Below are 57,671 nucleotides of genomic sequence, written 5' to 3' on the forward strand. Positions count from 1 at the left end.
CGACGAATATTTCTGGTAAAGGCTGTGCTTCTTCGTGGAAATTGATGATAACGAAGAATTTCGCCTCTGCATTTTCACGACAGGCAACTTCCAGTTTTGTTGCCTCCTTGATCACTGGGGTAATATCGGTTTCTTCGACGATCGTTTTGAAAAGCTGATCTTGTAGCTGATCTTCCAACTGGCCACCAAAGTAATAGACAGTTCCTTCACCAAACGTATTTTTCGTCACTGCCGGCATTCCTGCATAAAAATTGCTTGTATAATGCGCTAGTGCTTCGGCGTTTTCTAAATGGATCAAATCGCTGACTAAATTACTTGTTCCTGTCAGTTCTTCATTGACTAACGAAACCCCGTTTGATTGTTCTGGGGCTAATGCATCGATTTCTTCCACCCAGATGCCAGCTAACTCCCGCAATGGCCCAGGATAGCCCCCTAAATGAACATTGTCAGATTGATCAACGATACCGCTCATATACGTCGTAAGTAAAGCACCACCTTGTTTGACGAAATCAGTGAGCCGCTCTTGCATCCCTTCTTTGATCATGTAGAGAACCGGTGCTGCGACTAATTTGTATTTTGATAAGTCAGCATCCACGGGAATCAAGTCGACGGCAATATTTTGTTCGTAAAAATACCGATAGTAGCGATGGATCTGTTCTACATATTTCAGATCAACGGTCGGACCACTGGTGTATTCTAATGCCCAGTAATTGTCCCAATCAAAAATCAAAGCAACTTGTGCTTGAGATTGCGTCCCAATAATGTCTGAAAGCTGCGCTAATTCCGCCCCAAGAGCGGCTGTTTCTCGAAAAACTCGCGTGTCTTCATGACCGACATGTTCGATGACCGCGCCATGGAATTTCTCACAAGCGCCAACGGAACGTCGTAATTGAAAGTATTGGATCGTATCCGCCCCATGAGCGATGGTTTGGTAACTTTGCGCCCGCATTTGTCCTGGTTTTTTCAACGAGTTATAAGGTTGCCAGTTTTGTTGCGAAGGTGTTTGTTCCATCAACATAAAGGGCTGTTGTTTCAAGCCACGCATTAGATCATGGGTCATGGCTACTAAACTCCATGGCGTATTATACGATGGATAATTATCCCACGAAACAAGGTCCATTTCCTTTGCCCATTTGAAATAATCCAGTCCTTTAAAGGTTCCCATTAAATTCGTTGTAATCGGAGTTGTCGGATCAATTTTCCGAATAGCGTCCCGTTCCATCATATAGTTTTTTAAAAGACTATCCGAGTTGAACCGTCGGTAGTCAATGGAAATACCCGCAAATGCTGTCTTCTCATAGCCGATTCCTTCTGACAGCGCATTTGGCAGCACGATTTCATCCCATTCATACACAGTGTGTCCCCAAAATTCCATGTTCCAGGCTTTGTTCACTGCCTCGATCGTTTGATACTTGTCTTTTAACCAAACACGAAACGCTTTCTCACAGTTTTCGCAATAACATTCGCCACCATATTCATTGTTGATGTGCCAACAAGAGACTTGCGGGTTTTCACCGTAATGTTCGGCTAATTTTGTCGCCAATCGCTCAGCGTATTTTTGATAGACTAAACTGTTAGGACAGGCATTGTGCCGTTGCCCAAACTTATGACGGCGTCCATCATAATCGGTGCGAGCGACTTCCGGATATTTCTTGAACATCCAAGCTGGCAGCGCCGCCGTCGATGTCGCTAAGACGATATCGAACCCTTCCTTGCTTAATCTTTCAATGATTTGATCCAATTCCTCAAAATCATAACAATTTTCAGAAGGTTGGATCTTTGCCCATGAAAAGACGTTGACGGTCGCACTATTGATACTCGCTTTTTTAAAGATTCGAATGTCTTCTTCCCAAATCTCTTTGGGCCATTGATTGGGGTTATAATCGCCGCCAAATAAAATTCGATCGAAAAATTTTGTCATAAGAATGAACGCTCCTTTAAAATAAATTGATTTCTACTCTCTTATTGTAAGGCTTTTCATTCTGTTGTAGTATAATACATGAAACACTATTTTATAACTTTTCGAAACATGGAGGTTGGATATGCCTATTTATTTTTATCAAACAAACCAGCAGCTGCCTTTGTCGCTTGAAAGTATCGGAAATGATTGGCCACAAGATGACGTTGTTCGTCCCGATGGCTACCCTTACTTTCATTGGCTACAGACAGAACAAGGAGAAGGCCGCGTCACCTTTGGTCAAGAATCCTTTATCTTACGTCCCAGTGAAGGCATCTTGATTTTTCCTTTTACTCCACATCGCTACTATCCCTTGTCTGATTGGAAAACCTCCTTTGCCACCTTTCAAGGACCTTTGGCAGCTGAGATCTTAAAAAAATTTACAAGTAAACCTTATCTTTTAGTTGAAGAGTCTGAAACTTTTTCCTATATGACTTGGATCAAGCAACGCATTAAAGAAGACCCAAAAATCAGTTGGGATCCGTTACAGGCTTCTAGCGAGTGTTATCGTTTTTTGCTGGCGATCATGCAAGAGAACTCGGGGAATCCAACAGAAAAACACCCCTTGTTTCAACAGTATCTGATCCCTGTAATACAAGAAATCGAAACCAATTACGATCAGGCGATCACGATCAGAGACTTGGCTGGTTTAGTCTATGTTTCGCCCCAATATCTCTCGCGGTTGTTCCAGCGTTTTCTAGGACAATCCACCGCCCAATACTTATTAAACTATCGCATGGCCCGCGCCAAAGAACTTTTGGTGGCACAGCCGGATCTGCCCATTCAGCAAGCCGCCTTCGCCGTGGGTTTTCAAGATGCGAGTCACTTTACCGCATTGTTCAAAAAAAGAGTCGGCTTAACTCCATTGAAGTTTCGCCAACTCTATCATTGATTTTTCGGTTTTAAGACGTCTTGCCATTGCCCCATCTGATCGATAAACTTCTTGCTTTTCAAATGGATGCCGACATATTCATCATACAATAGATCGATCACTTGTCGAATCGCTGCTTTCGTTTCTGACTTTAATTTGATCGAAGCAATCTGCTCATAGGATATTTGCGAAAACAAGCGAATAAAATGGATCGCACGAGAATCCGCATGATAGCGACGTTCGTCCATCCCCCAGTGCTGTTCACATAAAATACCGCTATATTTTGAGGAATAGTCAAACCGACCGTCGGTTTTTCCGCAGATGGCACAGTGCGTCCAATTTGGAGTGATCCCGAAACGGTGTAAAATCTGAATCTCAAAAATATTGGTGATGATCTCTGCATCGTTTCCTTGATCCATCAATTGTAACGCCTCGTGTAAAAATTGGTAAAGATGTGGATCATAGACCCGATCATCGATGGCAGAATCAGCCAGATTCAACAGATAAGTCGCATAGCCAGCGATAAAAATATCACTTTGAATCGTACGAAATGAATGGATGTCTTTGGCATTGTTTAAAAAGGACAAGCCTTCCGCTTTGATGGTTCCCATGTAAGTCGCTTCAGTATAGGAGAGCAACGCTGGTGCCAAGGGGTTGTTTTTTCGATGAGCCCCTTTGACATAAAACATTTGCTTCCCAGCTGACTCCGTAAAGATTTTGACTAACTTGTCCTTTTCTTTATGGTCTTTTGAAAAAAGTAAGATTCCTTTTGTTTCAACAAGATTCATCGTCGCACCCCATTTCTTTAAAAAAACTGATCCAGTTAACTAACTGCATCAGTTTTTCCTTTTTAAAGCAGACCATGATTGATCTAAATTTCCTTAATACTCATCTTTGCGATAGCCGTAGTCTGTTAAGAAGGTTTGCTTGTCGCGCCAATCTTTTTGAACTTTTACCCATAATTCCAAGAAGACTTTGTCATCTAACAAGTGTTCAATGTCTAAACGAGCTTTCGTACCGATCTGTTTCAGCATTTTTCCGCCTTTACCGATGATAATGCCTTTTTGACTGTCACGTTCGACAATGATCGTCGCTTGAATGTGCACCTTGTCATTGTGGTCCCGTTTCATGGAGTCAACAACGACCGCTACCGAGTGAGGCACTTCATCTCTGGTCAGTAGCAAAACTTTTTCCCGCACCAATTCGGAAACGATAAAGTATTCTGGATGATCCGTGATTTGATCCTCTGGGAAGTACTGAGGCCCTTCAGGCATTTCATCGATCAGTAGCTTCATTAACGTTTCGAAATTATTGCCTTCTGTTGCGGAAATCGGTACGATCTCAGCAAAGTCCATTTGTGAGGAATAGTCTTCAATAATTGCCAATAAGGCATCTGGATGGACTTTATCTATTTTATTGATCACTAGGAAAACCGGCGTCTGGCTTTGACGCAACCGTTCGATGATAAAATCATCACCCTTACCGCGCTTTTGATCGGCACTGATCATAAATAGTGTCACGTCAACTTCACGAAGTGCACTATAGGCGGTTTCCACCATAAAATCGCCTAGACGGTGTTTGGGTTTATGGATCCCTGGTGTATCGATAAAGATCAGCTGTGCGTCATCTGTCGTATAGACCCCTTGAATTTTATTACGGGTCGTTTGCGCCTTGTCACTCATGATCGCGATTTTTTGTCCTACGACTCGATTTAGTAGTGTTGATTTTCCAACATTTGGCCGCCCGACGATCGCAACGAAGCCTGATTTGTGTGTTGTCATTGTTGTTCCCCTTTATCTTGTGGTTTTGGTGCATCTTTAGAAGAGCTGTAGCAATTTTGGCAAGAAGATGATCGCGGCGACCACTAATGCAAACACAGCGGTCATCAGCACAGCACCAGCTGCCATATCTTTGATTTTTTTTCCGATAGGATGGAAATGAAAGTCCGTAAACATGTCAACGACATTTTCAAAGACTGTATTGATGATCTCCACGATCCACACTAAGAAAACAGCTAACAGCAGCCAAAGCCATTCCATTTGATTCAAACGGAAAACAAAGCCTGCAATGATCGCAACGATACCTAACGCAACATGTTTACGCATATTACGCTCCTCTTTAAAGACGGTTTTTATACCGGTGAAAGCAAATTCGATTGACGAGATAAACTGTTTGTTTTTCCCAATATTCTTATCTTTTGAGTCCATAGGCATCCAGTATTTCCTTTTGCAATCCAAACATTTCCTTTTCATCTTCTGGTGTCATATGATCATAGCCGTTGATATGCAAGAAACCATGCAACGCCAAGAAACCAAGTTCCCGATCATAAGTATGCCCATATTCAGCAGCTTGTTCCTTTGCCCGTTCAATGGAGATCATAATGTCTCCTAGATCACGAGGCATCTCTTCAAGGACTTCATCAAAAATGATCGGCATCTCCTCTGGCGTTTCTTCTTCGAAGGCAAAACTGATGACATCTGTCGGCATATCTTTGCCGCGATACTCCCGATTGATTTCTTGGATGGCTGCATTGTCCATAAACGTGACCGACATCTCTGTATCCTCTGGAAGGTCTAAATGTCCTGCAGCAAATTGTAGAAGGCCTTCGATCTCTTTGATCTTGGTTTCCCCTACTGAATTTGTCTCATCTAAAAAGGTAATCTCCATTAGCGCTCTCTTCTTTCTTGTTCTTCTTTCATTTTCTCTGCTTCCGATTTCATCTTTGGGTATTTGATCCGTGAATGGAAGGTACTGCAAAGTCCATTGACCAGTGATTTTTCAATCATTCGGATTTCTTTCAACGTTAACCCTGTTTCATCCAGTTGACCGTCCAAGATCCGGTCATTGATGAGATTCGCAACAAATTCTTGAATCTTTTGATTGGTCGGATTTTCCATCGCTCGAACCGCTGCTTCACAGCTATCAGCGATACTCACGACACCCGCTTCTCGTGTTTGCGGTTTTGGCCCGGGATAACGGAAATCTTCTTCCGTCACCTTGGGATTACGCTCTTGGGCTTTGACATAGAAATAACGCATCAGGGTCGTGCCATGGTGTTGACGGCAAATATCGATCACCATCCGCGGCATTTTGGCCTCTTCGAGAATTTCCGCCCCATCAATCACGTGACCGAAGATGATTTGTTTGCTGTCTTCAGGTAGCAAGAAATTATGTGGATTCTCAGCACCTGCAGGTAAATTTTCGACGAAGAAATTGGCATGTTTGACTTTACCAATGTCATGGTAGTAACAAGCCACGCGGGTCAGTAAGCTTTGCCCACCGATCTCAGCTACAGCATTGGCACTAAGATTGGCAACCATCATACTGTGATGATAGGTCCCTGGTGCTTCTTCCAACAACTGTTTCAACAACGGATGGTTCGGATTACTCAATTCATTCAACACGATCATACTTTCGTCCGTTACCAATAGTTCGATATACGGATGCAGCCCCATTGTCAGCAAATAGCTTAAGAGCGAGCCGGCCAATCCACAGACGAGTGTTGTCCATGTGTTGCCGCGGGCCAAATCCATTCCTTGGAAAATGACCAGCATGATGCTTAAGAGTAATGGGAAAACGATCACCCACATGACTGCGATTTTCCCTTGACTGGCAATACGTGCTCGTTTGATCATCGTCCCCATTAAACCAGAGAAAAGGTAGGTCACTAAAACAGTCGTCAACAAGTTGGTCCCACTGGAATCAAAGTAAATGAAGAGTGCACTGACCACTTGGAAAATCGCGGATAATATTCCTAAACGTCTGCTGGAGAAAATGCTCAGAATCAGCGGTGTAAAGGCTGCTGGGAAAAAGAGCGGGATAAAGGTCACTAATTCTGATTGGAACAGTTGGAAGAATTTCATGATCAAAATACTGAATGCCATCGCCAAAATATAAAAAGTGACGGCGTTCATACGTTTTTCAACGTCTTTTGTCTGTCTTGTATAATAAAACAGCATCAGCATTTGTAAGCATATCGCTAAAACTAAAGCGATCAATGGAAAAACTGAGAAGGTTTGATTGGTCATTCCTAAAAGCTGTAATTTTTCCAATGCGTTGGCATCGATCTGTGAGCCTTCACGAACAATGATTTCTCCTTGATAGATCATTACCGGTGGAACAGTGTCCATGGCGGTTTGTCTCGCTTCTTCCGTCCGCTTTTCATTGGGAATATCATTGACGACGATTCCTTGATTGACAATAAAACGCAATACTGATGCCATGTCTGAAGTAACATCTAGAAATTGGATCTTGTCTTCTGCCTCCGAGCGGAAAGTGCTGAGTTCTGTTTGGCGGATCTGCTTAGCCATTTGCTCGTCCACTAGCTGTAAGGCATAGGTTCGTACCGTATTCAATTCATCGCTACTTAAAGAAAATAACGTCGACAAAAAATTATTCGTCAATGACTGATAAAAATCAAGTTCATCATCACTCATTTTTTCAAACTCTTTTTTTAATGCTGCGATGTATTCATCCGTACTCGGTTTAGGGATATTTTCATCCTCATCAGCCTCAGCAACTTCTTTAGCGTGGGCATCATCTACCGACTTTTTGACTGAATCAATTAAGTCAAATAAATGGTCGATGCGATCGTGCTGTGTCTGCGCCAGTGTGTCTTGATAAGTATACTCTGGTGGAACCGCTTCTGCTGCTAATTTGCGCTTTTGTTCTGTCGCAGCGGTATTTTCAATCGTTTTATTGGCACGGATGTTTTCTTCCGCCACCTGACCTTCGCTATAATCGACATTGTTCTGTTTGACGCTGGTGTACATGATACCAATCGAAAAAAGAAAGAATAGAAACATTAAAACTGGTAAATAGAACTTCCCAAGTCTTTCTCTAAATTTCCGTAGTGGTTGAATGATCATAGTTCTCCTCCTAAAAGACGATCAGCGCTTGTCTTTAAGATCTGCTTCTTCATAAGCTCGAATGATTTCGGCCACAACTGGGTGCCGTACCACATCTCCTGCTTCAAAATTAGCAAAAGCAATTTTGGGGATCTCTTGCAACGTTCGCTCCGCATGGATCAAACCGCTTAAAGTTCCCTTTGGCAAGTCGATCTGACTCGTATCGCCATTGACGATCATTTTGGAGTTGAATCCTAAACGTGTCAGAAACATTTTCATTTGAGCGATCGTCGTGTTTTGAGCTTCATCTAAAATTACAAAGGCATCTTCTAACGTGCGCCCTCGCATATATGCTAATGGAGCGATCTCTATGACGCCACGTTCCATTAAACGATTCGTATGATCCATCCCGAAAATTTGATACAACGCATCATAAACGGGTCGTAAGTAAGGATCGACTTTTTCTTTCAAGTCTCCCGGTAGGAAACCAAGGTTTTCTCCTGCTTCCACAGCGGGCCGTGTCAAAATAATCTTTTGCACTTGGCCTTTCTTTAAAGCAGCGATCGCCATGACAACGGCTAAAAAGGTTTTTCCTGTTCCAGCTGGTCCGACACCAAAGACCACATCATGTTTGCGAACAGCTTCGATATATTTCTTTTGACCGGCATTTTTCGCCCGAATCGGTTTACCATTACGGTCCTTGATGATTTCTTCCTCATACATATCTTTGAAATAATCAAGACTGCCTTTGTTTACCATATTCAATGCTGTGATCACATCAGGGGTACTGATATTGATACCTCGTTTGATCAACTCTTGCAACGCTCGAATCACAGATTGTGCTTTTTCTGCTGCATCCGCTTCGCCGACGATTTGGATTAGCTCACCACGAGTGTGAATGACCGTCCCTGTCGAGTCTTCAATAATTTTAATGTTTTTATCGTGAGCACCTAATAGCAAACGAACATCATCGTTTTCACTAAGTGTTATCTCGATCGTCATAGTTTTGTCTGTCAAATATGTTACAGCTCCTTTTTTGGCGTTCTTATTAATAATAACATAAGATGGAAAAAAGAAAAATTACTTATAAAGCCCAAAGGTAGTTTCCTTTTGTCCTTATGCTTTTTTTAAGTTTTCGAAATCAGAAAAAAGCCGCAAGCATGTCATCCATACTTGCGGCGTGAGCTTACATTTGATCCAATAATTCTTTAACGATTGCATTGACTTGATTGCCGTCTGCTTTGCCTTTGACTTGCGGCATTACAGCACCCATCACTTTTCCAAATTCTTTGGAAGAAGAAGCACCAGTCTTTTCAATCGCTCCAGCAACGATTTGGCGGATTTCCGCTTCATCAAGTTGCGCTGGTAAATATTTTTCAACAACTGCAATTTCAACTTTGACTTTCTCGGCTAGATCTTTTCGGTCAGCTTTCTCAAACTCATTTAAAGAGTCCCGACGTTGCTTCATCTCACGAGATAAAACAGTCAACTCTTCTTCTTCATTCAAGTCAGTACCTTTTTTGATCTGCTCATTTTGAATTGATGCTTTCAACATGCGGATCACCTGCAAGGTTTCCTTGTCTTTGGCTTTCATCGCTGTCTTCATGTCATCATTCAGTGTACTTAGTAGTGTCACACTACCAGCTCCAATTCTCAAAACAGTAGAAAATTAGAATTTTTTGCGTTTTCTAGCTGCTTCAGATTTTTTCTTACGCTTTACGCTAGGTTTTTCGTAAAATTCACGTTTACGAGATTCCTGTAAAGTACCCGCTTTTGACACGGAACGTTTGAAGCGACGAAGAGCATCGTCAAGTGATTCGTTTTTGCGAACGACTGTTTTTGACATGTAAATTCCCTCCCTCCGAGCTTAAAAAGTAACCGTAGTTGTTATTGAAATAAAATCCCAAAAAACACGACTGTCCTTTAAAAATTATAGCTAACCCCTGAAAAAGTGTCAAGGCATTCTGGTAAAAAAGTCTTCGATACTGTCAAGTTTGTTTGGGTTTTCATTGACATTCTTCACAACGCCCCAAAATCTCGAAGCGATGACCCTCGATCAAACAACCAGGAAGCTGTTCTTGAAAGAAGTCCATTGGACAAATATGCAGTTCTTTTGTTTTGCCGCAGACTGTACAAATGAAATGATGGTGGTGATGGTCCTCTAATTCTGCACAGCAGTTATAGCGAAACTTCATCTCCCCGTTCAGCTCTGTTTCTTCTAAAATACCGATCTCAGAAAAATCGTGCAAATTCCGGTAGATCGTATCATAACTCAAACCAGGATACTTTTCCGACATGTATTCATGAATTTCTTTTGCTGGTAAATAGCGATTGCGTTTCACTAAATAAGTGATGATCGCTTCTCTTTTTTTGGTGTATTTAAAGCCATTTTCTTTCAATGTAGTCATGGCATGCTCTATAAGTGTTTGATTTTTCATCGTAGGCCCTCCTGATAAATCAAAATCATTCCGATTCTATCAATCTTAAGTATGGTATAATGAAATCAATAAAAAAGCAAGAGAGGATTTTTCTTATGAAGCCAACTGAACCTGAACAACCAGACTTGCAAGAAAAATTGCAAACCAGTGCCGCAGTGACGATGTTCGTATTGTCTGATTCTGCCGGCGAAACGGCATCGAAGCTTGCACAAGCGACAATGGCCCAATACCCCAGCGTCGAATTCAACCTTTTCAGACGCACGTTTATCCACACGAAAGAGCACTTGATCAAAGCATTATCAGATGCAAAAAAACACAATGCCATTATTCTTCATACCTTGATCAAAGAAGAACTTGTGGATTTGACGAATCATTTTTGTGAAGAAGCGGATCTCTATCATTTTGATGTACTAACACCGCCTGTGAGTGAAGTTGAACGCCGCACTGGGGTGGCACCGTCACGAGAACCCGGCGCTTTGCATCACTTGAATGAAAATTATTTCAAACGCATCAAAGCCATGGAGTTTGCTGTGATGTATGATGACGGGAAAGACCCCCGTGGCTTTTTAGAGGCGGATGTCGTTTTATTGGGTGTTTCTCGGACCTCAAAAACGCCTTTGAGTCTATTTTTAGCGAACAAAAACTTAAAAGTCGCTAATTTGCCTTTGGTTCCGCAAGCCCACATCCCGAAACAGCTCTGGGAAATCGATCCGAAAAAAATCGTTGGGTTAACAAACGATCCGAATGTATTAAACAGTATCCGCAAAGAACGGATGCGCTCCTACGGCTTGAACCCCGATTCTGCGTATTCCGATATCGAAAAAATCAAAGCGGAGCTGACGTTTGCCAATGATCTTTATGAGAAATTAGGTTGTGTCGTGATCAATGTCGCTTCTCTTTCCATCGAAGAAACCGCCTCGATGATTTTAAATGCATTAAACTTAGAAGATCATAGCTATTACACCTCAGAGACGAAAGATTAACCACTATTAAGCAATAAAAAACGATGAGCGGACTGAGTCTGCTCATCGTTTTTGGTATATTTTTCATTTTAAAGCTCTTTAGAAAACTTGTAGCCCTTCACGATCGATTTGCAATTGTTCGATATACGCATTACTTTCCAGCGCATGCAAAAGTTTTGAGATACGTTCTGCCTTGTCTTCTGGGACGATTGCTAAGACAGTGGGACCTGCGCCACTCAAGAAACAGCCATAACCGCCTTCTTCTTCACAAATCTGGCGAATGGTCGACAAGTGTGGAACAAGTTTCTCACGATAGGCTTCATGAAAACGATCTTGCTGCATCAATTTCCCTGCAAGAGGCAGATTGCCATTAATGACTGCTGCGATCATAACATTGGCGATCGCACTGGCTTCGACTGCTTGCTCGTGAGAAAGTGTCTGGGGCAAGACTTGGCGACTTGCTTCCGTCAACAACTCATCGTGAGGGATATAGGCGATGATCTCACATTCAGGAAAATGATGTTTGACTAAATACGTATGCTTGTGCTGATGATCATAGGCAGCAATCGCAAAATCTCCATAGATCGCTGGTCCGACGTTGTCAGGATGCCCTTCAATGGCGGTTGCGATCTCAAGTTTTTGTGCTGCACTCAGATTCATATGCGCCATGCGGTTGGCTAGTTCAATCCCAGCAACAATAACAGAAGAACTGCTGCCTAAGCCTCGTGCCAATGGAATATCTGAGCTCATACGAATCTTCAATGGTTTCATGTCTGGTGCTAATTTCAAAGCCACACGCAAAAGTAAATTGGTTTCATCGGTTGGAATCTCTGAGCCTAACTCATGGATGATTTCCCATGTATCGTTTTCTTTTAAAACTTCGATGAACAAATACTTTGACAGGGCAATCCCGCAGGAATCAAAACCAGGACCTAAGTTCGCACTGGTTGCAGGAACGCGGATCTTCATAGATTGGCAACTCCTTCACGAAGATGCTGACGCATTTCTTCTAAATCACTCATTTTATTGATGGTTACTTCGGTTGCTTTAATTGCTGTATCCGGATCTTTCAGACCATTTCCAGTAAAGACGGCAACGACAGTCTCACCTGGTTTGATTTTCCCTGCTTTCACGTGCTGGATAACGCCGGCAAGTGATGCGGCTGAGCCTGGTTCAATAAACACACCATCTTGCGCAGCGATTTTACGGTAAGCATTCAAAATTTCCTCATCGGTTACTGCATCGATGTGTCCATTTGATTCATCACGAGCGGCTTCTGCCAACTGCCAGCTGGCTGGATTGCCGATCTGAATCGCTGTAGCGATGGTTTCCGGCTGTTCGATGACTTCCCCACGGACGATGGCAGCAGCACCTTCAGCTTCAAATCCATGCATTCTTGGCAACGCGGTGCCTTTTTTCTCATGCCATTCTTTGAACCCTTTCCAATATGCCGAGATATTTCCTGCATTACCGACAGGAATCGCAAGAACATCTGGCGCTTGTCCTAATTGTTCGCATACTTCAAAGGCCGCTGTTTTTTGTCCTTCTAAACGATAAGGATTGACTGAGTTTACTAGCGCCACGGCTTCCGTTTCTGCAATATCCCGGACCGCTTTTAACGCTTCATCAAAGTTTCCTGGAATCGAAATGATATCGGCTCCATAAACGATTGCTTGCGCCAATTTTCCCATAGCGATCTTGCCATCTGGAATTACAACGTAGGCTTTGATCCCCGCTCTGGTGGCATAAGCTGCTGCTGCCGCACTAGTATTTCCTGTCGAGGCACAGACGATTGCTTTGGCGCCTTCTTCCACCGCTTTTGCCACCGCCATGACCATCCCACGGTCTTTAAATGAGCCTGTTGGATTCAGCCCTTCGTATTTTCCATACAATTGGATCCCTAATTCCTTGGAAAGGCTTGGTAAGGGAATCAACGGCGTGTTACCTTCTGCCAGTGACAATGCTGGGGTATTTTCATTAACTGGGAGATATTCTTTGTATTGATGCAATAATCCTTGATACATGTCTATTCCTCCATCACTTTCATTATTTGAATGCTTTGTGCATCGGTATAAGTTGCGAGTTTTTCTGCTAGCTCATTTTCGCTCATTGAATTGGTGATTCCAACAATTCGTTGGTCTGCTTCGTTGAACACCGTTTGCTCAAACGCAAACCATTCTGGAAGAGCGTTCGCTTTGATCTCTTGACTTGAAAACGACACATAATGCCGGCTGGGAACTTCTCGGACAGCAGCTAATGCTGTTTCTCTTTCAAAGGTTAGAAATGGTTCCACGATCCCATAGCTTTTATTTTTTGCTAGCACGGTTAAATCCGCAACCACGCTGGTGGCCGTCGGTCGCGATCCTGCTCCTGGTCCATAAACCATTGATTGATCAATGCCTTCGCTCTCGATAAAAATACCATTAAACTCGTTTTGGATCGTCGCTAACGCATGGTTTTTCGGTACTAATACAGGTCCAACTGACACAGTAAGGGAACCGTCAACTGTCTTTTGAGCTGCGCCGATCAACTTCACTTCATAACCAAAGGCTTGCGCCTGCTTAATATCTGCCACAGCTAATCCGCGGATGCCTTTCGTTGCAACATCATCAATGCTGATCGTTTTCCCAAAGGCAAATTTCGTCAAAATCACCATTTTGTAAGCAGCATCAATGCCATCGACATCATTGGTAGGGTCTGATTCCGCAAAGCCTTTCGCTTGAGCTTGCGACAAAGCATCTTCATAGGTCAGGCCATCTTCCGTCATTTTCGTCAACATGTAATTGGTCGTCCCATTGACGATACCAAAAATTCCTGTGATGGTATCAGGTAGATAGTGGGTGCTCAATGTGCGCAAAATCGGAATGCCGCCACCTACACTGGCTTCATAATAAAGAGAAACACCGGCTTTTTCAGCAATTGCCAGCAGTTCAGGTCCATGGGTGGCAATCAAATCTTTATTTGCCGTCACAACATGCTTTTTATTTTCTAAAGCAGCTGAAATAAACGCTTTTGCCGGATCGATCTTCCCGATCAATTCCACAATTACGTCGATGGTCTCATCTTCAAACAACTCATTTGCCTCATTCGTCAAAGCAAACCCATACTTAGCTGCTAACGCAGACTTATCCTCATAAGGCGAAGCTAGTGCTTTCGTGATTTGCACATTGACTCCTGTCCGTGCCAGAATGGCTTCTTTTTGTTCCGCCAGCACTTGACAGACTCCACTGCCGACAACACCCATTCCTAATAATCCAATGTTTAATCGCTTACCCATAATGCCCCCTAACTGAAAACGTTATTAAAAACCGTTCATCTAATTTTAATATTTCCACTAGCATACCAAAAACAATAAGAAAAAACTAGGACTTTTGAGAAATTCTCGCCCTAGTTTTAACGATGATGGATATGTTCAAATGTTTTTTGCAAAATATCCACAACATGTTTGTCATCGAGACTATAAAGAATCGTTTTTCCTTGTCTCTCTGACTTTACGATCCGATTATCTTTCAAAAGTTTCAACTGATGAGAAACTGCTGATTGTTCCATATGTACTTGTTCCGCAATCGAAGTGACGTTGCGTTCACCTTCTTGAAGGGACAACAAAATTTTTAGTCTGGTGGGATCACTAAGCATCTTAAAAATCTGTGTTACTTGCTGAATTTCCTCTAATTTCGGCGTAGTCATCGCGCCACATCCTCTCTTATTTCCTTTTGCATTTTAGCCCTTGGTTGACGGCTTGTCAATCCACCTTTGATGAGCAAGGGAAAGAAAATAGATAAAAGACACGAATAGATCCAAGTGTCAGAAAATTTCTTCTCGAAGCTTTGATTCCTCAACAGCGAGGTGCTGAGGAATCGAAGCTTCGTTTCTACCACTCGGATCATTCAGTCAGTTGCAATTTCTTGGTATTGGAGACATCAGGTAGTTTTATTCCCCAGTGATCTCTTCGATGGCTGCTTGCAGATCAGCAATTTTTTGTTCTGCCTCTTCTGCCGATTCGCCTTTCACACCAATATAAAACTTGATTTTCGGTTCAGTTCCAGAAGGACGCACAGCAATCCAGCTTTCATCTTCTAATGTGTATTTCAAAACATCAGAAGGCGGTGTCGTCATTTTTTGCAGGTGTCCATCTAAGCCCACACGAGTCAACAGTTTAAAGTCTTCTGTTTGAACGACAGGAGTTCCTGCGAAAACAGAAGGAGCTTTTTCACGGAAAGTCTTCATCAAGGCAGCAATCTTAGTTGCCCCCTCCATACCGCTCATCGTTACTGAAATGGTTTTTTCTGCGTAATAACCATATTCTTCAAAAATATCTTGCAGACCATCATAAAGGGTTTTGTCTGATTGTTTGTAAAAAGCCGCCACTTCTGCTAATAAAACGAGCGCTTGGATCGCGTCCTTGTCCCGTACAAATGGTTTCACTAAGTAACCATAACTTTCTTCAAAACCAAACATGAAGGTTTGCGAATGATCTTTTTCAAATTGTTGGATTTTTTCGGCGATGAATTTAAAGCCGGTCAAAACATTGATCATATCCACATTGTAAGATTTGGCGATCGCTGTTGGCAATTCACTAGAAACGATCGATTTTAAGACTGCTGCATTTTCAGGCAAGGTTCCTGCTGTTTTATGAGCTTCTAGAATATAACGGATCATCAATGCGCCTAATTGGTTTCCAGTCAATACTTGGTAATTGCCATCTGGCATTCTTACTGCAGCCCCCAAGCGATCGGCATCTGGGTCCGTGGCGATCAATAGGTCCGCTCCTTCTTTTTCTCCTAAAGCAATCGCATATTCAAAGGCAGAGTGCTCTTCTGGATTTGGTGATTTTACTGTACTGAAATTTGGATCAGCAACCGCTTGAGAAGGTTCAATAATGAATTGTTGGAAACCAGCTTGTTTCAATGCTTTCTCACCAAGCATCCGTCCCGTTCCATGAAGTGGTGTATAGACAAGTTTCAAATCTTTGCCCACCGTATCGATCAATTCTTGATCGATCGTGACTTCTTTGATCTCTTTCAGATAGGCAGTGTCGATCTCTTCGCCAATAATAGAGATCAAGCCGCTGTTTTTGGCTTCTTCTTCACTTAATACAGGGATCTCCAATGGATTTTCAATTTCTCGAACGAATTTGGTCAATGCATCCGCATCTGCAGGTGGCATTTGTCCACCATCTTCCCCATATACTTTGTAGCCATTGTATTCGGCTGGATTGTGAGAAGCAGTGATCATGATTCCGGTGAAAGTTTTTAGGTAACGCACAGCAAAAGATAATTCTGGCGTCGGACGTAAGCTTTCAAAGACGAAGGCTGGAATATCATGCTTTGCCAATGTTTTCGCTGCTTCCATCGCAAACTCAGGTGAAAAATGACGGGAATCATAGGCGATCGCTACGCCACGACGTCTTGTTTCAGGATCTTGTGTATCCATAAAGCGAGCCAATCCTTCGGTTGCTTGACGAATCGTATAAATGTTCATCCGGTTGATCCCAGGCCCTAAAATCCCTCGCATACCGGCAGTCCCAAATTCCAAAGGCATATAAAAAGCGTCTTCTAGCATCGCAGGATCTGCTTCTAATGCGGTCAATTGTTCTTTTAATTGTGGATCTAAGTGTTCACTGTTTTTCCATTGATTAAATGTTTGTTCCCATGCCATAAAATAACCTCTCCTTTTTCCGTTAAAATGCTCTAAAATTAGTATAACACTACTTACAGATTTCTCAAAGAATAACCAAACGAAAAATAAAAACAGCTGCTATCAAAAGTGATTGACACTTTAAAAATAACAGCTGATTCCATTAGGTTATTTCGTTAATTGAGCATCTTTTTGTGTTTCAATAAAATCAAACACTTGTTGACCAGCAATACTGCCATCGCCGACTGCCGTCGTGATTTGACGCAAGCCTTTTTCACGAACATCGCCAACCGCGTAAACACCAGGAATGGAAGTTTCCATCTGATCATTTGTTAAGATCCAGCCAGCATCATTCGTGATACCGCTGGCTTTGAATGGCTCTGTCAACGGATCTAAACCAACATAGATAAAGACACCGCCAGCAGCTTCTTCTGTCACTTCATCCGTTTTTACGTTTCTGATTTGCACGCCAGTTACGACCATCTCATTGCCTTTGATTTCCTCCACAACAGAATCCCAAATAAAAGAGATTTTCTCGTTGGCAAATGCGCGGTCTTGGATGATTTTTTGTGCTCGTAATTCGTCACGACGGTGAACGATCGTTACTTCAGAAGCAAATTGTGTTAAGTAGATAGCTTCTTCAACTGCCGAGTCGCCTCCGCCAACAACAATCAAGCGTTTGTTACGGAAAAAGGCACCGTCACAAACCGCACAGTATGAAACACCGCGTCCAGCGAATTCTTCTTCGCCTTTGACGCCTAACTTTCTATGTACACACCCTGTGGCAATAATGACTGTTTTTCCTTGATAAGTTTTGTCTTCGGTCACAACTTCTTTAAACTCACCTTGGTCAGTGATGTTTTGAACGATTCCATAGGCATTTTCAACACCAAATTTTATGGCACCTTCATACATCTTGAATGCTAGTTCAGGGCCTAAGATAGACTCGTATCCTGGGTAGTTTTCAACTTCAGCCGTATTATTCATTTGACCGCCAGGTGCGCCTCGTTCAATCATTAGTACTGATAAATTCGATCTTGACGCATAAAGCGCTGCTGTCATCCCCGCAGGGCCTGCGCCGATGATAATTACATCATACATATATTTCCCTCCAATTTGGACTACCCATACTTTACTTTCAAAAGCAAATTCTTTCAACTCATCTGCTTACAAAAAATAATAAGATATTCCTGCTTTTACTTTTGAAAATTACATTGACTTTCTTTTCAATTTTTGTAAAATTTTCACGATACGTCTATTATATAGAAAATAAGGAGTCCTTACAATTGAATAAGAAAAAACTTTTAGGAAAATCAGATCGCGAACTGCTTTTCCTCAGCTGGCCGATTTTTGTTGAGTTATTTTTGCGGGTCGTTATTGGGAATATCAACGTTTGGATGATTTCTCATTACTCCGAGCCAGCAGTAGCGGCTGTCAGTGCCGCCAATCAACTGTTAAATTTAACGGTCTTTATTTACGGTTTCATAACCGTGGGTACTCAGATCATTATCGCCCAATTAATTGGTGCAAAAAAACGGGACCAGATCCCGAAAGTCATCAATACCGCTCTTTTTGGCTCATTATTCATTGGAATTTTAATCAGCTTAATGTTCCTTTTTGGCTCAACCTATCTCTTGCGTTTCATGGGACTGGATGCTGAATTAGTTGCCCTCGGGCATGGGTACTTACAAGTATATGGCGGAAGTCTGTTCCTTTCCTCGATCACGGCGGTCATAATTGCTGTCATGCGTAGCCACAGTTTCACAAAACCTGCGTTATTGGTACCGATGTTTGCTAGTATTCTAGCCGTGATTGGGAATTATTTTGTCTTATACAGCCCCTTCGGATTGCCGAATTTCGGTGTGACTGGATTGGCATTTTCTAGCGTCTTTGGTAATTCGATCGGTTTAGTAATTGCCGCAGTACTACTGAAGAAGCACGTGAATTTTTCTGTTTTGTCTGCCCGTTTTTCGAACGTCTCTTGGGGTGTGATGAAAAACATTTTGACTTACGGATTGCCTTCTTCTGGCGAATCTCTTTCCTATCAAGGTGCGCAAGTCGTGGTGACGATGATTGTGGCTCAACTTGGTGCAAGTGTCTTGATTGCAAAATCTTACGTAACAGCTATCACCCAATTTGTTTATTTGATTGCCTCCGCATTGAGTCAAGGGAATCAAATCATGATTGGCCGCAATGTCGGTGCTGGAGAATTCGATCGCGCGCATCAGCGAGGCATGCGCACGATGGTGATCGGGATCATTGCCTCAGTGACGATCTGTCTATTGACTTACTTGTTTATTGAGCCAATCATGGGAATCTTTACCTCCAACGCGGAAGTGATCGAGATTGCTAAAGGTGTCTTTTTGGTAGAGATCGTCTTAGAAACAGCTCGTGCAGTCAATATGATCCTTGTGGGTTCCTTGAATGCAAGTGGCGACGTGAAGTTCCCATTGATCTGCAGTCTGGTTGTTCTATGGGTCATCAGCTTACCGTTTTCTTACTCATTGGCCATCGTCTTTAAATTCGGTTTGATCGGCGTTTGGATCGCTTATGCCATTGACGAAGCACTCCGCAGTATCTTAATGATCTATCGCTGGCATTCTGGTGTCTGGAAAACCAAAGCTGTCGTTCATCCCCAAGAAGCCGAACCAGAAGTCTTACCGGAAGCATAATTAAAGTCCAGCGGTCTCGGTGACTGCTGGACTTTTTTGTTTTCCATAAAAAATAAGATACGCCAAGAAGTTTGCTTGGTTTTTTTGAAGACTTTGCTCTATACTTGTCTCAGAAGCTATCGACTATGATTTACATTAAAAGGAGCGTTTGCTATGTCAATCTATGACTACCAAGCAACATTAGAAAACGGCGAAACCTATTCGCTAGCAAAATACGAAGGTCAACCGCTAGTGATTGTCAATACAGCTACGAAGTGCGGTTTGAGTCCGCAGTTCAAAGAATTACAAGGTCTTTATGAAACCTATAAAGACCAAGGGTTGGTCGTTTTAGGATTTCCTTCTGACCAGTTCAAACAAGAAGTCGGTTCAGCCGAAGAAGCCGCAGCCGCTTGCCGAACCACCTATGGTGTTGATTTTCCGATGCACAAGTTAACGGTGATCAATGGCAAAGACGCGGATCCCTTGTTTCGCTATTTGGAAGAAGAAGCACCGGGCACGCTAGGCAAAGCCATTAAATGGAATTTCACGAAATTTTTGGTGGATCGCCAAGGCAGAGTCGTTGAGCGTTTTGCTCCACAAACCAATCCTCAAAAAATGATTCCTGAAATTGAAAAAGTTCTTTAAAAAATTGATAAAGGCGACCTTAAGGGCAAAATATGTCATCCTTAAGGTCGCCGTTTTGTAATTGCTGCAACGCAAACATTTTACAACACTCTCATTGTTGGTTATCAAAAATATTTGAGCCTCCATTTCTTCTTAAAGAAGCCATTCGTTACAAAAGTTTTTAAAAAGACTTAAAAAAACTGCCGTTGATCTCCTTAGATTTCTCTAAGAGATCAACGGCAGCTTCTTTTGATTAGTTATTCGACAAATCTTCACCGTTTGAAGCAATCACTTGTTTGTACCAATCAAATGATTTTTTCTTTGTTCGTTTCAAGGTGCCGTTTCCTTCATTGTCACGATCCACATAAATGAAACCATAGCGTTTTTTCATTTCACCGGTTCCAGCTGAAACTAAATCGATACAACCCCATGTGGTGTAGCCCAATAAATCGACACCATCTTGTTCAACCGCATCTTTCATTGCTTGAATATGCTCTGCCAAATATTGGATTCGATAGTCATCTTCCACATAACCATCTGCATCCGGTGTATCGACAGCTCCTAAGCCGTTTTCAACGATGAACAATGGTTTTTGGTAGCGATCATAAATGTCATTCATCGTGATCCGCAAACCAAGTGGATCAATTTGCCACCCCCACTCACTTGCTTCCAAGTATGGGTTTTTCACAGAGGCAAAAATATTGCCAGCAGTTTGTTCTAACAATTCAGCGTCCGTTGTTGATACGCGGGAAGAATAGTAAGAGAAAGAAATAAAGTCAACGGTATGAGCTTTCAACAGCTCAAGGTCGCCTTCTTCCATTTTGATTTCGATCCCATTGCGTTCCATTTCTTTCAGCGCATATTGTGGATATTCCCCACGTGATTGAACATCAATAAAGAAATAGTTTTCGCGATCTGCTTTGCGTGACTCCCAGACATCTTCTGGTTTGCTTGTATATGGATAGTATGCGCCAGCAGCTAACATACAACCTACTTTGTTCTCAGGATCGACTTCATGAGCGATTTTCGTTGCGATCGCAGAGGCCAACAGCTCATGGTGAGCCGCTTGGTATTTCACTTGCTCAACGTTATCGCCTTCTTCAAAGTACAAACCAGCTCCCATAAATGGCGCATGGAGAATCATGTTGATTTCGTTAAAGGTCAACCAGTATTTTACTAATCCTTTGTAGCGGTTGAAAATCACGTTACACAAGTTTTCATAGAATCCGACTAATTCACGGGAACGCCATGCCCCGTATTTTTCAACTAAATGCATTGGACAATCAAAGTGAGTGATCGTTACTAACGGTTCGATCCCATATTTGTGGCATTCTTTGAAAAGATCTTCATAGAATTTCAAGCCGTCTTCATTTGGTTCTGTTTCATCTCCTTTAGGGAAAATCCGACTCCAAGCGATCGACAAGCGGTAGGTTTTAAAGCCCATTTCGCCAAATAATGCGATGTCTTCTTTGTAGCGATGATACATATCGATCGCTTCTTTTGCTGGGTAGAAATGTTCGTCATCAAAATCAAACATTTTCATTTGACCAGTAATCACTGGAAAACGATCCTTGCCGATCGGTACCACGTCTACGTTTGCTAAGCCGCGTCCGCCTTCTTGGTAGCCTCCTTCACATTGATTGGCAGCTGTTGCGCCGCCCCATAAAAAGTCTTCTCTAAATGCCATGTTTCTTTCCTACTTTCTCTTTATTTAACTAGTTCGCGATCAAGTTCGCGGGCTACTTCATCTTGTACTTCGACGCCTTCTTTTTCAAGACGTGCGATTGTTTCCTTAAATTTCGGCAAGTGATCTTTGTGGGCAATAAACAGTTCGTCCATGACACGTTTTGCCGTATCCCCTGATGGAACCAGTGGGTTGATGGTGAAGGCTTGTAATGCGATATTGTAATCCCCAGTCACAGCGGCTTCGATCGTCAATAATTCCATTGCTTTCATTACCTGTAACCAACCTTTTTCAGCTGTCGGTAACTCACCAAAGGCAACATTTCTCGCGCCTTGTCCACCAACGTAAGCGGTCACTTCAACTACGCAATCGGCAGGTAGATCAGGAACGGCGCCTTCATTTTTGGTTGAAACGACGATTTGGGTATTTTTATTGGCATAAATGGAAGCAATCGTTTCACACGCTGCATCTGAGTAGTAAGCACCACCACGTTTTTGCAGCTGTTCTGGTTTATGATCCAATTCAGGATCTTTGTACAACTCAAACAATTCGGCTTCGGTTTGTTTCACTTGCTGTGCGCGTGTACCGACAGTCTTGTACTCTTCGATCGCATGATTCAACATTTCTTCTTGACGATAGTAATAACGGTGATACCCACAAGGGATCATCTTCATTTGTTCCAGCTGTTCTTTGTAAAATGGTACATCAAAGATATTCTTCGGTAAGCCATTGTCTTCTTCATACATTTTATCAATAATGTCCATCGTTACATCGTTGCCGTGTGAATCAGCAACTTTGTGCCAGTGGAAGTGGTTCAATCCTGCAAATTTGTAAATCAATTCATCGGGTTCTTTGCCAATTAAGGCTGGCTCAATCATGGTTGCCATGACTGGCACATTACACAACCCGATGACTTTGTCCCATTTTCCGTAACGCACGATTGCTTCAGTTACCATGCCGCTTGGATTCGCAAAATTGATCAACCAAGCATCTGGACATAAACGTTTCATGTCTTCAACAATTTCAAGAATGATCGGTACCGTACGGAAAGCTTTGAACATTCCCCCAGGGCCATTGGTTTCTTGACCAATCATGCCGTAATAGGCAGGAATTCGTTCATCTTTGATGCGGGCATTCAGCAACCCTACTCGGAATTGAGTCGTAACGAAATCGGCATCCTTTAACGCTTCTTCTCGATCCAACGTCATGTGGATTTTTACATCATAAGGCGTGGCGTCCCACATTCGTTGTGCCATCGCACCTACGATTTCTAATTTCTCTTTTCCTGCTTCGATATCTACTAGCCAAATTTCACGAATCGGCAATTCTTCATAGCGTTTGATAAAGCCTTCCATTAACTCCGGGGTATAGCTGCTGCCGCCACCAATGGTTGCAATTTTAATTCCTTTTGTCATTGTATTGCTCCTTTGCTATTTTATTTACATTTTTATTATCATTCATAAAAACATTTGATTCAATGTAAATAGCTTATTTAGAAAAAGCGTTTGCAAATCTCGCTTCTTCTAGCAGGTGTTTTGTAAAAAAGATTTACAAAGAGCATAAAATAAGGAATAATTAGGATATAAACGATTAACCAGGTACTTAATAAAGAAGAAATTCTGTAAAAATCATTTACAAATTATAACGAAAAAATGTAAAAAGGAGTCTACATACCATGTTGCTACAAGAAAAAATGCGCCAAATCAAATTAGCACCAGCGGAACGATCGTTGATCGATTATTTATTAGCCAACCCGACTGCGATGGCGGATCAAACCATCAAGGAATTGTCAGAAAAAACCTACGTTCATCCTTCTACTTTTATTCGGATCGCCAAAAAATTAGCCTTCAATGGTTGGCTCGATTTAAAAACGGCCTTTGTGGAAGAGCAAACTTATATGAGCAGCCATTTTACCGATGTGGATGCGAACTTTCCTTTTTCCTCCCATGACGGCATTATGACCATCGCCAAAAAGTTGGCAAAGCTTGAACAAACAACGATTGAAGATACACTTTCCTTGATCCATCATGATGAATTACAAAAAGCGAAACAATCGTTGCTCAATGCCAACCATATCAAGATCTTCGCCAGTAATGCCAATACATTGATTTCTCAAGACTTTGTTTTGAAGATGCGACGTTTAGGAAAAAACATCCACGTCTGCGATACCTTCGGCGAAAGTGCCTATGAGGCTTCCAACTGTACCTCCGATACGACTGCGATTTTGATCTCTTATACTGGCGAAAATAAAATGGTCAAAGAAATTGGTAAGATCCTTGCCGAACGGCAGGTTTCCATCATTGGCATGACGAGTATCGGGGAGAACTCCTTGGCAAAATTAAGTAATTGTGTTTTGAATATCACGACAAGAGAAAGGCTCTACTCAAAGATCGCCAACTTTACGATCAATACATCGGTTTGCTACTTGCTGGATTTGTTGTATGCAGTCGTTTTTTCGGAGCATTATGAAAAAAACTTGCAGCATTTGATCGATATTGGCATGGCTTACGACAAGCGCCCTACATCATCAACGATTATTGCTGAACCAACCTACGATAAAAATCTTCATTATAAAGACTCACTGTTTCCCAATTAAATGAATATCAAAAAGCGATCGCGCTTTCACGACCGATCGCTTTTATCTCTATATAGCTGTTTTGTAGGTAAACATTTTCTAAACTAAAGCCGTGATCAAATCATCGGAACAGCCAACTTCTCGTTTGTCAGACTCGATGATATCCAAATAATCGGCGGAGTTGGTAACTAATACTGGCGTCTCAATATTGAATCCAGCTTTGATCAACGCATCTTTATCAAAGCTGATCAGTTTTTGCCCACGAGTGACTTTATCTCCTTGCTTCACATGCGCTTCAAAGAATTCGCCATTTAACTGAACCGTATCCAAACCAATATGAATCAATAGCTCTAAACCGTTATCAGAAATCAAGCCAATGGCATGTTTCGTTGGGAACAAGGTCATTACTGTGCCATCAAAAGGAGCCACAACTTCACCTTTTGAAGGGTGGATCAAGATGCCTTTCCCTAGCACTCCTTGAGCAAAGGCTTCATCTTTTGCGCTGCTTAATGGTGCGATGGTTCCTTCCACTGGAGAAGTGATTACTTCTTTCCGAACGGTCATAGCTGGTTGTCCTTCTGCGATCTCTTCTTCCACTGCATCATCTTTCCAGAAAGCCATCGTCAAACCAAAGCCAATCGCTGCAGCGATCAAGATTCCGAAGACAGAGAACCACATGCCACTAGCGTCGCCTTCTGGAGTGATATAGTTGAAAATGCCAAAGACCCCTAACCCACCAGAGGTGTAGCTCGTTGTACCATTAATCATCAAGAAGGCACCTGCGACCGCACCACCAATCATTGAAAAGAAGAACGGCATTTTTTTCGGTAACGTGATCCCATAAATTGCTGGTTCTGTTACACCAAAAAGTCCTGAAATAATGGCTGGCGGACATAGAGCTTTTAGTTTCTTATCTTTCAGTTTAAAGTACATCGCCATCACAACTGCTGTTTGAGCAAAGCTGGCGCCAAATGATGCTACTAAAATCTGACTGTATCCTAGTTGTGTCACTTGCATAATGTGTAGCGGAACAACTGACCAATGCAAGCCGAAAATAACCAAGACTTGCCAGAAGAAGCCTAATAACAAACCATAAATCGCTGGAGAGAAGTCCATCAACGCTTCAAATCCTGAGCTCAAAAGATCCGTCAACATACTGATCACAGGTCCAATCACCAAAAAACCAATTGGCAATGCAATCAATAAAACCAAGAAAGGCACTAAGAACGTTTGGACAACAGACGGAATGATTTTTTTCGCAAATTTTTGAACTTGCGCAGCAAAGGCAATGATAAAGATGACCGGCACCACACTGCTAGTATACGTTGCGCCAACCCACGGAATTCCTAAAAACGTTTCGTACGCAGGCAAGCCTAACAAGCTATACGGTGCAGCAGCTCCCTCGCCAGCTCCGGCAACAAACGCTGCTTGCAAGGCTGATCCTTGAATTGTTGGGTAACAAAGCGCTGACCCGATCACGATTCCTACCATTGGATTTAAGCGAAACTTTTTCGCTGACGTATACCCTAAAATCACCGGCATAAACATGAAGATCGAATCGCCGATCGCATTGAACATCACATAGGTACCAGTCGTTGTTGTATAATCGATCAAGCCTGTTGTACCAATAAAAAGTAACAGTGCATTTAGACCTTTGATCATCCCTGCCGCACACAAAGCCCCTAAGAAGGGTTGGAAGCAGCCGCTCAAAATATCGATCAAACGATCAAACAAGTTGCCACCTGAAGCTGTTTCTTCAGCATCACCACTGATTCCTGCAACATCGATCACTTCTGCATAGACATCTGGCACATGGTTTCCGATAACCACCTGGTATTGACCGCCACTCTTCATGACCGTCACGACACCATCCATGTTCTTTAAGACTTCATCATTTGCGATGCCTTCATCCTTTAATTTGAAACGTAGGCGTGTGATACAATGTGTCAAGCTATTGATGTTCTCTTTCCCACCGACATTTGCGACGATTTTTTCTGCTAATTCACGGTATTTTCCCATTTTTGATTCCTCCAATTTTTTTGTATTGAAGGTTTAGCCAACTGAATGTCACTATCCAAAATGTTTTCTTTTTTTGATTTCTTGCTGCATGATCCGATGTCTTGAAGCTGACGTTTAGTAAGAATCATTGCGAAGAAATTCTTCTTTTTCGACATCTTCTGATGAATCAAGAAATCCTTCTCCTTTCTTGTTTTTTTTCAATCAACGATTTTTTTGCACAAGTCTGGCAATATGAATCGTTAAATACAAGCTTTCGTCACTGGACATTTGATACTGATACTGATTTTCTAATAGTTCAGCGATTTTTTGTACGCATTGATACGCATTTCGGTATTTCACTTTGACCATAGCCAAAAGATCTTCATCGGTTTCATCCGCATGAGGGGTATGGTTTTGCATTCTTGAGACAAAAAGCTTCAGATGCGTGGTGAAGCGATAAAAATAAACGGATTCTTCATCAAAGGTTGTTTTAAAAAAATATTTAACAATGTTAATGATGTCTTGCATCGTTTGGGTTAGTTCCGCCACATTTCCTTGGTCACCATTCTCGGTTTGTGCATTGACCAGATGCAGAGCAATAAAGCCAGCTTCGTCATCTGGTAGCTGAATCCCGTACTGTTCTTTGATTTTTTCTACTGTTTTGCAGCCTATTTGGTACTCATCGGGGAAAAAACGCTTGATATCCCACAATAAGACATTTTTGACCGTCATTCCTTTTTTTGATCGTTCAATGGCACAGTGCATGTGATCCGTCAATGAGATGTAAATGGAATCATTGATTGGGGAAGACAATTCTCGCCGAGCATACTCAATGATCTCATTGGATAATTCAAGATATTCCAGTGGTAAGTCAGCAAGCAGCTCTTGAAATTGAGATAAGATCGTCTGATTTTCTAAGCGATACACTTTATCGATCGCTTCTGAAGAAATGTCATCCCCCACTTTTTTCTTAAAGGCAATCCCCCGCCCCATAACAATAATCTCGTTTTGACTTTGATCGGTAGTGATCACAACATTATTGTTTAACACTTTACTGATTTTCATGTCCTACCCCCACTTACTTTATCATTGCGGATATGGTTCATTGCTTATCTTTATTGCTGAGCCAACAGTCAACACAGAAAAAACCTCATGAAAGCAGCGCAAATACCGCAGCTTCATCAGGTTTAGCTTGTTAAAAATCAACAATCACTATCCATTAGAACCAGTTTTATTATCTTTATCATAGCAAAGGTAGAAAGCGCTGTCAATCGTTGTTCGTTATTTTTACCGACACCTAATACAAATCTATTGATCGTTTCTTAAAAACACCAGCGATCAATTTTTATTCGTTCTTATCTTAGATAAAGACAAAACCCTCAGCGAAAGAAAAAAAACCGCTCCCCAAAGATTTGACTGGTCAGTCTAATAATGGGGAGTCGGCTATGGTATCATTTGCTTCTTGTTTTTACAAAAAAAACTAATCATCTTGTTTACGATAATTTTTTTTGATGTAGGGCTGATTTTCTTGGTTCATACGGATAACGATTTTATCAAAACTATTGTCACTCACTTGTGTCGAACCACTCATTTTGATTTTTGGCTGTACTTCGATCACCTTTGGCTTATACTGCATTTTCCCTTTTGAGATCCGCTTGACTAAAAGTTCAGCAGCTTGTGAACCAATCTCATACGACGGTTTTTCAATCACAGACATTTCATGATGATAAAGTTTGTTCCAGCCTAAATCATCATAGCCCCCGATCGCAACATCTTCTGGAATCCGTAAGCCCAAGCTATAGATCACATGGATCAACGCAAACATCAACTCACTGTTTTCAGCTAATATTGCTAAACGATAGCCTTGATTTTTTTTCAACAATTCGTTTAGTGATTCCTTACACGCGTCAAATGCCGCTTGTGTTTCTTCGATCTCAAATGCTAGTTGTTCAGGATTTCTAACTGCGATTTTAGAACTTTCCAGAAAAAGAGCAAGCTTTTTCTTCCGACTAGGCGTTATGAGCGGTGGTGTAAAGTAAGCGACTCGATCAAAGCCTTCTGAATAAATACGTTGAATCATCTCGGCCGTCGCTTTTTCATTATCAACGATGACTGTATCAATCATCAATTCTTCGATCGTGCAATCAGCCAGCACGATCTTGACCTTTTGCTCAGTCAAGCTTTTCACGAATGCTTCGTCCTGATTCGACGACAGAATCAGCCCTTCCACTTGACGGTCGATCAACGCTTGAATTTGATCCTGCTGAGAAATATTTTTGTGATCGGTTTCAACAAGAATCACCTGAAAAGATTTTCGTATACAATAATCATTGACACCTCGAACTAAAGCTGCTACTTCCGGGATCATGATATTGCTGACAACGATGCCGATCAATCCCGTTTTATTGTTTTTCAACCCCTGTGCTAGCGCATTTGGACGGTATTCAAGCTCTTCGATCACTTCTTCGATGCGCTTTTTTGTCTCTGCTGACATAAATTCATATTTGCCATTCAAATATCTAGAAACGGTGGTTTTTGAAACATTTGCTTTTTCTGACACCATCTTAATGGTGATTTTCTCATTTGCCATTCAATCCACGCCTTGCTTTTTGCTGTTGGTCAATTATATCATGGAACCCTTGAAAAATGAACAAGGACTGATTTCGTTCGACACGGACTGTCCTGACGGGTCGTAAAGAAGCCGCTAAGTGAGCGCTTTTCACAGAACTAGCCCATTGCTTCAATGTGGCGCATTTCTTGCTGCACGACTTCATATATACTTTTTGAAAAGTCGACTTCCAACGGATAAGAAAGCAAAATATCTAACATTTGAGGCACAAAGTCTGTCTCACACAGTTCTTTTGCAAAGGCCATCGCCGCAATTTCCGAAGCACAACCAACCGTTGACCGATGCTCGTAGGAAAAAAAGCGCCACAGTGGAATCGTTTTGGTGACATGGTACATCGTTGCCCCATGTTGCTCTTCTAAATAGTGAAAAATTTCATGGGCGATCAAGACTCCTCGGATAACTTCTGGTTTAGGCAATATTTGCGAAGATTGAGTCAGATCGGTGTAGGCTTCAATGGGTTCAGTGATCAATTCAATGGAGTGCTCCATGATAAACTGCGCAAAGACCATACGAAACTTCGTCGGTTTTCCAGATCTTTCCGTAATCGATAAACCAAGATTATCCGCCAAGTACCAGGCACGATCTGCCTTTCCCTGTTTTTTCAAATCAAACTGGTCGAGCATTTTTTGCGCCCATGTTCTACCACATAAGATGGCTTCTTCAATGATTTCGTTTTTTTCCTCTTCACTCACTTTATTACGCAGCATCTCGCGGGTAAACTCAAATACTCCCCAACTGAATTCGTTGATGGGCATGAGCTGTTCATACCACGTTTCTAACAATGCCAGATCAACCGTATGTTGCTGTTTCAAGAAAAACCTCTGCTTGATCATAGGGAATTCGCCGCCAGAACCATCACTTCTTCATTTGGATCTAAAGTCGACATTTCGATATCGATCAACAACATCAATGCCTCCAAATCGTTAACTGAAAAATCCATCACCCGAGGTCCGGCACAAATATAGAAATCTGGACGCAAAATCACTTCTGTCTGATAGATTGCCAAATCATCCCACAGTTGCTCAACTGCTTGCACATAATTCTCCGCGGTGGTTTTGATAACTTTCCCTGAAGCTCGTTGTACTTTAATAAAGCCTTTTTTATCAAGGATTCGAATTGCCGGATTGTCTCCTGTAGAAACACGGGTTCCAAACACATAAAAATGCGAGCTTTTCTCTAAAAGATCAATTTCGTTGGGAGGTAGCCCCAAATCGCCTGCTGCTAATTCTTGGGCTTCCTCAACGGTTGCCTCTGCTAAAAGATCCGTCGTCTTGACTTCGGTGGAACCAGTCGCAATGGCTGTGACTTTAGACGTTTGAGGATCGATTTCGATAAAGACTTCCACACTTTCTGGCGTAGCCCCACTCTCAATGGCTTTGTTGATAGCCTCTGTTTTGATTGATCGCAAGTCTTCTTTCGAAGGGGAAGGAATAATCCGTTCAACGACATCTCGCACCATCGCTAGGGCGACACCAATTGAGGAAATCACCTCAGCATTCTCCGGAATCGAATATTTTACGCCCATTTTTTCTGACAAGTAGATAATTAATGACGAAGCGCCGCCACCAACTCCTACTAATGAAATTTGGCTTTTTTCCAATTTGTATTTTTCTGCTAAAGCCAAAATGACTGGCTCTAATTTTGCGTAAGAACGCTCCATGATTTGAGTCGCGATATCTTCGATCGTCGTGCCACAATAATCCGCTAATACGCCCATCGCTTTTCGAGCTGCTTCGATATTCCCATAAGAAAAATGTTCCGGTTTGATCAAGCCCAACACGTTAGCTGCACATGAGTTGGTGATGGTTACCCGTTCACCATTATCAAATTTGATTGCAACATAATCTGCGGGATCGCCTTCTTTCGGACTAAAGAATTCAACCTCTCCTCCTGTCCAATTGGTTGGATCAGAGTAGACAGCGTAGTCAAGACCGGCAATATGTGCAGAACGAGGCCCTACATCTACCACTCCATTAGCAGTTGCACGAATCATGGAACCCCCTGCACAGCCCGTGATCCGAACGTCCAAACTGGAAATGTATGTTTCATGTCCACCAACGACAGAATAGTCGATCGCTGGCCGTCCGTTTTTAATGACACCGATATTGGTGGTTGTACCGCCTACTTCAAAATACACGCCATTTGATGCTCGTAAATACATCAGTGAGCCCATTACTGATGCTGCTGGACCCGAAAGCATAGTCAAAACTGGTCGCTTTTTCATCTCAGCAATCTCCATAACCCCACCATCGCCGCGCATGATCATCAAGGGTACATCTACTCCTGACTCCTTCACAGAGACTTCCGTTGAATTTGCGACAGATAACATTTTAGGTAAAATGCTTGCATTGATAGTAGCAGTTCGTGTTCTTCTGGTCAATCCGTAAAGTTTCGTGATATCCGAAGCAACGGTACATGGAATTCCTTTTTCTGTACAAACTTCCATCACTAGATTTTCAGCATCATTATTATCAACTCCAAAAGCCATACTAGCGACGATCACTTCTGATCCTTGCCTCACTAGATCATCGATCATCTCTTCCACACTCGCTTTATTCATTCCTTTGAGTTTTGAGAAGGCATTGATGATCTTAATGGATCGCTGATTCCCTAGGACGATATCGGCAATTTTTAATTGACGCTTTGCCAGAAACCCTTCGAAACCACCACGAGCCATACCGAAAACACCAATGTCAGCCACATCCCCTTCAATCAAAGCGTTCGTGGCTTGGGTGGTTGAATGAGCAACAAAAATCACACTTTTTGGGTCAATATCATTTTCTTTCATACAATTTTGAAAACTCTCGACAACGCCAGCAGCTACCCCCCGTTCATGATCATGGGTGGTCTTCACGCTGGATTTTCCTATGATCTCGTGAGTCAGATTATCGATAGCGACAGCTTTTGTATGGGTACCACCTACATCGATCCCCATTCTAACTTTTCTTAATTCACTCATTTCCACTTTCCTCCTACATCCATAGTTGCATGATTTATTGATTAGCTATGTTCTTTCGTCGACTAGTTATTCAATCCGAACAAAATGAGCGCAATGATACACAGGATCGCACTAGAAAGCCACCCAGCTGGTATCGAAAACTTCATGAAATCTTTCGAACCCACTTTATGATGTCCTAGCCCCCATGCTACCCATGACTGAGTAATATCCAAATGCTGAGGAGCGATCGTGACCACAGCGAAAAGTGGAAAAATGAATGCCAGATCCCAATTTGTGGCAGCTAAGATCACTGCCGCTACTGCTCCTCCTGATCCGACTAAGTTCAAAGGACCACGGAAGAAACCGAGGGGTGCTAAGATGGCAAATAAGATCGCAAGAGCCACGGTACTATGAGGAACTAGACCGCCAACGATTGGTTCAAAGAAAGGAACCGCTAGACTTGCAGCTGAATTAAACATAGCCAGCACTAATAAGAAACCTACCAGGGGCGCAACATCGACAGCGCCATCTGCAAATTGTTTAGCTAACATGCGGCAAATATTCACAAAACCACCTTTTAATTTTCCGCAAGTCAGTAAGGCGTACAAAGCTGCTAGAATAAATGCAGGAATAATAGGAAACTCAGCAAACACTACGAGTAAGACTGGTGCAATCACAGCAACCCAAGAATACCAAGGAGCATCGCCTGAAGTTGCACCAGGTGTGGAAGCCCACGCTTTGACTTTTGATGATTTCGCACGACTTAAAGCAATATTGGCAAAAACCAATGTCACAATTAAGGAAACGACTAGTGCGATCATGCCGAATGTGAAATAGTCGGAAAACCCATATTCCATCATAGATTGACTTCCTTCAGGTTGTAATGCTGCTAAAATACCTTGGTATTGCACAAAATTTGTTACATTGGCAAAAATTCCCGCCATGATGGAACCCATAAAAGCGAATAAAGCGATCGCTGTTGGAATACCCAACGCTTGCAAAATCGGCATAACGATCACTGCGATAGAGATTACAGGACCAATGCCTGTCATGGAAGTGAAACATAAGGCAGTAACAGTACATAAAAGGGTCATGGTGATCCGTGGTTTATCTCCACCAAGCTCAACAACCTTTCGAATAAGCGTTGCAGCGATCCCTGTATCCATCAAAATCCGACCAAAGAAGGAACCGAAGAAAATATTGACCAGAATCGAACTAGCAAAACCGGCGGGTCCTGTTTGATAAATGTTCGTGATCGTATCGACAAAGTTCAAAGCTGTTAAATCCGGACTCAACGCATTGCCAATAAAAGCTAAAACGGTCCAAAGTGTTGCCATAACGAAGAAACCCACCATCAGGTTGAACCCTTTGACGCAGTACCAAACCATTCCTAAGAAAGAAACGATCATTAAAATACCAATTATAATTTCTACCATAAATTTTCCCTCATCTTTCCATTTGAACTATTTTTTTGTTCATACATCGTGCTGCAAGTTTCTACGTTTGCTACTTCCCCTATTCTCGCTGAATGCGACCTTTGTCATGAAAAAAACGGCTAGACTTGTGACCATTCCCCACGTTTTCTTTCCTCCTCTTTTTTGTTAACCGTTTTAGTTAACCGGTTAACAAAGATTTTAAAAAAATAAAACAACGAATGATTTCTCGTGTTTATCCACTCCACTATCTTTGAGCTCTCAATACATTCCTATTCGCCCCCTTTCTCAATGGGGCTACCATTATTCCAATCACCCTCCACAATCCTCTCTCGTCGGTTGGGCTTTTCGTAAAAGATAGGCTCAGGATGCTTGCCTTTTGCTTAGATCAGCTTCCCTCCTATTTATCCTCTATGATTTGATCCTCCTATTTGCGCAACATTTCACATGAAGCTCCTTTGCCACTCGCTTGACCACGCGTAATTCCTAGTCTAAACCGAAAGGAATCGCGACCGTTTGATCCGTTTGTATGTCTAGGAGCTAGTTGCTTTAATGTCTACATAATAGCAAAGGGTGAAAACGCTGTCAATCACAAATAGAAATTTTTCCCTTCATTTGTTCAATTTATACAAAATAGACCTTAAAATACCTAGGTGGTATTTTAAGGTCTATTGGTCGTTTAAACTTCACTTGCCTGCAAACGATACATATCGGCATACAACCCTTTTTGAGCCAAAAGTTCATCGTGGGTGCCTCGTTCGACGATCGAGCCTTTATCAAGCACCAAAATTAACTCGGCATCGCGGATGGTAGACAACCGATGGGCGATCGCGATCGTGGTTCGCCCTTGACGCATATTGGCCAATCCTTCTTGGATCAGTCCTTCTGTTTCAGTATCAATATTGGCAGTTGCCTCATCCAAGACCAGAACTTTCGGATCGGTCACCATCGTGCGAGCAAAGGAGATCAATTGTCGCTGACCGCTTGAATAACTGGCACCTCGTTCAATCACTTTGGCGTGGTATTTACCAGGTAGTTTTTGAATGAAAGCATCTGCTTGAACAAATTTTGCTGCTTTTTCAATCTGTTCCTCATCAATGTCCTGATTTAATAAGCGGATATTATCAGCGATGTCCCCATAAAACATGAAGGCATCTTGCAATACGAGTCCAACTTTTTTCCGAAGCTCTTCCATCGTAAAGTCGCGGATATCTTGATCATCGATCAAAATTTGCCCTTCCCCGAATTCGTAAAAACGCATCAGCACATTGATGATCGAGCTCTTGCCACTTCCTGTGTGACCGACTAAAGCCACGGTCTCACCTGGATAGGCGATGAAAGAAATATGATTCAATACGTTGTTTTTTCCATCATAGGAAAAACTGACATCACGAAATTCGATTTTTCCTTTGGTGATGGTTTGACTGGCATTGGGGTTTTGCTGCGGCGTATATTCTTCATTATCCATAATCTTCAAAATACGGCTGCCGGCTACCATCCCATCAGTAAAGACGCTGAGAAAATCCATCATCTGTGTCATGGGATTAAAAAATCCTTGAATATAGGTCGTAAAGGCGAAAATCAACCCGACTTCAATGGGCGATTCTAAAGCATCAAACCCAAAGACCGTCAATGACAAGGCGATCGCTAAGGCATACAACAAACTAATGATTGGTGATAATAGCAGCGCATTCGTGCGGATCATGGCGTATCTAGTTTTCAAATAATCATCGTTGGTCGCTTCGAATTCTTCATTCAGCCGCGCCTCTTGGCGGAATTGTTGAATGATCTGCATACCAGAAATCGATTCATTCAATTTCGTATTCAGCTGACTCAGTTTTTCCCGCATTTGACGATAGATACGAGAGCTGAATTTTTGATAATACCAGATGACTACCATTAGGATTGGCAAAAAAATCAAGTTTAGTAAGGCGATTTTGACGTTGATGCGGAACATGGCGGCAAAAGAAGAAACCACCGCAAAAATTCCTGTCAATACCATCAAGAAGACATACCAAAATTCATACAATGTTTCTGTGTCGTTGCTGACCCGTGAAACGATTGACCCTGCTGGTGTCTGATCGAAATAACGCATCCCAAGACTATGCAATTTTTCAAATAATTTTGCTCGAATATATTGATAGGTTTTTAAAGAACCCATCGAATAAAGGAACCATTGGAAAAACCAAATCACAGCTTTTACCAAAACCCCAAAGAAATACAGCGCAGCAAAGAAATAAATGACTTGCTGGGTCGCCGTTTGATTGGTCAAATAATTATCCATAAAGGTTTGAATGATCAAAGGCAACAAGATATTGACGATCGATAGCACAAAAGCAAAAAAGATCGCTGCATAGAAGGTTTTTCGAAATGGCTTGGCAAAAAGAAACATTCGTTTGATGATGTTTTTTTGCTCTTTAAAGGGAATCGATTTGCTCCATTCTGATTCTTGCATTAGGCTTCACTCCCTTCGATTTTAGCTTCTAATTGCTGTTTGTCCCACATTTTTTTATACCAGCCATTTGCAGCCAATAATTGTTCATGGGTCCCGCGTTCACTGATTTTCCCATTGTCGATCACCAGAATTTCTTCTGCGTGCTTGACACTGCTTAGGCGGTGAGCAGCAATGATTGTTGTTTTATTCTGACGGAAGGTCCGTAACTGTTGTAAAATAGCTTCTTCCGTTTTGGCATCTACTGCTGAAAGGGCGTCATCTAAAATCAATAATTCTGGATCAGTGATCAAGGCACGGGCAATGGATAAACGCTGTTTTTGTCCGCCGGAAAGAGAAACACCACGTTCCCCCACCATCGTTTCGTATCCATCAGGAAACTGACTAATATCCTCATGGATCACTGCTAATCCAGCAGCCGCTTCCACTTCTGCTTGAGAAGCTCGTGGTTGCGCAAAGCGGATATTGTCTCGAATCGTCATGGAAAATAAGAAATGATCTTGCGGAACATAGCCAATCGAACCCAAAAGAGCATTCAAGGAGTATTGCTTGCTATCGATGCCCCCGAAGGTGATCGCTCCATCAAATGAATCATACTCTCGCAACAAGAGCTTCATCAAAGAGGTTTTTCCAGCACCGGTTTTCCCGACGACACCTAGTGTTTGCCCGGCAGGCAAAGTAAAGTGGATGTCTTGCAGGGCAAAATCATCTCCTTGATAGTGAAACTCATTGATTTGAACGTTCACCGTTCCTTGGGCTGGGGCATTGACCGCATCTTTGGCTTCAATAATATGGGTCTTTGCCGCCAACAATTCGGCAACCCGATCATAACTAGCATTGCCTCGTTCCAGCACATTAAACAGACGTCCGATGGCAAACATCGGCCAAACTAACATACCGATATAACTGATGAAGGATACCAATTGACCGATCGAGATGGTACCGTCCATAACATAATTGCCGCCAACGATGATCGTCAGCACATAGGAGATTCCGATGATGATCGTAATAAACGGATCAAACAAGGCATCCAGAAAATTGACTTTGCGGTTTTTGATGATGGCATGGTCGATTTTGGTTTGAAAATCAGCGATGTCCTCTTTTTCCTGTCCAAAAGTTTTGATGACTTTCATCCCAGTAATACTTTCTTGGGCTTTGTCGTTGATGGAAGAAAAGGCTTCTTGCGAGTCACGAAACGCATCATGCAATTTGCTACCAAGAACCCGTGCCATGACTGCTAAGAAAGGCAGCGGCAATAGAGCAATGATCGTTAACCGCCAGTCGATAAAGAGAACCATCGCAATGATGGTTGCCCCTCCCGAGATGAAGGAATCGGCAAAGGTTAAGATCCCCGCCCCTGCCACATTTTGGATGGCATTCAAGTCATTGGTGGCATGGGCCATCAAATCACCTGTCCGATGCTTTTGATAAAACAACTGATCCATCCTTGTAAAATGTGCAAATAGCTGTCTGCGTAACGTTTTTTCTAGCCGAGCAGCACTGCCCCAGATATGCGTCCGCCAGACGAAACGGAACACGTATTGAGCGATAGCTGAAGCAATCAAGATCATGACCCAAAAAAAGATCGTCTGCATCGAGATCTCTTTTTCCGCAATCTCATCGATGATGATCCCAATAACTTTTGGGGGTGCCAACTGTACCAAGGCGACTAGGACTAAAGAGCCTACGCCTAACAAATAATGTTTCTTTTCTTGTTTAAAAAACCAACCTAACTTCCTAAATATTGACATAACACTCTCCATTTCTTTGTGACCTGTTGCCTAAATTTTGCGATTTTTCCGAATATTTATTAGATTCAGATTCGATTGCTACCCCGCTATTCGCAGAACGTAAATAGCAAAAGCAGCATGCGGCCATTTTTTTATTAGTTTCTACATTTTGCCGCAATAAAAAGCGAGCTGATAAAATCAGCCCGCTTCTTAGAAAAAAACCTACTTTTGGTTTTTCATTTGCTGCATCATCTGACGAATTTTTTTCTCAGAAGGTTTTTGACCCATTGACATCATCATCGAGCGAAGCATATCCTCATTAACGGGAGGATTTTTCTTTAGATAATCTTGCATATATTTTCGCGCCAAAAAGAAGCCGCCGACAGCGCCTAGTAATGCTGCAACAACAGCGATCACGATTACGATTCCTATATTAATAGTCATTTGAAAACTCTCCTTTCACTTGTACTCTCAATGAATCATTTTACTAGAAAAAAACACAAAAAGAAAGAGTGAAAGCTGGATTTATCCAAAAACTTTCACTCGTTTCCTCAACTTAATGCGACATCTCTTTTGTTGAATAACCAATTTGTTAAAAGGTAGATTAAAACACTGTAAACAAGGATCCCGATCGCCATTTGCCAATAGCCCAATCCCGGATCAAAAGCAGTCATCTGCATGTCAGGACTATTTAATAAACTCGGTATCTGCTCTTTGATATTCATAAAATTAAATGGATTCCACTTCAGCCATGGGTATTTTTCTTGCGCAAAAAGCATGATCGAGTTGATGATGCTGCTTCCGAACAACATACCCAAGCCTAAGCCTACCGCTAAGCTTTGAGAACGAATGACGGCTGAGATAAAGATGGTCAATGCAATATAAAAGACAATCAATAGCATGTTGGTTCCCGCAAAAACAAGGGCAACGAGAATCGCCGCTAGCCCGTTGTAGCCAGTAGCAGCAAAAGGTGATTCAGCTGCTAAAAATAAATTGGCGGCTGCTAAACTACTGATTAGTAAAACAGCAGTCCCTAAAAGCGCAAATAAAAACGTGTTGATGGCTTTTGCTGCTAAGATTTGGCTTCTGGAAAAAGGCCGAATCAATAAGAACTTGATCGTTCCACGACTGAACTCTTCCGCCACTGAAGAAGCTGCCACAATCACTACAAATAAGTTTAAGAACGAAGTCATGTCGCTCAAAGAAGCAAACAAATCATTGGCACCAATTTCTGGACTACCTAAGCGAACCACATAGGTCAACCCAAAAGTCATTAAAACCAATAAAAGCAGCATGATCCAAGTAGAACGTTTTTTTGTTAATTTGATCCATTCATTTTTAATCAATGTCAGCATGCTTACAAACCTCCTTCTTCGGTCCAAGCCAAGAATGTATCTTCTAGAGAAGATTGCTTTGTCCGTAGTTCTTTTAAGCCGATACCCGCCGTAACGATCGCTGCAGCGATTGCCGAACGCTGATCGGTTGCTAGAGTGACTTGCAATTCGTCTTCTACGTGCAAGACCTCGACGTCAAAGGAAGCTTTTAACAGTGCTTCTGTTTGCGCATTATCATCTGTTTTAATAATCAGTACATTTTTCTCTGCTTTCAACTCTGCCATTGCTACTTGATGAGTGACTTTTCCTTTTTGCACCACGATCAAATGATCGGCAATTTGTTCGATATCACTTAATTGATGACTGGAAACTAAGACAGAAACTCCTTTTTCTCTCAAAGAAAGAATCATTTCTCGAAACTCCCGCATGCCTTTAGGATCCAGACCATTCATCGGCTCATCTAAAACTAATAAGTCTGGTTGATGGACCAATGCCTGGGCAACACCCAAACGCTGACGCATTCCTAATGAATAGGTTTTGACTTTTTGATGGATATGTCCTTCTAAATGTACCTGACGAATAAGTGCTTCTAATTCTGCTGTCGTACTTTTTTTCTTCGCCATGCGCTGATACTGCATCAAATTTTCATATCCGGTCATGTAATTATAAAACTCAGGATTCTCAACGATCGCTCCGACTGAGGCAATCGCTGTTTTAAACGAAGAATCCAATAAATTTCCCATAATGGCAATCGATCCTGTGTTGTGCTTCATCAAGCCAACGATCATCCGGATGATCGTCGTCTTCCCAGCCCCATTAGGCCCTAGTAAACCAACGACTTGTCCTTGGTCCACCACAAAGGAAACATCATCAATGATTCGTTTGGTTCCAATCAATTTGGAAACATTTTGCAGTGCTAATACTTCTGTCAAAGTTACCCCTTCTTCCTAACACCATTTCTGCAACGATTTTAAATAAAAAACGTTATGATAATATGTATACCATGCCATCTCTGTATAAAAAAGTCAAGAAGCGAAAAAGGAACATCGATGCTCCTGTTTTTGCTTCTTGTCCTCTTCGTTTATCACTGTCACTTTTCAGGTTTGACCTATTGCTACTGGTCAAAAGCTTGGCAAAATTATAAGTTCTATCTGATCGATCTTATAGCGGAATCACTCCGTTTGGGTGAATGCCAGCTGGGCAAACGCTGCCTTGTTCTTGGCACTTCTGATCTGTTTGATCACTTGCTTGAGCTGTTTCCACTCCTTTGCGCTTGGGTGACCATTCCAATAAAAGAGGTACGGCTGTTCTTCCTCAGGAAATTCCTGATGGATCGGATAATCGCTGATCACCAAATCTGGCTTTTGAGACAGCGAATAATGGGCCATCGCTCGATGCGTGGCGTTCATCAAGCGGTTCTTGATCCAAAGCTCTTGCGTTTTTCCGTATTTCGAATGGATCGAGAACGTGACCGGCTGTTCATATTTTATAAAAATAACTCTCAGTAACATACAGTATTGGAAAATCAAGCGATCATTCATTTGCAGTAATCTACGCAACTCTGGTAAAGAAACAGTCGCTTCAAAAAAAAAAACGTTTCATGGTTGGATAAAGCACCGGAAAAGCTGCTTGCAGCTCTTGCTCGTCGGTTGTTTTGCCAAAACTATCGCTTTTTTGTCGCGTACCAAAACAGCCAGAGGCGGAATGGATCATTACCAGATTAACCAGTAAATAGTTTTTTTCGGCTTCTGTAAACGTCAACCGAAAATACACGGCTAGTTTTTCAACGAGCTGCGCTTCTTGCTGGTACTGTGGTTGAGTCAGCCACGAGATGTTAGCAGCATCGAGATCCTCCTCAAGATAGGTGTTCATTACGCCAAACATATAATACAAGAAACTGCGTTCATCCTCCGAAATATCAGAAAACGACAGATGATTCCTGTTAAACAATGGTTTCAAAAAGACCTGATCAAACTGATTTTTTTCAATTAATGGGTGCTCAAACGTAAGTACTTCTTTTGGTAAAAATAAAAGCGGATGCTTTTGGTGGATTCTTTGCACGGAGATAGCGAATAGATGAAGAAATTTCTCGATATCGATTTTTCTCATATAAGAAGCATGGTTTTCAAACAGCGCTACAGCCTGCTCTTTCTCCTTGAGCGATGCCAAGACTCGTGAGTCCTTCTCGTCAAAAATTTGCCAATAGGTAAGATGATAAAAATAGCGGATCGCATATTCAGCACCTGCCAAAGGATCACCTTTTTTTAAACTATAGGACAAATGATAGTTCGCCAAAACATGATTTAACTCCTGCAATTTTCGTTGAATCGTGCGGGGACTGCTAAAGGTTTTTTGACTGAGTTGTTCAAGGGAATGATAGTCCCCCTGAAAGAGTGCATCCAGCAAGATAAATCCAACGGTTCCCCGCAACAATACACTATAGGCTTGACTCAATAGGAATCGTGGAGAAAAAGCAATGGACACTTCTTTCTCCAACCGATCATAGGTCAAAGTAAACTGAGGATAGCGTGCACGAAACACCTCTACTTGCTGAACGATCGACTGCATTTTGTTGGTTTTCCAATCGAAAACACCTGAGAGCTCTTTCATTGTATAATCTTTCTTGTTCGTTTCGTAACAATGACTTAGAAACGCATAAATTTGTTTTTCTGTCGTATCCAAAAGTGCCAGTAACATGAAATTTCCCTCGCTTGAATAATCAGCAAACGCTGTTTTTACCCTAAATTTGTCATCTTACAAAATTGTAAGCTGTCAGTGTTTGGTGATCGTACCACCGTGCGCTCTTTTCTGTCAAATCACTTTTAACAAATTTTCCTTTCGTTATCTGTGTATTTTCATAAAAAAAGTCTGACGCCTCAATACGATCGTCAGACATTTTGTTAAAACAGTAAAACAAAACGTGATTGTGCTTTCTGGGGAAGAAAATTCCAATCGTGGGTTATCAAGTCTCTCATTTTCCTTGGCTTTTTTCTTTACTGCCTCTCATCAGAAAATAACTTTCGATTCAGCCAGTAAAGGAAGACAGCAAGGATAACCACGCCTAGACCAAAGAGGATATAGCGAATACTCGTATTTTTGCTGCCGGTTTTCGGTAGTACATCTGCATTGACCTCCTTAGCACTGCTTGTCTCCGTACGTTGTTCCTGTTCCTTTTTCACTGAAGACGATGCTTTAGCGAGTTGTTTACCTCCGGGATCATTGGAGGAAACACTCCGTTCGCTTGACTGACTTTGATTAGGCGCTAGTTTGTTTGGTTTCGTTTCTGAATCTGAAAGCTCCTCAGATGCAGCTTCACTAACGGTCGTTGTTCCTGTTGTTGCGGTGGTTTCTCGACTCCTAGTTATCTGACTTGATTCGCTCTCACTGACTGGTTGAGTGTTCAAACTTTCTGACTCACTTGAATTGTGACTACTTTCGATCCTTTGAGAATCCTGACTTGTGTTTTCCGTAGTAGAAGTCCTTGGATCCGTGGATTGAGAGTCGCTAAATTTCGGTTCGATACTACTAAAGGAAGAGCCCGTTTCTTCAGTCACCTTAGAGATTGCGCTTATCTCAGAGTTCGTGGTTTCGCTAGAGCTCGGGGGTGTTATTACCTGCCATTGACTGGGCTTCAAGTTCTCAGTTATCGTTGTTTCACCATCATATATGACAACTAAATCAACTTTATCCATACTTTTTATCTCATCAATAACCATCTCAGCTTGAATTCTTAAGTAGTTTTCAACACCTGAAAACCAATCGACATTCGTTAAAACTGTTTCGCCGATCACTTTTTCGCTGTGACCGTTCCCATCCCAACCATAAGTTAGTAGGACACGAACCTTTTGTGAAGTTAGTGTTTTGTTCGGACGCACCGGAACCGTAATCAGTTTCAAGGTTTCGTCATAGATCACTCGGTTGGTTTGAACAGAAAACGATAAATTCCCTCCGGCTCGTTCTTTTGCTGAAGTATGATCGAAACCAAACACCAGCAGCAATAATCCTGCTAACAGCAAAATCAACACGATTTCAACCAGTTTTCTCATTTCCTCACTTCCTAAATGAATATTTCAAGATAACTTGATAAGGAAATTATAATAAATTCTCAGAAAAAACATGCGCCGAAAAAAAAAGGAAAGTAGCCATAAAATGGCATCTTCCCTTTAAATAAGTCTTTATTAATTTTTCTTCCTAGTAATAATACTGCCTCCAAAATTTCAGTTTCTTTCTACCTGATAAATTTACACCAACTTAACTTCAACGCGCATCCTGCTAAAACCATTCCTATTGCAATCCATAAATGATTAGACGCTTCATTCGTTTTAGGAAACTGCTGTTTTTCTGACTGATTATGCAAATTATTTGATTGGGATACCTGCATGTTCCCAGGGGTTGAACTTTGATGTGTCATCGCCCCATTATTACTAGAACTACTCCCGTTATTTGATTCTGAACTACTAATCATACTGCTTCCACTACTTGGTTCCGTACTACTGCTAGTACTACTTTCACTACTTGGTTCCGTACTACTACTTGTACTGCTTTCGCTACTTGGTTCCGTGCTACTACTTGTACTACTTCCACTACTTGGTTCGGTTGTACTACTGGTGCTGCTTTCGCTACTTGGTTCCGTGCTGCTGGATTCTCCTGGTTCACCGGTTCCACCACCACCGCCACCATAGCGTGGTGTATAGCCAGTAATACTGCTTGTTCTTGGCACATCATTGACCACGGCATCAAGGATGCCCCGATTGGTATATTGTTCCAATGAACCATCCGTTTCTGTTTTGTAGGTAATGTAGATCCGTTCCTCTGTATCCCGCAAAGGAATTTCAAAGGAGCCATCACTGTTTAAAACGATCAGTACTTCATCAACATATGTTGGGTTGGAAACGCTGGGTCCGTAAACAACTCGAGCAGTCGTACTGACGAGTGTCTGATGGGGACCTAAAATATCAATAAACGTTCCATCTTTGATCGTCACTTGGTTTGTATCAAACGAGTTGATGTACACACGCCAATCAATAATCCGTTTGGGTTCTTGCGTACCTAAATACAGTCCTTGTTTGGTGAGTAAGGCACCCTCCCCTGTATCATCCACTGCTTGAATAAAAATAGGCACCGATTGCGTTCCATTTACTGTTTCGAAGTTAATGTTGTTGATTTGGTTCTCTGTCACTTCATCGCTGAACTTTGTCCAAAAATAAAAGTCCCCATGTACATTGGTATTTTTTTCGACAAATTCCGTGAAAACAAAGGTCAGCTGATTGCCAACTTGGGTAACATTGACCACTAAGTTGTTATTTTCATCGTATAAAGCATACGTATTATTGACGCCTTCAATCTCAACTGGCAAGGTGACTGTTGCTTTGTCACCGGCTTTTACGTCACCCAAATTTTCTAAACTCCACCTCATATCTATTTTAAACGAGTCATCTTTTTCGATACTTGTAATGACTTCATTGTGGCTATTGACGATCGACACATTTGTGATCAGCTTGGCTCCCACATCGGTTTCTCCATAAACAATCCGCATACCGGCAAAAACAGGAAGTAACAGTAGCAAGACAGCAAATGCTTTTCCTAGTCGTTTGATCATTGGTTTCCTCCTTAAGTGAGCGCTTAGCTAAACCTACCGATCACAGCAGTCACTGTGCTCGACATGAATATTGTACTTAACAATTGTCTTTTCGTTTCACGTTGAGAAAATAGACTTCCAGTTGCCACATTCTAGCAGCGAATCGGCGACTGCTTGATAGAATAAGTGTTAACTAATTTTATCTGCATATTAGTGATTTACACAATTAAAACGCTTCATTGCCAAAGGAAAATAACATTGCAGCAAATAAAAAGCCAAATCCCAATCCGTGTTGACTGAAAGGGATTTGACTTAAAAATTAAACTACTCTGTAGGATCGGCGATCCTATCAATTTGCTGGAAGTATCGATATTGACAAATCAAGTAAAAAACGATTTGAAAAATCAAAAAGAGACTAGCGATCACACCGTAGTATTGCCAAACAGGCAATTCTACTAAGATACGCAAAGCGGTCATCGCTACCGCAAAATGGATCATTGCCACGACTGTTGGCAAGAAGTACATCACTTGCAGCTGGCGTCTCAGAACGTTGTGCCGCTCCTTCGGCGACACACCTAAGATATGCAAGGAACGATGGTACGCCCCATCTTTATCTAAATCTGCAAATAAACGGAAATAGATAATTGAAGCGGAGAAAATAAAGAAAACCGAACCCAGTAATACCGTGATCATTAAAATGATGCCATTTCCCTGACGATTTTCTTGGAAAACTTGGTATTTCGAGGTATAAGACGTACGCATCGGAATGTCTTTTGCCGCTTCTGACCACTCTTCATCCGTATAGTCTCCTTTGGCTTCAAACTCCTGACTGAGCTCTTCGTATTGCTGATCGATCAAGGCATTTTCTTTATCTAAATTCCCATTGAAATCAGATACCAATTCAGGTGTTTCAGCCCATTCTGGATAGTCTAACCAAATAAAACCAGATTCCATATCATCGTTAGAGTTTTGTAAGAGGGCTTGCCACTCCTCAAAGGTCTTATCTGTCACAACTGACAGTCCAAAGAAATCCAGAGAAAGCATTGAGGGGCTGTGGACAATCGTAATATCCTTTTTTATACCGGTTTCTGAACCCAATTCAAGTGGGTAGATACTTGTGCGTTCGTTCTCAGGGACTTCTAGGAGCTGTTTTCGACGTGAATAATTAGCACTAAGTGTCATTATTTGATTATCTGCAACGGAATCAGCTTCCTCACCGATTTGTTTCATCATTTTCTGATAGTCGCTTTCTCGCATAATTGAAAAGCCATTCGTCGTATAAAATGAATCATTCATAACTGCAGATTCATCAAGATTCGCATAGGCCCATAGTAAGGAAACACTATCTGATACAGGTGCATACCCTTTTTCTTCTATGGCAGTTTTAATTTCATTCATTTTCCTCTCAGAATGATCGAGGTCTTCTGGCCCAGACCACGGAAATACATAGGCTACACTAATTCCTTGGATCGAAGAAAAAGAAGAACTGCCAATCGCCAGCATTACGGAAATCCCAACGAATGCCACGGAGGTACTAATAGCAATCAGACTATACATCGCCGCATTGTCTCGCATGCGAAAAATCCATTCGCTGATAGTCAGCATCCGAGTCCCTCGTAAGAAGGTCGGGCGTTTTTTTAATCGTTTCAATAGAAATACGCTGAACTGATGGAATGACAAAATCGTGCCCGCAACAGTCAACAAGACTCCTAGCATAAGCGGCAGCATCGAGTACGTTTGGTAGCTAAAATAAAAGACCGATCCATAGCCAATTAGTAACAGCACAATTCCTGAAAAAGCCAATGCCCAATGGCTTTTTGGTTCAGGACGTGGCTTTTCATTTTCCTTGATCAATGAGATGATCTGCTCTCCTTGCAAGGCGCGAGTACTGAAAAAGGAGATCAAGAGAAAAATAAAGACATAGATTCCAAAGGTCAATCCTAAACCTTCCATAGGAACCATAAATTTCAGTCCTTCTGTTAGATACATGACATTTTGCGCAATCAGCAGCAATAATTTCGTCAATAAAATCCCTAACCCAATACCGGTCACTGTGGCACAGGTTCCTAAAAGGGCATTTTCGACAAACAAAATCTTTCGCAGATCTTTTTCTTCGATCCCCAAAATCAAGTAGATTGCCAGATCACGTTTGCGTCGTTTTAAAAAGACCACAAATGTATACCATAAAAACAACAGCGACAGTAAAGCGATCACCACAAGTGCGACGGATAGACCGACCTTCGCCAATTCTGAAAGTGTACCGCTATTGGACAAATTTTCTTCCAATTGCGGATGAAAGAGCAAAAGACTAAAGATATAAAACACCATCGCCGCAAAGGCGCTACTGACGAAGTAGGCCGCATAGGTTCGAAAATTCCCCCGCAGATTACGAATGATCAACTGTCTGAAATTCATGACGGCGACCTCCTAAATGTGCTAGGACTTCAAGAATTTTTTGATAAAATTGCTGTTGATCAGCCCCGCGATAGACTTCGTTATACAGTTTTCCGTCTTTGATAAAAACGACCCGATCAGAAAAGCTGGCGGAATAAGGATCATGGGTGACCATCATGGTGGTCACCTTGCGCTGCTTGTTCATCTGACTTAGTATTTCCATGACATCTCGTGCTGCCTTTGAATCAAGATTACCTGTCGGTTCATCTGCTAAAAGCAATTCCGGCTGATGGATCAAAGCTCTAGCGATCGCAACCCGCTGCTGCTCCCCACCGGAAAGCTGATAGATGCGTTTGTCTTTTTTCTCATAGATCCCAAGTTCACGTAATAGCTGTTCCGAACGTTCTTTCATCTCAGGAACCGGCACCCGATCCAATGTCAGTGGTAAAATAACATTCTCAAGCACACTCAATGGTGAAAGTAAATTGTAGTTTTGAAAAACAAAGCCCAGTTGCCGACGACGAAACTCTGCGAGTTTTTGCTTAGATAATTCCAGCGGCTGCTCTCCTTTGATGATCACTGAACCTGCAGTCGGTTTATCCAATGTTGCTACCAAATTCAACATAGTAGTCTTTCCACTGCCAGAAGGACCCATTATGCTGATAAATTCTCCTTCTGGCACTTTGAGATCGATTTGTTGCAACACCTCAACAGAAACTTCTCCCGCATAGGTTTTTGTTATATTTTTCAATTCTAGTAAAGCCATCATCTTCACTCCTTTGCTACCAGTTTAGCAGGTGGCAGCGCAATCAGTTATCGATTTCGTGATAGAAAGCTTACAAAATTGTAAGAAAGCCTTTACGTCCGAAACGTTAATGTAACCGTCGTGCCTAGATTCTCCTTAGAGACCAAAGCGATATCGATATCCAATTGCTTGCTGATCGTTTCGACTAAGTAAAGTCCGATTCCAGTTGCCTCGCCTGTTTGCCGACCATTCTGACCTGTATAAAAGGGGCGAAAAACCCTTGGCAGATCCGCTTCCGCAATCCCACATCCTTCATCGGAGATCGTCAAACTTCTAGAAAACGGATCAATTTCAAAACAGACTTTGCTCTCTGGCTTTGAGTACTTAATGGCGTTGCTGATGAGTTGAAACAGCAAGATCCCTAGCCATTTTTTGTCTGTTGTGACCGTGATATCTGCATCACTCAACAGTTTCGGATAGACTTCGCTGCGAATAAAATTCCGCTTCTGTTCACCAATCCCGTGCTTGACCACTTCCAGCAGGGAGACGGACTCAATAACAAAGTCCTCCGTGAAATCTTCCAAACGCACAAAGTTCAAGGCGGTCGCCAAGCCGCTCTTCAAGCGATCTGTCTCAGCCAAAAGATCGTAGCTGTCGACTTTCTCACTTTCAGCCATTAGCGCCAAGACCGAGACAGGTGTTTTCATTTGGTGAACCCATATATTCATAAAACGGATGTGGTTTTGATGATGCTGATTCAGTTCGGTGAGTTTCTCTTGCATTTGCTGTTCTCTTGCATCGAACTGCTTACGCCATTTCTTGGAAAGAGAGCCATTGCTGCCACGAACAGCTTTTCCACTCTTGAGATAGTGATAAAAAGCGGCATTGGATAGATACTCCGCCAAAGAAACAAACAAAAGCAACAAGCAAAATAGTAACAGACCATACCCAATGACTAAATAATTTCGATACCCATCGAGCCAAATCACTAAGACGAACAGTGAAATAGCGAGAACGGTGATCAAAATTCTCGCTATATGAAGCTTGACGTATTCTCTCATTGTTCGGTACCTACTACCGATAAGGCGTAACCCTTGCCGCGAATCGTTTGGATTGGATCATTGATGCCCATTGCCGCCAATTTTTTTCGCAAACGGCCAACATTGACAGAAAGTGTATTGTCATCAACGAAACGCTCATCATCCCATAATAGATTTAAGATCCGTTCTCGTTTGACCATCTCTGGGTGTGCTGACATTAACAGGGTCAATAATTCTCCTTCTCGAACAGTCAGCCATTCACTGGCTTCACGATAGACCATCTTCAACGCTTCCGGATAATAGATTAATTCGCCAGCTTTCAAGCTTCGCGCACGATCCGACTGCGCATAATCCCCATAAACTCTGCGAATATGGCTCTTCACTTTAGCTAGCAGCAAGTCATAAGAAAAAGGCTTGACCAGATAATCATCGGCCCCGTATTCTAAAGCCATCACTTGATCCATGTTGCCATCGCGCGCCGAGATAAACAGAATCGGAACCAGCGAACGTTCTCTGATTTTTTGACACCAATAGAACCCGTCATAATAAGGCAGATTGACATCTAATAAAACCAAATCTGGTTGAATCGACAAAAATTCATCTAAAACAGCAGCGAAATTTTCTGGAACAAAGGTTTGATAGGCATAGCGGGATAATTGATTTTCCATCATTTTGACTAATGATTTGTCATCCTCGACCACAAATATTTTCATAGAATCCCTCCTGTTTCTCTAAAGTTTACCAAAACCTCGTGAAAAATACTGCAATATCCCAGCTTTTTTAAAAAAAATACACTTATTTATTGTAAGCAAAAATATTTTATAGTATACTACACTTTGTGATTAAAACTTACTTAAAGTAAAGGTGGAAAAAAATGAAAAATATTTTAGTTGTTAAAGCCAATAACCGTCCTGATGGAGTATCTGCAAAAAATGTTTGATACCTTCGTTGAAAATCTTGATACCAACAATGTGGACGTTGTAACCTTTGATGTGTACGCACAACCAATGCCTTATATCGGTCAAACGTTATTTGAAGCATTTGGCAAACTTTCACAAGAACAAGAATTAAACCAAGAAGAACAAGAATTGATGACTGTCCGTCAAGACGTGATGAACAAATTCGCAGCAGCAGATACCATCGTTTTCGCTTTCCCAATGTGGAACTTAACGATCCCAGCTGCCTTGCACACCTTTATCGACTACATCTTCCAAGCAGGCTTTACTTTCTCTTATAACGAAGATGGTTCAATGAACCAATTGTTGAAAGACAAAGAAATCGTTCTATTGAATGCCCGTGGTGGTGTTTACTCAGGTGAAATGAGCGCAATGGAAAATGCTGTAACCTTTATGGAAAAAGTTTTCGGTGGTATGTTCGGCATGAACATCACAGAAGAAGTAATCATCGAAGGCCACAATGCAGATCCTTCTAAAACAGCAGAAATCATTGCTGAAGGTTTAGAACGCGTAGCAGCAGCTGCGAAAAAATTCTAATCATTGCTATCGATCAACTCCTCAACAAAGCGCTATTGCTGGTTGAGGAGTTTTTTTATCCAAAAACGTTGATCGTTTATTGGATTGATAATACAAAGATGCCCCTTCAAACACAGCGGTCTAAGGGGCTAAGTCTCTTTTTATTTTGATGATTTCCAATCATAAGGCAACAGCTCTGCTATCGTCATGATTTTTCCTGCTGCAATCATCACTTGCGTGTTCTGATTGGCAGGATCTAGCTGGCTGATGAATTCACGGCAACGACCACAAGGTGGGATCGGCTCACCTGCTGAATTGATTGCAACCATCTGTAACACCCGCTGCTGCCCATCGGTGATCATTTGCGCAGCCGCAGCCTGTTCTGCGCAAAAGCCCATGGAACAGCTGGTATCGATACAGATCCCCGTATAGATCTGTCCATCTGCAGTAGCTAGTGCTGCTGCGACACTCCCTGCTTCTGCAAATTGAGAGAGCTGTCTGAATCCCAGTTTTTGTTTCGCGGCATTGATCAGCAACTGAAAGTCCATTTTCTTCCTCCCACAACAAGATAGTTCCTATTAAATGAACCGTTTAAGCACCCGCCATGATTTTCGTCAATAGCTCAGGATCAAAGGTCTTTTCCCGCAGCATCGCGATTTCATAGCCATAAGGGGCTTTTTTGTTTTTTTTGTCTTCCCCGACATACGGTGTTTCCAATATTTTCGGCAACGCTGTTAATTGCTCATGATGAACGATTTTATTCAACGCTTCAAAACCGATCGTCCCAAAACCAATATTGGCATGTCGGTCTTTATGACTGCCTTGCGGATTTTTAGAATCGTTGACATGGATGACTTTCAAACGATCCAAACCGATAATTTTGTCAAACTCGTTTAAGACGCCGTCAAAGTCTTCTTTGACATTATAGCCGGCATCATTCGTGTGACAAGTATCTAGTGTAACGGATAATTTTTCATTTAAAGTAACGCCATCGATAATTGCTGCCAGTTCTTCAAAGCTGCGACCAATCTCGGTGCCTTTACCTGCCATTGTTTCTAATGCGATCTGGGCAGTTTGATTTTTTTCAAGGACCTCGTTCAAGCCTTTAATGATCTGTTTGATCCCAGCTTCGGGACCTGCACCGACATGGGCACCGGGATGCAACGTGATTTGAGTCGCACCTAAAGCTTGCGCTCTTTGGATTTCCTCTTGTAAAAATGAAACGGCAAAGCCAAAGTTTTCAGGCTTGATGGTATTGCCTAAATTAATAATGTAAGGAGCATGCACGACGATATTCGAAATTCCTTTTTCCGTCATAAAATCTTGTCCGGCTGCGATCTGCATCTCTTCGATCGGTTTGCGCCGCGTGTTTTGCGGAGCTCCGGTATAAATCATAAACGTAGTAGCTTGATAGCTAGCCGCCTCTTCTGCTGCTCCTAAAAGCATTTTTTTGCCGCTCATTGAAACGTGTGAACCAATCAACATTTTTCTTTTCCTCCTAAATCTAGTCTTCTCTATTATCGATAAAAGCGTCTTGTAAAGCGATTATTTTGCTCATTGCCGTATTTTTTTATCAAGCGAGTCCAAATAACATTAGGACACCCGTCATTAGCGGCATACTTATCAAAAAGCTAATGGAAGAAACGAACCCTACTGCTTCTTCCTCCATCCCAGCAATCACGGAATTAATGACACCGAACAAGGGAATCGGAGCAAACACTAACAAACAAAGAACTGGCTTTAATAAAACTGGGATTGGTAAAACATAGAAAGCCGCAAACAGCACGAAGGCCAGTCCGTAGCGCAAGCTTAAAATTTTGATTACCGTTGGCGTAGTGTGCTTCGGTAAGCGGAAATCCAAAAATAAGCCAATCATAAACATGGACAAAAACGTATTTGCGATCCCGATTGGTTGGACAAGCGCTAATGCCGCCTCAGGGATCCTCCAATCCGCACTGCGGATAATCAGCATCACTAGATAAATGGTAAATGTTGGCGAGCGCAGGAGATTCAAAAAGATTTTCCCTGGTTCAAATGTCGTCCGCTTTCCAATCAAGAATTCGATAAAAATCGTCGTTCCCCCTGCCAACATGATACTGTTTCCCATATCAAACAGCGAAATCAGCGGAATCCCTAAAGGATAAAAGCTTTGGGCAAAAGGAATCGCAAAATTGCCGATATTAAAGCCTGACCCGCAGTACATCGCAAACTGCTGCAAGGTACTTGATTCGTTTTTGGTCAAGAAAAATGCGAAGAGGATTTGGACGATCGTAATGATCAACGCGATCACAATCAAACTAAGGGCACTGACTTGTACTTGCATTGCAGCTAAATTCAAAATGATTGCCGCCGGTAACGTTACATTCAAAATAATTTTGGATAAGATCGAGCCATCGGCTTTCGAAAGGACTTTCCATTGCTTAAGAAAATATCCTAAGAAAATCATGGCAAATAAGCCGGCGGCATTCAACACTATGTTTCCCATTCCAACAAAAACCCTTCCTCTACAAAAATTTGAAAAAAGCGAACCAACAGGGCGGTTCGCTTTTTGCGATTAAAATGTTAGTAAGAAATATTTTTTCTTGCCACGACGAATCACGACGTATTTCCCACCGATCCGATCACTTGCTTGGATCTCGTACGTTAGGTCTTGGACGCGTTCCCCATTGATGTAGATGGCCCCATTTTGTACGTCTTCTCTTGCTTGACGTTTTGATGGTTCGATTTTAGCAGTTGTCAATACTTCAATGATGTTCAAAGAATCATCAGTTGTTACCTGGTGGCTAGGAACCCCTTTAAAGCCTTGTTCGATCTCTTCAGCGTTCAACTCTTTGATGTTGCCACTGAATAAACTTGCTGAGATGCGTACGGCTTGTTCATAAGCCTCTGCCCCATGAACCAAAGTAGTGACTTCTTTTGCCAAAGCTTTTTGCGCTGCTCGAGATTCTGGTGCAGCGTTAAATTCTGCTTCGATCGCAGCGATCTCTTCTAATGATAAGAAGGTGAAATATTTCAAGAATTTAACTGCATCACGATCATCGGTATTAATCCAGAATTGGTAGAACTCGTAAGGTGTCGTTTTCTTAGCATCCAGCCAAACGGCATTGCCTTCTGTTTTCCCAAATTTGGTTCCGTCTGCTTTTGTGATCAATGGCATAGTCAACCCAAACCCTTGGACTTCCCGTTCACGACGCAATAATTCGATTCCAGAGGTGATATTCCCCCATTGATCGCTACCGCCTAATTGCAACAAGCAACCGTGGTTGTCGTAAAGGTTCAAAAAGTCATAGGCTTGTAAAAGCTGGTATGCAAATTCGGTGTAGGAAATTCCTGTTTCGATCCGACGTTTGACACTTTCTTTGCTCATCATGTAGTTGATGGTAAAGTTTTTCCCAGTGTCCCGTAAGAAATCGATCAGTTTCAATTCCCCTAACCATTCATAGTTATTGGCAATGATGGCAGGATTTTCTTGGTCATCAAAATCAATAAAGCGAGATAATTGGCTCTTGATACTTTGTGACCATTCCAAAACGGTATCTAATGTGTTTAATTGACGTTCTTGATCTTTAAAGGATGGGTCACCGATCATTCCTGTACCGCCACCAACTAATGCGATCGGCACATGTCCGTTTTGTTGGAAACGGCGCAACATCAAAATAGGCAATAAATGACCAATATGCAGGCTATCTGCGGTAGGATCAAAGCCGATATATAGTTTCACAGACTCTTCATTTAATTGTTTGGTCAAGGCTGCTTCGTCTGTGGTCTGATGAACTAATCCGCGTTGCTTTAGTTCTTCAAAAAAGTCTGTACTCATTCTTTCTCCTCCTAATAATTGCTTCATTGTTCATCTTAACTGAAAAAGAGGGTAATGAAAAGTCTTTCTCTCAAAGTCCTTTACCAAAAAAGAAACTTTTAGGCAAATCCTTTCGTTTTCCTTTGTTTTCACTGATCGAATCCAACCGTGAAAAGGAATTTCCTGATCCTCTTCTTGAGATAACGGATAGGGTGCTACCCAAGCGTCTTGTTTTTTGCTATAATTACACGGAATCTATTCTAATTTATTGAGGTGACTCTTTTTGTCCCAGAAAACGAAAAAACAAAAGAATACAGAAAACAAAAATAGAGGCTGGTTCTATTTCAACATCAGTCTAAGGGTTTTACATGCCTTATTCTTAGTCGCTATTTCTTTGCTGGTGCTTGGCGGCTCTTTAGCCTTAGGGATCGGTGCCGGCTACTTTGCTTTTCTTGTGGAAGATACCGCAGCTCCTTCTAAAGAAGAGTTGCAGAAAGAACTGACCGACATCACAGAGACTTCTCAACTCGCATACTCAGATGGCAGTAAAATCGCAACGATTCGCTCAGACCTGATGCGAACGTCGGTTAATTCCGATCAAATTTCGGACTACTTGAAAAAAGCAATCATCGCAACCGAAGACGAATATTTTAATATTCACAATGGCGTCGTACCAAAAGCGGTCGTGCGAGCATTATTATCTGAAGCGACAGGTTTTGGCGGCAGCGGGGGTTCCACTTTGACCCAACAGCTGGTAAAACAACAAATCCTTTCCAGTGAAACGACCTTCAAACGCAAAGCCAACGAGATCCTATTAGCCATGGAAGTAGAGAAGTTTTTTGATAAAGACGAGATCGTCACTATGTATCTAAACATCTCTCCTTTTGGTCGGAACAATAAAGGGCAAAATATCGCAGGTGTGCAAGAAGCGGCGCAAGGAATTTTCGGCGTTAATGCAGCTGACCTAACTTTACCACAAGCAGCCTTCATTGCAGGACTGCCCCAAAGTCCGATCGTCTACAGCCCTTATACTAATACGGGTGAGATAAAGGAGAACCTGACTGCGGGCTTAGAACGGAAAGACTTTGTCCTCTTCAGTATGTATCGCAACCACGATATTACGAAAGAAGAATACGAAGAAGCACTTAATTATGACTTAAAACAAGACTTCAAAAAGCAAGAAGCTATCGAACAAACGGATCAAAGCTTCCTCTATTATACTGTTTTAAATGAAGCAAAAGATATTATTGCCAAACAACTGGCAGATGAAGATGATGTCAGTGATGAAGAATATGCCAAAGACGAAACCTATCAAAAATACTTCGAATTGGCGCAACAAAAACTCGTTAATGGTGGCTATACCGTCACATCAACGATCGATAAAGACATTTATAATGCGATGCAAGATGCCGTTGATAAATACGGCTCTATGTTAGACAATTGGGGCGACGCCACCATCGAAGTCGGCAATGTTATGATGGATAATGCCACTGGGAAAGTCTTAGGCTTTATTGGTGGTCGTAACTATGCTGAAAATCAATTCAATCATGCCTTTGATGCCAAACGTCAAGCAGGATCAAGTATCAAACCAATGCTGGTTTATGGTCCGGCCATCGAAAGTGGTTTGATGGGCTCAGAATCGATGGTTTCTGACTATGCCGCAAAATGGCGGACGGGAGAAAATGCTGGTGAGTCAATCGTCAATGCCACAAACCGCGGAACCAATACCTTCATGTCGATTCGCGAATCACTAGAAGTTTCCAGTAATATCGCAGCGACAAATATTTTCCAAGATCTTTGGGAAAAAGAAGGCGATCATTTTTACGCCTACACAAATTATTTAAGCAAAATGGGCTATCCGGAAGATAATAGCTGGGCATATGAATCAGCGCCATTAGGGGTTACGGATGTCACAGTGTTGAATCAAACGAATGGCTTCCAAACATTTGCTAATAATGGTGTCTATCAGCAAGGCTACATCATCGAATCCATCAAAGACAATGAAGGCGAAGTGCTTTATCAGCATGAAGCCAAACCAGTACAGGTCTTTTCTGAAGCGACGGCTTCTATCATGACCGACATGATGCGCAGTGTCATCGATGAGCAAAAAACCAGTACCTTCAAAACAGTTATCAGTGGATTAGATTGGAATCTCGGGAATGCCGATTGGGTCGGTAAAACTGGTTCCACCAATAACTGGTCAGACTCTTGGCTAGTCGTTTCCACCCCATCGATCACTATCAGCAGCTGGTCAGGACGGGATGACAACAAAGCTACTGATAGTGCTGCAGGAACTCGGACAGCCAATTACATGGCTTACTTAATCAATCGGATCTATCAAACAAATCAAGAAGTTTTTGGTGTGGATCAGAAGTTTGAGCTTTCAAATGACGTGAAAAAAGTCAAAGTTTCCAAATTTACAGGGACCCAACCAGGAGGCACCGTGCGGGTCGATAATCGAACCTACACGAATCCAAGCGATACCGTCAACTCATATTGGGCCACTGGCGGACCGGATACGGTCGACTTTAAGTTTGGGATCGGCGGTTCGGACGCTAATTACGCTGACTATTGGAAAAAAGCATCGTCTAGCCGTTCAACCAATCGCTCTTCAAATACATCGTCTAATAATACTTCAAACAATGCCACGCCTACAGCAAATGATGATGATGACGATGAACAAGACAATGACCAAGCAAATACAACGAATAATGATGACTGATCAGCCTTGTGCTGATCAGTTTTTTTATGCAAAAAAAGTGTGGGTAAAAAATCCGTAGATTTTCTACCCACACGAACGATCGTAAAAGTAAAAAGCGGAACAACGTAGTGTTGTTCCACTTGTAAAGGTTCCGTGAATCGCTGCTTATTTCGTAGAGCTTTTTTCTGAAATACCGTAAGGCAAGATGATCGTTTTTTGTTCTACATCTTCTTTGTTCATCATTTTTGTCAATAGACGCATCGCAACGGCACCCATATCATACAATGGTTGGGTAACACTTGATAAGCGTGGACGAGCGGCTTCAGCCAATAATGAATTGTTGCTGGTGATGATCTCGAAATCTTCAGGAACTTTAACACCTTTGTCTAACAAACCATCTAAGACACCGATCGCTAACTCATCGTCTGTGACATAAGCTGCTGTTGCACCACTGTTGATGATGCGATCAACTAATGCTAAGCCTTCTTTAAAGCTGTATGGTGATTCAAAGATCAACCCTTCAGAATAGTCAAGGTTGTTTTCTTTCAAGGCTTCTTTGTAGCCTTTCAAGCGGTTTTGGCCATTGATTGGATCGATCAAAGCACCGCTAACAAAAGCGATTTTTTGATTGTTTTTCGCCAATAATGAAACAGCATCTTTGGCAGCTGCTGTGTAATCGATATTGACACTTCCTACTTGTTCATCAGGATCGATCGAACCAGCTAAAACGACTGGTGTTTTTGAGCGAGAGAATTCCCCGCGAATTTCATCCGTGATGCGATGACCCATGAAGATAACGCCGTCCACTTGTTTTGCTAACAAGTTGTTCAGAACGTTGACTTCTTTCATCGTATCGCCATCAGAGTTGGCTAAGATGATATTGTATTTATACATGGTCGCTACATCATCGATCCCACGAGCAAGTGATGAAAAGAACATATTGCTGACATCAGGAATGATGACACCTACAGTTGTGGTCTTTTTACTTGCTAACCCTCGAGCAACTGCGTTTGGCCGATAATCCAAGCGGTCGATCACTTCCAGCACTTTCTTACGAGTTGCTGGTTTTACATTTGGATTTCCGTTGACTACCCGTGAAACAGTTGCCATCGATACATTCGCTTCCCGTGCAACATCATAAATCGTAATTGTTTGTTTTTCCATGATATATCTCCCTTATTCTAT

The 57,671-nt window shown here is 42.0% G+C and carries 46 protein-coding genes and 2 pseudogenes (1 of these 48 cut by a window edge); 7 read left to right on the forward strand and 41 right to left on the reverse strand.

Features of this window, described 5'->3' with window-relative positions; translation table 11 throughout:
- On the reverse strand, window positions 1-1,921 hold the 5' portion of the coding sequence (locus FJU10_RS00800) for a beta-galactosidase (protein ID WP_140964887.1). Its footprint begins 92 nt before the window's first position; only the first 1,921 of its 2,013 coding nucleotides appear in the window; it begins with the start codon at window positions 1,919-1,921; the stop codon falls past the left edge of the window.
- 121 nt (window positions 1,922-2,042) lie between these two features.
- On the opposite strand from FJU10_RS00800, the gene FJU10_RS00805 reads away from it, so the two are divergent.
- Window positions 2,043-2,849 carry an AraC family transcriptional regulator gene (locus FJU10_RS00805; protein ID WP_140964889.1) on the forward strand — a complete coding sequence of 269 codons (807 nt, stop codon included), beginning with the start codon at window positions 2,043-2,045 and terminating at the stop codon, window positions 2,847-2,849.
- Here the strand turns inward: FJU10_RS00805 and recO are convergent.
- The 9 genes from recO to FJU10_RS00850 form a co-directional block, all read right to left on the reverse strand.
- A complete protein-coding gene (gene recO, locus FJU10_RS00810) occupies window positions 2,843-3,616 on the reverse strand; it encodes a DNA repair protein RecO (protein WP_140964891.1) in 774 nt (257 codons plus the stop codon). The genes FJU10_RS00805 and recO overlap by 7 nt on opposite strands.
- A gap of 93 nt (window positions 3,617-3,709) precedes the next feature.
- Complete coding sequence (gene era, locus FJU10_RS00815; RefSeq protein ID WP_005225846.1) at window positions 3,710-4,609, reverse strand: GTPase Era; 900 nt, start codon at window positions 4,607-4,609, stop codon at window positions 3,710-3,712.
- Between the two features lie 36 nt (window positions 4,610-4,645).
- The gene (locus FJU10_RS00820; RefSeq protein ID WP_170920108.1) at window positions 4,646-5,035 is read right to left on the reverse strand and encodes a diacylglycerol kinase family protein; all 390 of its coding nucleotides are present in this window, start codon (window positions 5,033-5,035) and stop codon (window positions 4,646-4,648) included.
- Window positions 5,019-5,495, reverse strand: a complete 477-nt coding sequence (gene ybeY / locus FJU10_RS00825) for an rRNA maturation RNase YbeY (RefSeq protein WP_081118108.1) — start codon at window positions 5,493-5,495, stop codon at window positions 5,019-5,021. Before ybeY ends, FJU10_RS00820 begins: the two co-directional genes overlap by 17 nt.
- Window positions 5,495-7,696: an HD family phosphohydrolase gene (locus FJU10_RS00830; protein WP_140964893.1), complete on the reverse strand. Its 2,202-nt coding sequence runs from the start codon at window positions 7,694-7,696 to the stop codon at window positions 5,495-5,497. Before FJU10_RS00830 ends, ybeY begins: the two co-directional genes overlap by 1 nt.
- Before the next feature lie 21 nt (window positions 7,697-7,717).
- The gene (locus FJU10_RS00835) at window positions 7,718-8,677 is read right to left on the reverse strand and encodes a PhoH family protein (protein WP_371875354.1); all 960 of its coding nucleotides are present in this window, start codon (window positions 8,675-8,677) and stop codon (window positions 7,718-7,720) included.
- Between the two features lie 184 nt (window positions 8,678-8,861).
- On the reverse strand, window positions 8,862-9,311 hold the full coding sequence (locus tag FJU10_RS00840; protein ID WP_077454289.1) for a GatB/YqeY domain-containing protein: 450 nt from the start codon (window positions 9,309-9,311) through the stop codon (window positions 8,862-8,864).
- A 33-nt stretch (window positions 9,312-9,344) separates the two neighbouring features.
- On the reverse strand, window positions 9,345-9,521 hold the full coding sequence (rpsU, locus tag FJU10_RS00845; protein WP_002356740.1) for a 30S ribosomal protein S21: 177 nt from the start codon (window positions 9,519-9,521) through the stop codon (window positions 9,345-9,347).
- Between the two features lie 160 nt (window positions 9,522-9,681).
- Window positions 9,682-10,113, reverse strand: a complete 432-nt coding sequence (locus FJU10_RS00850; RefSeq protein ID WP_005225833.1) for a Fur family transcriptional regulator — start codon at window positions 10,111-10,113, stop codon at window positions 9,682-9,684.
- A 95-nt stretch (window positions 10,114-10,208) separates the two neighbouring features.
- Here FJU10_RS00850 and FJU10_RS00855 point away from each other — a divergent pair, with 95 nt between their 5' ends.
- A complete protein-coding gene (locus FJU10_RS00855) occupies window positions 10,209-11,096 on the forward strand; it encodes a pyruvate, water dikinase regulatory protein (protein WP_010748043.1) in 888 nt (295 codons plus the stop codon).
- 78 nt (window positions 11,097-11,174) lie between these two features.
- Here FJU10_RS00855 and thrB read toward each other — a convergent pair whose 3' ends face one another.
- The 6 genes from thrB to trxB form a co-directional block, all read right to left on the reverse strand.
- Window positions 11,175-12,044, reverse strand: coding sequence for a homoserine kinase (gene thrB, locus FJU10_RS00860; protein WP_077454291.1), 870 nt, complete (start codon window positions 12,042-12,044; stop codon window positions 11,175-11,177).
- Window positions 12,041-13,099 carry a threonine synthase gene (gene thrC / locus FJU10_RS00865; protein WP_140964895.1) on the reverse strand — a complete coding sequence of 353 codons (1,059 nt, stop codon included), beginning with the start codon at window positions 13,097-13,099 and terminating at the stop codon, window positions 12,041-12,043. Before thrC ends, thrB begins: the two co-directional genes overlap by 4 nt.
- Window positions 13,100-13,101: 2 nt before the next feature.
- Window positions 13,102-14,352, reverse strand: a complete 1,251-nt coding sequence (locus FJU10_RS00870; protein ID WP_140964896.1) for a homoserine dehydrogenase — start codon at window positions 14,350-14,352, stop codon at window positions 13,102-13,104.
- 116 nt (window positions 14,353-14,468) lie between these two features.
- Complete coding sequence (locus tag FJU10_RS00875; protein ID WP_005225828.1) at window positions 14,469-14,762, reverse strand: ArsR/SmtB family transcription factor; 294 nt, start codon at window positions 14,760-14,762, stop codon at window positions 14,469-14,471.
- A 243-nt stretch (window positions 14,763-15,005) separates the two neighbouring features.
- Window positions 15,006-16,733: a phospho-sugar mutase gene (locus FJU10_RS00880; protein ID WP_140964898.1), complete on the reverse strand. Its 1,728-nt coding sequence runs from the start codon at window positions 16,731-16,733 to the stop codon at window positions 15,006-15,008.
- A gap of 147 nt (window positions 16,734-16,880) precedes the next feature.
- Entirely contained in the window at window positions 16,881-17,813 is a 933-nt protein-coding gene (gene trxB / locus FJU10_RS00885; protein WP_077454294.1) for a thioredoxin-disulfide reductase, read from the reverse strand.
- Between the two features lie 185 nt (window positions 17,814-17,998).
- Here trxB and FJU10_RS00890 point away from each other — a divergent pair, with 185 nt between their 5' ends.
- Entirely contained in the window at window positions 17,999-19,384 is a 1,386-nt protein-coding gene (locus FJU10_RS00890) for an MATE family efflux transporter (protein WP_140964900.1), read from the forward strand.
- Between the two features lie 153 nt (window positions 19,385-19,537).
- On the forward strand, window positions 19,538-20,008 hold the full coding sequence (locus FJU10_RS00895; protein WP_077454296.1) for a glutathione peroxidase: 471 nt from the start codon (window positions 19,538-19,540) through the stop codon (window positions 20,006-20,008).
- 232 nt (window positions 20,009-20,240) lie between these two features.
- Here FJU10_RS00895 and FJU10_RS00900 read toward each other — a convergent pair whose 3' ends face one another.
- Window positions 20,241-21,674, reverse strand: a complete 1,434-nt coding sequence (locus tag FJU10_RS00900) for a 6-phospho-beta-glucosidase (RefSeq protein WP_140964902.1) — start codon at window positions 21,672-21,674, stop codon at window positions 20,241-20,243.
- Window positions 21,675-21,694: 20 nt separating this feature from the next.
- Complete coding sequence (locus FJU10_RS00905; RefSeq protein WP_081118099.1) at window positions 21,695-23,086, reverse strand: 6-phospho-beta-glucosidase; 1,392 nt, start codon at window positions 23,084-23,086, stop codon at window positions 21,695-21,697.
- 260 nt (window positions 23,087-23,346) lie between these two features.
- Between FJU10_RS00905 and FJU10_RS00915 the strand changes: the two genes are divergently transcribed.
- Window positions 23,347-24,267 (forward strand): MurR/RpiR family transcriptional regulator, encoded by a 921-nt coding sequence (locus FJU10_RS00915; protein ID WP_140964904.1) that lies wholly within the window; start codon window positions 23,347-23,349, stop codon window positions 24,265-24,267.
- Between the two features lie 78 nt (window positions 24,268-24,345).
- On the opposite strand, the gene FJU10_RS00920 is transcribed toward FJU10_RS00915, so the two are convergent.
- From FJU10_RS00920 to FJU10_RS01005, 18 genes and pseudogenes are all read right to left on the reverse strand, one after another.
- Entirely contained in the window at window positions 24,346-26,265 is a 1,920-nt protein-coding gene (locus tag FJU10_RS00920; RefSeq protein WP_081118097.1) for a beta-glucoside-specific PTS transporter subunit IIABC, read from the reverse strand.
- 201 nt (window positions 26,266-26,466) lie between these two features.
- The gene (licT, locus tag FJU10_RS00925; RefSeq protein WP_140964905.1) at window positions 26,467-27,309 is read right to left on the reverse strand and encodes a BglG family transcription antiterminator LicT; all 843 of its coding nucleotides are present in this window, start codon (window positions 27,307-27,309) and stop codon (window positions 26,467-26,469) included.
- 415 nt (window positions 27,310-27,724) lie between these two features.
- Complete coding sequence (locus tag FJU10_RS00930; RefSeq protein ID WP_086292198.1) at window positions 27,725-28,834, reverse strand: LacI family DNA-binding transcriptional regulator; 1,110 nt, start codon at window positions 28,832-28,834, stop codon at window positions 27,725-27,727.
- 137 nt (window positions 28,835-28,971) lie between these two features.
- Window positions 28,972-29,685: a hypothetical protein gene (locus FJU10_RS00935; RefSeq protein ID WP_223272938.1), complete on the reverse strand. Its 714-nt coding sequence runs from the start codon at window positions 29,683-29,685 to the stop codon at window positions 28,972-28,974.
- 17 nt (window positions 29,686-29,702) lie between these two features.
- Window positions 29,703-31,832, reverse strand: a complete 2,130-nt coding sequence (locus tag FJU10_RS00940; protein ID WP_140964909.1) for a hydantoinase/oxoprolinase family protein — start codon at window positions 31,830-31,832, stop codon at window positions 29,703-29,705.
- A gap of 62 nt (window positions 31,833-31,894) precedes the next feature.
- Window positions 31,895-33,247, reverse strand: a complete 1,353-nt coding sequence (locus FJU10_RS00945; protein WP_086292195.1) for an SLC13 family permease — start codon at window positions 33,245-33,247, stop codon at window positions 31,895-31,897.
- A 676-nt stretch (window positions 33,248-33,923) separates the two neighbouring features.
- Window positions 33,924-35,699, reverse strand: coding sequence for an ABC transporter ATP-binding protein (locus tag FJU10_RS00950; protein ID WP_140964910.1), 1,776 nt, complete (start codon window positions 35,697-35,699; stop codon window positions 33,924-33,926).
- Window positions 35,699-37,447 (reverse strand): ABC transporter ATP-binding protein, encoded by a 1,749-nt coding sequence (locus tag FJU10_RS00955; protein WP_140964911.1) that lies wholly within the window; start codon window positions 37,445-37,447, stop codon window positions 35,699-35,701. Before FJU10_RS00955 ends, FJU10_RS00950 begins: the two co-directional genes overlap by 1 nt.
- 201 nt (window positions 37,448-37,648) lie before the next feature.
- A complete protein-coding gene (locus FJU10_RS00960) occupies window positions 37,649-37,870 on the reverse strand; it encodes a YneF family protein (RefSeq protein ID WP_005225816.1) in 222 nt (73 codons plus the stop codon).
- 107 nt (window positions 37,871-37,977) lie between these two features.
- The gene (locus FJU10_RS00965; RefSeq protein ID WP_140964912.1) at window positions 37,978-38,781 is read right to left on the reverse strand and encodes an ABC transporter permease; all 804 of its coding nucleotides are present in this window, start codon (window positions 38,779-38,781) and stop codon (window positions 37,978-37,980) included.
- 2 nt (window positions 38,782-38,783) lie between these two features.
- On the reverse strand, window positions 38,784-39,692 hold the full coding sequence (locus FJU10_RS00970) for an ABC transporter ATP-binding protein (RefSeq protein ID WP_140964913.1): 909 nt from the start codon (window positions 39,690-39,692) through the stop codon (window positions 38,784-38,786).
- Between the two features lie 240 nt (window positions 39,693-39,932).
- Window positions 39,933-41,457 (reverse strand): annotated as a pseudogene (locus FJU10_RS00975) (helix-turn-helix domain-containing protein).
- A 296-nt stretch (window positions 41,458-41,753) separates the two neighbouring features.
- A complete protein-coding gene (locus FJU10_RS00980) occupies window positions 41,754-42,806 on the reverse strand; it encodes an LPXTG cell wall anchor domain-containing protein (protein ID WP_140964914.1) in 1,053 nt (350 codons plus the stop codon).
- 182 nt (window positions 42,807-42,988) lie between these two features.
- A complete protein-coding gene (locus tag FJU10_RS00985; RefSeq protein ID WP_140964915.1) occupies window positions 42,989-44,359 on the reverse strand; it encodes an Ig-like domain-containing protein in 1,371 nt (456 codons plus the stop codon).
- Between the two features lie 303 nt (window positions 44,360-44,662).
- Window positions 44,663-46,753 carry an ABC transporter permease gene (locus tag FJU10_RS00990; protein WP_140964916.1) on the reverse strand — a complete coding sequence of 697 codons (2,091 nt, stop codon included), beginning with the start codon at window positions 46,751-46,753 and terminating at the stop codon, window positions 44,663-44,665.
- Window positions 46,725-47,501, reverse strand: coding sequence for an ABC transporter ATP-binding protein (locus FJU10_RS00995; RefSeq protein ID WP_077454307.1), 777 nt, complete (start codon window positions 47,499-47,501; stop codon window positions 46,725-46,727). Before FJU10_RS00995 ends, FJU10_RS00990 begins: the two co-directional genes overlap by 29 nt.
- Before the next feature lie 89 nt (window positions 47,502-47,590).
- Window positions 47,591-48,538, reverse strand: a complete 948-nt coding sequence (locus tag FJU10_RS01000) for a sensor histidine kinase (RefSeq protein ID WP_081118084.1) — start codon at window positions 48,536-48,538, stop codon at window positions 47,591-47,593.
- Complete coding sequence (locus FJU10_RS01005; protein ID WP_081118083.1) at window positions 48,535-49,230, reverse strand: response regulator transcription factor; 696 nt, start codon at window positions 49,228-49,230, stop codon at window positions 48,535-48,537. The genes FJU10_RS01000 and FJU10_RS01005 overlap by 4 nt, the downstream gene beginning before the upstream one ends.
- Window positions 49,231-49,391: 161 nt before the next feature.
- Here FJU10_RS01005 and FJU10_RS01010 point away from each other — a divergent pair.
- Window positions 49,392-50,010: pseudogene (locus FJU10_RS01010) on the forward strand (FMN-dependent NADH-azoreductase).
- Between the two features lie 140 nt (window positions 50,011-50,150).
- On the opposite strand, the gene FJU10_RS01015 reads toward FJU10_RS01010, so the two are convergent.
- The 4 genes from FJU10_RS01015 to tyrS all read right to left on the reverse strand — a co-directional run bounded on the left by FJU10_RS01015 (window position 50,151) and on the right by tyrS (window position 53,806).
- Window positions 50,151-50,537, reverse strand: coding sequence for a cytidine deaminase family protein (locus FJU10_RS01015; protein WP_081118082.1), 387 nt, complete (start codon window positions 50,535-50,537; stop codon window positions 50,151-50,153).
- Window positions 50,538-50,580: 43 nt separating this feature from the next.
- Window positions 50,581-51,474 (reverse strand): deoxyribonuclease IV, encoded by an 894-nt coding sequence (locus FJU10_RS01020; protein WP_081118081.1) that lies wholly within the window; start codon window positions 51,472-51,474, stop codon window positions 50,581-50,583.
- 88 nt (window positions 51,475-51,562) lie between these two features.
- A complete protein-coding gene (locus tag FJU10_RS01025) occupies window positions 51,563-52,474 on the reverse strand; it encodes an AEC family transporter (protein ID WP_140964917.1) in 912 nt (303 codons plus the stop codon).
- Window positions 52,475-52,543: 69 nt separating this feature from the next.
- A complete protein-coding gene (gene tyrS / locus FJU10_RS01030) occupies window positions 52,544-53,806 on the reverse strand; it encodes a tyrosine--tRNA ligase (RefSeq protein WP_140964918.1) in 1,263 nt (420 codons plus the stop codon).
- 262 nt (window positions 53,807-54,068) lie between these two features.
- On the opposite strand from tyrS, the gene FJU10_RS01035 reads away from it, so the two are divergent.
- Window positions 54,069-56,507 (forward strand): transglycosylase domain-containing protein, encoded by a 2,439-nt coding sequence (locus FJU10_RS01035; protein WP_081118078.1) that lies wholly within the window; start codon window positions 54,069-54,071, stop codon window positions 56,505-56,507.
- A gap of 144 nt (window positions 56,508-56,651) precedes the next feature.
- Here the strand turns inward: FJU10_RS01035 and ccpA are convergent, their stop codons facing one another.
- Window positions 56,652-57,650 (reverse strand): catabolite control protein A, encoded by a 999-nt coding sequence (gene ccpA, locus FJU10_RS01040; RefSeq protein WP_077454315.1) that lies wholly within the window; start codon window positions 57,648-57,650, stop codon window positions 56,652-56,654.
- Window positions 57,651-57,671: the final 21 nt, after the last annotated feature.

This window comes from Enterococcus sp. OL5 (genome assembly GCF_006491895.1).
GTDB lineage: Bacteria > Bacillota > Bacilli > Lactobacillales > Enterococcaceae > Enterococcus_D > Enterococcus_D innesii.

What these genes read in the sequence shown, in the direction of transcription:
- FJU10_RS00805 (WP_140964889.1), top strand. Translation starts at nt 2,043, where the DNA reads ATGCCTATTTATTTTTATCAAACAAACCAGCAGCTGCCTTTGTCGCTT.
- FJU10_RS00965 (WP_140964912.1), bottom strand. Translation starts at nt 38,781, where the DNA reads ATGCTGACATTGATTAAAAATGAATGGATCAAATTAACAAAAAAACGT.
- FJU10_RS00920 (WP_081118097.1), bottom strand. Translation starts at nt 26,265, where the DNA reads ATGGGAAAATACCGTGAATTAGCAGAAAAAATCGTCGCAAATGTCGGT.
- FJU10_RS01005 (WP_081118083.1), bottom strand. Translation starts at nt 49,230, where the DNA reads ATGAAAATATTTGTGGTCGAGGATGACAAATCATTAGTCAAAATGATG.
- FJU10_RS00880 (WP_140964898.1), bottom strand. Translation starts at nt 16,733, where the DNA reads ATGGCATGGGAACAAACATTTAATCAATGGAAAAACAGTGAACACTTA.
- FJU10_RS01000 (WP_081118084.1), bottom strand. Translation starts at nt 48,538, where the DNA reads ATGAGAGAATACGTCAAGCTTCATATAGCGAGAATTTTGATCACCGTT.
- FJU10_RS01015 (WP_081118082.1), bottom strand. Translation starts at nt 50,537, where the DNA reads ATGGACTTTCAGTTGCTGATCAATGCCGCGAAACAAAAACTGGGATTC.
- FJU10_RS00995 (WP_077454307.1), bottom strand. Translation starts at nt 47,501, where the DNA reads ATGATGGCTTTACTAGAATTGAAAAATATAACAAAAACCTATGCGGGA.
- tyrS (WP_140964918.1), bottom strand. Translation starts at nt 53,806, where the DNA reads ATGAGTACAGACTTTTTTGAAGAACTAAAGCAACGCGGATTAGTTCAT.
- FJU10_RS00900 (WP_140964902.1), bottom strand. Translation starts at nt 21,674, where the DNA reads ATGGCATTTAGAGAAGACTTTTTATGGGGCGGCGCAACAGCTGCCAAT.
- thrB (WP_077454291.1), bottom strand. Translation starts at nt 12,044, where the DNA reads ATGAAGATCCGCGTTCCTGCAACCAGTGCGAACTTAGGTCCTGGTTTT.
- FJU10_RS00940 (WP_140964909.1), bottom strand. Translation starts at nt 31,832, where the DNA reads ATGAGTGAATTAAGAAAAGTTAGAATGGGGATCGATGTAGGTGGTACC.
- FJU10_RS00950 (WP_140964910.1), bottom strand. Translation starts at nt 35,699, where the DNA reads ATGCAAGAATCAGAATGGAGCAAATCGATTCCCTTTAAAGAGCAAAAA.
- trxB (WP_077454294.1), bottom strand. Translation starts at nt 17,813, where the DNA reads ATGTATGATGTAATTATCATCGGCGCAGGCCCTGCGGGGATGACAGCA.
- FJU10_RS00855 (WP_010748043.1), top strand. Translation starts at nt 10,209, where the DNA reads ATGAAGCCAACTGAACCTGAACAACCAGACTTGCAAGAAAAATTGCAA.
- FJU10_RS00955 (WP_140964911.1), bottom strand. Translation starts at nt 37,447, where the DNA reads ATGTCAATATTTAGGAAGTTAGGTTGGTTTTTTAAACAAGAAAAGAAA.
- FJU10_RS01025 (WP_140964917.1), bottom strand. Translation starts at nt 52,474, where the DNA reads ATGGGAAACATAGTGTTGAATGCCGCCGGCTTATTTGCCATGATTTTC.
- FJU10_RS00960 (WP_005225816.1), bottom strand. Translation starts at nt 37,870, where the DNA reads ATGACTATTAATATAGGAATCGTAATCGTGATCGCTGTTGTTGCAGCA.
- FJU10_RS00930 (WP_086292198.1), bottom strand. Translation starts at nt 28,834, where the DNA reads ATGGCAAATGAGAAAATCACCATTAAGATGGTGTCAGAAAAAGCAAAT.
- FJU10_RS01020 (WP_081118081.1), bottom strand. Translation starts at nt 51,474, where the DNA reads ATGTTGATTGGTTCACACGTTTCAATGAGCGGCAAAAAAATGCTTTTA.
- FJU10_RS00850 (WP_005225833.1), bottom strand. Translation starts at nt 10,113, where the DNA reads ATGAAAAATCAAACACTTATAGAGCATGCCATGACTACATTGAAAGAA.
- ybeY (WP_081118108.1), bottom strand. Translation starts at nt 5,495, where the DNA reads ATGGAGATTACCTTTTTAGATGAGACAAATTCAGTAGGGGAAACCAAG.
- rpsU (WP_002356740.1), bottom strand. Translation starts at nt 9,521, where the DNA reads ATGTCAAAAACAGTCGTTCGCAAAAACGAATCACTTGACGATGCTCTT.
- FJU10_RS00820 (WP_170920108.1), bottom strand. Translation starts at nt 5,035, where the DNA reads ATGGACTCAAAAGATAAGAATATTGGGAAAAACAAACAGTTTATCTCG.
- era (WP_005225846.1), bottom strand. Translation starts at nt 4,609, where the DNA reads ATGACAACACACAAATCAGGCTTCGTTGCGATCGTCGGGCGGCCAAAT.
- FJU10_RS00835 (WP_371875354.1), bottom strand. Translation starts at nt 8,677, where the DNA reads ATGACGATCGAGATAACACTTAGTGAAAACGATGATGTTCGTTTGCTA.
- FJU10_RS00870 (WP_140964896.1), bottom strand. Translation starts at nt 14,352, where the DNA reads ATGGGTAAGCGATTAAACATTGGATTATTAGGAATGGGTGTTGTCGGC.
- licT (WP_140964905.1), bottom strand. Translation starts at nt 27,309, where the DNA reads ATGAAAATCAGTAAAGTGTTAAACAATAATGTTGTGATCACTACCGAT.
- FJU10_RS00830 (WP_140964893.1), bottom strand. Translation starts at nt 7,696, where the DNA reads ATGATCATTCAACCACTACGGAAATTTAGAGAAAGACTTGGGAAGTTC.
- thrC (WP_140964895.1), bottom strand. Translation starts at nt 13,099, where the DNA reads ATGTATCAAGGATTATTGCATCAATACAAAGAATATCTCCCAGTTAAT.
- FJU10_RS00985 (WP_140964915.1), bottom strand. Translation starts at nt 44,359, where the DNA reads ATGATCAAACGACTAGGAAAAGCATTTGCTGTCTTGCTACTGTTACTT.
- FJU10_RS00980 (WP_140964914.1), bottom strand. Translation starts at nt 42,806, where the DNA reads ATGAGAAAACTGGTTGAAATCGTGTTGATTTTGCTGTTAGCAGGATTA.
- FJU10_RS00875 (WP_005225828.1), bottom strand. Translation starts at nt 14,762, where the DNA reads ATGACTACGCCGAAATTAGAGGAAATTCAGCAAGTAACACAGATTTTT.
- FJU10_RS00945 (WP_086292195.1), bottom strand. Translation starts at nt 33,247, where the DNA reads ATGGTAGAAATTATAATTGGTATTTTAATGATCGTTTCTTTCTTAGGA.
- FJU10_RS00990 (WP_140964916.1), bottom strand. Translation starts at nt 46,753, where the DNA reads ATGAATTTCAGACAGTTGATCATTCGTAATCTGCGGGGGAATTTTCGA.
- FJU10_RS00895 (WP_077454296.1), top strand. Translation starts at nt 19,538, where the DNA reads ATGTCAATCTATGACTACCAAGCAACATTAGAAAACGGCGAAACCTAT.
- FJU10_RS00905 (WP_081118099.1), bottom strand. Translation starts at nt 23,086, where the DNA reads ATGACAAAAGGAATTAAAATTGCAACCATTGGTGGCGGCAGCAGCTAT.
- recO (WP_140964891.1), bottom strand. Translation starts at nt 3,616, where the DNA reads ATGAATCTTGTTGAAACAAAAGGAATCTTACTTTTTTCAAAAGACCAT.
- ccpA (WP_077454315.1), bottom strand. Translation starts at nt 57,650, where the DNA reads ATGGAAAAACAAACAATTACGATTTATGATGTTGCACGGGAAGCGAAT.
- FJU10_RS00915 (WP_140964904.1), top strand. Translation starts at nt 23,347, where the DNA reads ATGTTGCTACAAGAAAAAATGCGCCAAATCAAATTAGCACCAGCGGAA.